The sequence below is a fragment of the Enterobacter sp. 50793107 genome, from assembly GCF_001463365.1.
GTDB classification, from domain to species: domain Bacteria; phylum Pseudomonadota; class Gammaproteobacteria; order Enterobacterales; family Enterobacteriaceae; genus Enterobacter; species Enterobacter cloacae.
In genome coordinates this window covers 1-57,671 of the sequence record NZ_LNII01000089.1, presented here as the reverse complement: position 1 = coordinate 57,671, position 57,671 = coordinate 1, and the positions used below count along the sequence as shown (strand labels likewise).

Annotated in this window: 47 protein-coding genes, 7 tRNA genes and 1 pseudogene; 28 read left to right on the top strand and 27 right to left on the bottom strand. The window is 54.6% G+C overall.

Going from position 1 to position 57,671, the window contains the following annotated elements:
• Positions 1-31 precede the first annotated feature (31 nt).
• From ybgE to mngA, 6 genes are all read right to left on the bottom strand, one after another.
• Positions 32-322 carry a cyd operon protein YbgE gene (ybgE, locus tag APU11_RS13620; protein ID WP_038418916.1) on the bottom strand — a complete coding sequence of 97 codons (291 nt, stop codon included), beginning with the start codon at positions 320-322 and terminating at the stop codon, positions 32-34.
• A complete protein-coding gene (gene cydX / locus APU11_RS13615; RefSeq protein WP_003858598.1) occupies positions 322-435 on the bottom strand; it encodes a cytochrome bd-I oxidase subunit CydX in 114 nt (37 codons plus the stop codon). The genes ybgE and cydX overlap by 1 nt, the downstream gene beginning before the upstream one ends.
• Positions 436-449: 14 nt before the next feature.
• Positions 450-1,589: a cytochrome d ubiquinol oxidase subunit II gene (gene cydB, locus APU11_RS13610; protein WP_013097535.1), complete on the bottom strand. Its 1,140-nt coding sequence runs from the start codon at positions 1,587-1,589 to the stop codon at positions 450-452.
• 15 nt (positions 1,590-1,604) lie between these two features.
• Entirely contained in the window at positions 1,605-3,173 is a 1,569-nt protein-coding gene (cydA, locus tag APU11_RS13605; RefSeq protein WP_013097536.1) for a cytochrome ubiquinol oxidase subunit I, read from the bottom strand.
• Between the two features lie 670 nt (positions 3,174-3,843).
• Complete coding sequence (gene mngB, locus APU11_RS13600; protein WP_038986090.1) at positions 3,844-6,474, bottom strand: mannosylglycerate hydrolase; 2,631 nt, start codon at positions 6,472-6,474, stop codon at positions 3,844-3,846.
• Between the two features lie 23 nt (positions 6,475-6,497).
• Positions 6,498-8,414: a PTS 2-O-a-mannosyl-D-glycerate transporter subunit IIABC gene (gene mngA / locus APU11_RS13595; protein WP_060578529.1), complete on the bottom strand. Its 1,917-nt coding sequence runs from the start codon at positions 8,412-8,414 to the stop codon at positions 6,498-6,500.
• A gap of 171 nt (positions 8,415-8,585) precedes the next feature.
• Between mngA and APU11_RS13590 the strand changes: the two genes are divergently transcribed.
• Positions 8,586-9,302: a GntR family transcriptional regulator gene (locus APU11_RS13590; RefSeq protein ID WP_013097539.1), complete on the top strand. Its 717-nt coding sequence runs from the start codon at positions 8,586-8,588 to the stop codon at positions 9,300-9,302.
• A gap of 82 nt (positions 9,303-9,384) precedes the next feature.
• Here APU11_RS13590 and sucD read toward each other — a convergent pair whose 3' ends face one another.
• The 8 genes from sucD to sdhC form a co-directional block, all read right to left on the bottom strand.
• Positions 9,385-10,254, bottom strand: a complete 870-nt coding sequence (gene sucD, locus APU11_RS13585) for a succinate--CoA ligase subunit alpha (RefSeq protein WP_058650388.1) — start codon at positions 10,252-10,254, stop codon at positions 9,385-9,387.
• Positions 10,254-11,420, bottom strand: coding sequence for an ADP-forming succinate--CoA ligase subunit beta (sucC, locus tag APU11_RS13580; RefSeq protein ID WP_006809579.1), 1,167 nt, complete (start codon positions 11,418-11,420; stop codon positions 10,254-10,256). Before sucC ends, sucD begins: the two co-directional genes overlap by 1 nt.
• Before the next feature lie 95 nt (positions 11,421-11,515).
• Positions 11,516-12,736, bottom strand: a complete 1,221-nt coding sequence (odhB, locus tag APU11_RS13575; RefSeq protein ID WP_013097540.1) for a 2-oxoglutarate dehydrogenase complex dihydrolipoyllysine-residue succinyltransferase — start codon at positions 12,734-12,736, stop codon at positions 11,516-11,518.
• 14 nt (positions 12,737-12,750) lie between these two features.
• Positions 12,751-15,558, bottom strand: a complete 2,808-nt coding sequence (gene sucA, locus APU11_RS13570; RefSeq protein WP_023622290.1) for a 2-oxoglutarate dehydrogenase E1 component — start codon at positions 15,556-15,558, stop codon at positions 12,751-12,753.
• A 227-nt stretch (positions 15,559-15,785) separates the two neighbouring features.
• On the bottom strand, positions 15,786-16,502 hold the full coding sequence (gene sdhB, locus APU11_RS13565; RefSeq protein ID WP_008501090.1) for a succinate dehydrogenase iron-sulfur subunit SdhB: 717 nt from the start codon (positions 16,500-16,502) through the stop codon (positions 15,786-15,788).
• A gap of 15 nt (positions 16,503-16,517) precedes the next feature.
• Positions 16,518-18,284 (bottom strand): succinate dehydrogenase flavoprotein subunit, encoded by a 1,767-nt coding sequence (sdhA, locus tag APU11_RS13560; RefSeq protein ID WP_058650387.1) that lies wholly within the window; start codon positions 18,282-18,284, stop codon positions 16,518-16,520.
• Positions 18,284-18,631 carry a succinate dehydrogenase membrane anchor subunit gene (gene sdhD / locus APU11_RS13555; RefSeq protein WP_008501088.1) on the bottom strand — a complete coding sequence of 116 codons (348 nt, stop codon included), beginning with the start codon at positions 18,629-18,631 and terminating at the stop codon, positions 18,284-18,286. Before sdhD ends, sdhA begins: the two co-directional genes overlap by 1 nt.
• Complete coding sequence (gene sdhC, locus APU11_RS13550; RefSeq protein WP_044159455.1) at positions 18,625-19,029, bottom strand: succinate dehydrogenase cytochrome b556 subunit; 405 nt, start codon at positions 19,027-19,029, stop codon at positions 18,625-18,627. The genes sdhD and sdhC overlap by 7 nt, the downstream gene beginning before the upstream one ends.
• 639 nt (positions 19,030-19,668) lie before the next feature.
• Between sdhC and APU11_RS13545 the strand changes: the two genes are divergently transcribed.
• Entirely contained in the window at positions 19,669-20,952 is a 1,284-nt protein-coding gene (locus APU11_RS13545; protein ID WP_013097545.1) for a citrate synthase, read from the top strand.
• A 99-nt stretch (positions 20,953-21,051) separates the two neighbouring features.
• On the opposite strand, the gene nei is transcribed toward APU11_RS13545, so the two are convergent.
• The 7 genes from nei to APU11_RS13510 form a co-directional block, all read right to left on the bottom strand.
• Positions 21,052-21,843: an endonuclease VIII gene (gene nei, locus APU11_RS13540; RefSeq protein WP_013097546.1), complete on the bottom strand. Its 792-nt coding sequence runs from the start codon at positions 21,841-21,843 to the stop codon at positions 21,052-21,054.
• A gap of 19 nt (positions 21,844-21,862) precedes the next feature.
• Positions 21,863-22,600: a 5-oxoprolinase subunit PxpA gene (pxpA, locus tag APU11_RS13535; RefSeq protein ID WP_013097547.1), complete on the bottom strand. Its 738-nt coding sequence runs from the start codon at positions 22,598-22,600 to the stop codon at positions 21,863-21,865.
• Positions 22,587-23,519: a 5-oxoprolinase subunit PxpC gene (gene pxpC / locus APU11_RS13530; protein WP_013097548.1), complete on the bottom strand. Its 933-nt coding sequence runs from the start codon at positions 23,517-23,519 to the stop codon at positions 22,587-22,589. Before pxpC ends, pxpA begins: the two co-directional genes overlap by 14 nt.
• A complete protein-coding gene (gene pxpB, locus APU11_RS13525; RefSeq protein WP_023621133.1) occupies positions 23,513-24,169 on the bottom strand; it encodes a 5-oxoprolinase subunit PxpB in 657 nt (218 codons plus the stop codon). The genes pxpC and pxpB overlap by 7 nt, the downstream gene beginning before the upstream one ends.
• 14 nt (positions 24,170-24,183) lie before the next feature.
• Entirely contained in the window at positions 24,184-24,927 is a 744-nt protein-coding gene (locus APU11_RS13520) for a type 2 GTP cyclohydrolase I (protein ID WP_023621132.1), read from the bottom strand.
• 10 nt (positions 24,928-24,937) lie between these two features.
• Entirely contained in the window at positions 24,938-26,350 is a 1,413-nt protein-coding gene (gene phrB / locus APU11_RS13515) for a deoxyribodipyrimidine photo-lyase (RefSeq protein WP_058650386.1), read from the bottom strand.
• A gap of 235 nt (positions 26,351-26,585) precedes the next feature.
• Positions 26,586-26,792, bottom strand: a complete 207-nt coding sequence (locus APU11_RS13510) for a YbfA family protein (protein ID WP_013097552.1) — start codon at positions 26,790-26,792, stop codon at positions 26,586-26,588.
• A gap of 309 nt (positions 26,793-27,101) precedes the next feature.
• On the opposite strand from APU11_RS13510, the gene kdpF reads away from it, so the two are divergent.
• From kdpF to potE, 9 genes are all read left to right on the top strand, one after another.
• Complete coding sequence (kdpF, locus tag APU11_RS27710; RefSeq protein WP_014069365.1) at positions 27,102-27,191, top strand: K(+)-transporting ATPase subunit F; 90 nt, start codon at positions 27,102-27,104, stop codon at positions 27,189-27,191.
• On the top strand, positions 27,191-28,870 hold the full coding sequence (gene kdpA / locus APU11_RS13500; protein ID WP_058650385.1) for a potassium-transporting ATPase subunit KdpA: 1,680 nt from the start codon (positions 27,191-27,193) through the stop codon (positions 28,868-28,870). The genes kdpF and kdpA overlap by 1 nt, the downstream gene beginning before the upstream one ends.
• Before the next feature lie 17 nt (positions 28,871-28,887).
• Positions 28,888-30,936, top strand: a complete 2,049-nt coding sequence (gene kdpB / locus APU11_RS13495; RefSeq protein WP_058650384.1) for a potassium-transporting ATPase subunit KdpB — start codon at positions 28,888-28,890, stop codon at positions 30,934-30,936.
• Positions 30,937-30,948: 12 nt separating this feature from the next.
• Positions 30,949-31,524, top strand: a complete 576-nt coding sequence (gene kdpC / locus APU11_RS13490) for a potassium-transporting ATPase subunit KdpC (protein WP_058650383.1) — start codon at positions 30,949-30,951, stop codon at positions 31,522-31,524.
• Complete coding sequence (kdpD, locus tag APU11_RS13485) at positions 31,525-34,212, top strand: two-component system sensor histidine kinase KdpD (protein ID WP_013097556.1); 2,688 nt, start codon at positions 31,525-31,527, stop codon at positions 34,210-34,212.
• On the top strand, positions 34,209-34,886 hold the full coding sequence (gene kdpE / locus APU11_RS13480; protein ID WP_013097557.1) for a two-component system response regulator KdpE: 678 nt from the start codon (positions 34,209-34,211) through the stop codon (positions 34,884-34,886). Before kdpD ends, kdpE begins: the two co-directional genes overlap by 4 nt.
• Before the next feature lie 279 nt (positions 34,887-35,165).
• Positions 35,166-35,270 (top strand): leader peptide SpeFL, encoded by a 105-nt coding sequence (gene speFL, locus APU11_RS27705; RefSeq protein WP_003858645.1) that lies wholly within the window; start codon positions 35,166-35,168, stop codon positions 35,268-35,270.
• 257 nt (positions 35,271-35,527) lie between these two features.
• A complete protein-coding gene (speF, locus tag APU11_RS13475; RefSeq protein ID WP_058650382.1) occupies positions 35,528-37,726 on the top strand; it encodes an ornithine decarboxylase SpeF in 2,199 nt (732 codons plus the stop codon).
• On the top strand, positions 37,723-39,036 hold the full coding sequence (gene potE, locus APU11_RS13470; RefSeq protein ID WP_058650381.1) for a putrescine-ornithine antiporter: 1,314 nt from the start codon (positions 37,723-37,725) through the stop codon (positions 39,034-39,036). The genes speF and potE overlap by 4 nt, the downstream gene beginning before the upstream one ends.
• A 103-nt stretch (positions 39,037-39,139) precedes the next feature.
• Here potE and pgm read toward each other — a convergent pair whose 3' ends face one another.
• Together pgm and seqA are read right to left on the bottom strand one after the other, a co-directional pair.
• Complete coding sequence (gene pgm, locus APU11_RS13465) at positions 39,140-40,780, bottom strand: phosphoglucomutase (alpha-D-glucose-1,6-bisphosphate-dependent) (protein WP_020684950.1); 1,641 nt, start codon at positions 40,778-40,780, stop codon at positions 39,140-39,142.
• A gap of 24 nt (positions 40,781-40,804) precedes the next feature.
• Positions 40,805-41,353 carry a replication initiation negative regulator SeqA gene (gene seqA, locus APU11_RS13460; protein ID WP_023621116.1) on the bottom strand — a complete coding sequence of 183 codons (549 nt, stop codon included), beginning with the start codon at positions 41,351-41,353 and terminating at the stop codon, positions 40,805-40,807.
• A gap of 183 nt (positions 41,354-41,536) precedes the next feature.
• On the opposite strand from seqA, the gene ybfF reads away from it, so the two are divergent.
• From ybfF to fur, 4 genes are all read left to right on the top strand, one after another.
• A complete protein-coding gene (gene ybfF / locus APU11_RS13455; protein WP_013097562.1) occupies positions 41,537-42,310 on the top strand; it encodes an esterase in 774 nt (257 codons plus the stop codon).
• 128 nt (positions 42,311-42,438) lie between these two features.
• Complete coding sequence (gene ybfE / locus APU11_RS13450) at positions 42,439-42,726, top strand: LexA regulated protein (protein ID WP_013097563.1); 288 nt, start codon at positions 42,439-42,441, stop codon at positions 42,724-42,726.
• 155 nt (positions 42,727-42,881) lie between these two features.
• A complete protein-coding gene (gene fldA / locus APU11_RS13445; protein ID WP_008501067.1) occupies positions 42,882-43,412 on the top strand; it encodes a flavodoxin FldA in 531 nt (176 codons plus the stop codon).
• A gap of 290 nt (positions 43,413-43,702) precedes the next feature.
• Positions 43,703-44,149 (top strand): ferric iron uptake transcriptional regulator, encoded by a 447-nt coding sequence (gene fur / locus APU11_RS13440; RefSeq protein WP_010428651.1) that lies wholly within the window; start codon positions 43,703-43,705, stop codon positions 44,147-44,149.
• Between the two features lie 105 nt (positions 44,150-44,254).
• On the opposite strand, the gene chiQ is transcribed toward fur, so the two are convergent.
• Together chiQ and chiP are read right to left on the bottom strand one after the other, a co-directional pair.
• Complete coding sequence (chiQ, locus tag APU11_RS13435) at positions 44,255-44,584, bottom strand: ChiQ/YbfN family lipoprotein (protein ID WP_020684948.1); 330 nt, start codon at positions 44,582-44,584, stop codon at positions 44,255-44,257.
• A gap of 44 nt (positions 44,585-44,628) precedes the next feature.
• The gene (gene chiP, locus APU11_RS13430) at positions 44,629-46,026 is read right to left on the bottom strand and encodes a chitoporin (protein ID WP_038418907.1); all 1,398 of its coding nucleotides are present in this window, start codon (positions 46,024-46,026) and stop codon (positions 44,629-44,631) included.
• A 59-nt stretch (positions 46,027-46,085) separates the two neighbouring features.
• Here chiP and APU11_RS29175 point away from each other — a divergent pair.
• Positions 46,086-46,202: pseudogene (locus APU11_RS29175) on the top strand (hypothetical protein); the annotation flags it as partial.
• 270 nt (positions 46,203-46,472) lie between these two features.
• Here APU11_RS29175 and glnS read toward each other — a convergent pair.
• Both glnS and nagE read right to left on the bottom strand, forming a co-directional pair.
• Positions 46,473-48,140 (bottom strand): glutamine--tRNA ligase, encoded by a 1,668-nt coding sequence (gene glnS / locus APU11_RS13425; protein ID WP_013097566.1) that lies wholly within the window; start codon positions 48,138-48,140, stop codon positions 46,473-46,475.
• 169 nt (positions 48,141-48,309) lie between these two features.
• Entirely contained in the window at positions 48,310-50,259 is a 1,950-nt protein-coding gene (nagE, locus tag APU11_RS13420) for a PTS N-acetyl glucosamine transporter subunit IIABC (protein ID WP_058650379.1), read from the bottom strand.
• A gap of 329 nt (positions 50,260-50,588) precedes the next feature.
• Between nagE and nagB the strand changes: the two genes are divergently transcribed.
• The 12 genes from nagB to APU11_RS13360 all read left to right on the top strand — a co-directional run bounded on the left by nagB (position 50,589) and on the right by APU11_RS13360 (position 57,453).
• A complete protein-coding gene (nagB, locus tag APU11_RS13415) occupies positions 50,589-51,389 on the top strand; it encodes a glucosamine-6-phosphate deaminase (protein WP_058650378.1) in 801 nt (266 codons plus the stop codon).
• A 55-nt stretch (positions 51,390-51,444) separates the two neighbouring features.
• Complete coding sequence (nagA, locus tag APU11_RS13410; RefSeq protein WP_020684945.1) at positions 51,445-52,593, top strand: N-acetylglucosamine-6-phosphate deacetylase; 1,149 nt, start codon at positions 51,445-51,447, stop codon at positions 52,591-52,593.
• 8 nt (positions 52,594-52,601) lie between these two features.
• Complete coding sequence (locus APU11_RS13405; protein ID WP_013097570.1) at positions 52,602-53,822, top strand: N-acetylglucosamine repressor; 1,221 nt, start codon at positions 52,602-52,604, stop codon at positions 53,820-53,822.
• Between the two features lie 44 nt (positions 53,823-53,866).
• Positions 53,867-54,619, top strand: a complete 753-nt coding sequence (nagD, locus tag APU11_RS13400) for a ribonucleotide monophosphatase NagD (RefSeq protein WP_013097571.1) — start codon at positions 53,867-53,869, stop codon at positions 54,617-54,619.
• A gap of 249 nt (positions 54,620-54,868) precedes the next feature.
• A complete protein-coding gene (gene asnB / locus APU11_RS13395) occupies positions 54,869-56,533 on the top strand; it encodes an asparagine synthase B (RefSeq protein WP_013097572.1) in 1,665 nt (554 codons plus the stop codon).
• A 227-nt stretch (positions 56,534-56,760) separates the two neighbouring features.
• Positions 56,761-56,837 (top strand) — tRNA-Met (locus APU11_RS13390).
• A gap of 8 nt (positions 56,838-56,845) precedes the next feature.
• A tRNA-Leu gene (locus tag APU11_RS13385) sits at positions 56,846-56,930 on the top strand.
• A 23-nt stretch (positions 56,931-56,953) separates the two neighbouring features.
• Positions 56,954-57,028: transfer RNA gene (locus APU11_RS13380), tRNA-Gln, on the top strand.
• A 32-nt stretch (positions 57,029-57,060) separates the two neighbouring features.
• Positions 57,061-57,135, top strand: a tRNA-Gln gene (locus APU11_RS13375).
• A gap of 17 nt (positions 57,136-57,152) precedes the next feature.
• Positions 57,153-57,229: transfer RNA gene (locus tag APU11_RS13370), tRNA-Met, on the top strand.
• Positions 57,230-57,268: 39 nt separating this feature from the next.
• Positions 57,269-57,343 (top strand) — tRNA-Gln (locus APU11_RS13365).
• A gap of 35 nt (positions 57,344-57,378) precedes the next feature.
• Positions 57,379-57,453, top strand: a tRNA-Gln gene (locus tag APU11_RS13360).
• Positions 57,454-57,671: the final 218 nt, after the last annotated feature.

Below are 57,671 nucleotides of genomic sequence, written 5' to 3'. Positions count from 1 at the left end.
TAAGCCCATATGGTTAACGGACATTTCTTATTCAGAAGAAGAAGAAAATCAATCCAGCAAGCAGCACGATATCGGCGATAAGCGGGCAGAAAATGCCCTGCCAGTGAATCGCTTTCGGACGAAAGCCTACGCCGTGGATCACACCTGCGCACACCGCCCACATAATGAGAAAGCCGTGCCAGATCTCAAGCTCGCTGGTCTTCGCTGCAAAACGCGAAGGGTCCCAGAAGATACACCCTGCCAGCAGTAATGCCATCACTAAAGAAAGCGCCCGTAACGGGCGCTTATCCATTACCGCATATAACGTTGCGATAATATTCATTAGTGTTTTTCTTCACCCGCTTTGGTCGCTTCAACGTGCTCAAGCGCCAGGGCAGTGATGACACCAAAAGCACAGGCAAGAAGCGTCCCTAAAATCCATGCGAAATACCACATATTCAGCTCCTTACTTAGTACATAGAGTGGGTGTTGCTTTCGATATGTTCTTTAGTGATACGACCGAACATTTTCCAGTAACACCAGATGGTGTAGGCCAGAACAATCGGAACGAACACGCAAGCAACATAAGTCATTAAGTTCAGCGTCATATGGCTGGAGGTTGCATCCCACATGGTCAGGCTAGCATTCAGCATGGTGCTGGATGGCATCACGAATGGGAACATAGCGATACCTGCAGTCAGGATGATGCACGCCAGCGTCAGTGATGAGAACACGAACGCCAGAGCGCCTTTTTCCAGACGAGACGTCAGAACCGTCAGCAGCGGCAGCAACACACCCAACGCCGGAATAGCCCACAGCACAGGCATCGCGTTGAAGTTCACCAGCCATGCACCGGCCTCACGCGCCACTTCTTTGGTCAGCGGGTTAGACGGCGCGACGTGGTTAATCGCAGACGTCACCACGTAACCATCAATACCGTAGACCACCCAAACACCTGCCAGCGCGAAGCAGACCAGTGTGATCAGGGCAGCAACCTGAGCCGTTGCACGAGAACGCAGATGCAGCTCACCAACAGTACGCATCTGCAGATAGGTTGCGCCCTGGGTGATGATCATCGCCACACTGACTACGCCTGCCAGCAGACCAAACGGATTCAGCAGCTGGAAGAAGTTACCGGTGTAGTAAAGACGCATGTACTCGTCCATGTGGAACGGTACACCCTGCAGCAGGTTACCGAATGCCACACCAATCACCAGCGGTGGAACGAAGCTACCAATGAAGATGCCCCAGTCCCACATGTTACGCCAGCGGGTGTCTTCAATTTTGGAACGGTAGTCAAAACCTACCGGACGGAAGAATAAAGACGCCAGAACCAGAATCATCGCCACGTAGAAACCGGAGAACGCAGCCGCGTAAACCATCGGCCAGGCAGCGAACAGCGCGCCGCCTGCGGTGATCAGCCACACCTGGTTACCGTCCCAGTGCGGGGCGATGGAGTTGATCATGATTCGACGCTCGGTGTCATTACGACCGAGGAAACGGGTGAGCATCCCCACCCCCATGTCGAAACCATCCGTGACAGCAAAACCGATCAGCAGAACACCGATCAACAGCCACCAGATAAAACGCAATACTTCATAATCGATCATTTGATGACTCCTGTCTTAGCGTGCCGGCTGAGTAGTCACACCGGACTGCTCGTAGTGATAGCGACCGGTTTTCAGGCTGCTTGGGCCAAGGCGCGCGAACTTGAACATCAGGAACAGTTCAGCCACCAGGAACAGGGTGTAGAGACCACAGATCAGCAGCATTGAGAAGATCAGATCGCCTGCTGTCAGCGAGGAGTTGGCCACCGCCGTTGGCAGCACCTCACCAATCGCCCATGGCTGACGTCCATACTCCGCAACAAACCAGCCGGACTCAATTGCGATCCACGGCAGCGGGATAGCATACAGCGCCGTACGCAGCAGCCATTTTTTCTCGCCGATGCGGTTACGAATCACAGACCAGAAGGACGCCGCAATGATCAGCAGCATGATGATGCCGCAGCCTACCATGATACGGAATGCAAAGTAGAGTGGCGCTACGCGTGGAATAGAGTCTTTGGTTGCCATCTGGATCTGCGCTTCCGTCGCGTCGGAGACGTTCGGGGTATAGCGTTTCAGCAGCAGACCGTAGCCCAGATCTTTCTTCACGTCGTTGAACTGGTCACGAACGGCCTGGTCGGTAGAACCGGCACGCAGCTGTTCCAGCAGAGCGTAGGCTTTCATACCGTTACGGATACGGCCTTCGTGCTGCTCCATCAGCTCTTTCAGACCCGTCACCTGTTTGTCAACAGAACGGGTGGCGATGATACCCAGCGCATAAGGAATTTGAATGGCGAAGCGGTTTTCCTGGGCGTCCTGGTCCGGAATACCGAACAGGGTAAAGGCAGCCGGGGCCGGTTGGGTTTCCCATTCAGCTTCGATTGCGGCGAGCTTGGTTTTCTGTACGTCACCCATTTCATAACCGGATTCATCACCCAGCACGATAACGGAGAGGATGGCAGCCATACCGAAGCTTGCAGCGATAGCAAAGGAACGTTTAGCGAAGGCGAAGTCACGACCACGCAGCATATAGTAGGAGCTGATGCCCAGAATGAACATCGCGCCGCACACATAGCCAGAGGCCACGGTGTGGACGAATTTAACCTGAGCAACCGGGTTCAGGACCAGTTCGGCAAAGCTGACCATCTCCATACGCATGGTTTCGAAGTTGAAATCAGACGCAATCGGGTTCTGCATCCAGCCGTTTGCCACCAGGATCCACAGCGCGGACAGGTTAGACCCTAATGCCACCAGCCAGGTCACCGCCATATGCTGGACTTTGCCCAGACGGTCCCAGCCGAAGAAGAACAGACCTACAAAGGTGGATTCGAGGAAGAAGGCCATCAGACCTTCAATGGCCAGCGGCGCACCGAAGATATCCCCTACATAGTGGGAATAATATGACCAGTTAGTCCCGAACTGGAACTCCATGGTCAAACCGGTAGCCACGCCCAGTGCAAAGTTGATACCAAACAACTTGCCCCAGAACTTGGTCATATCTTTATAAATCTGTTTGCCGGACAGAACGTATACCGTTTCCATGATGGCCAGCAGGAACGCCATACCGAGCGTCAGCGGCACAAACAGGAAGTGGTACATCGCGGTCAAGGCAAACTGTAAGCGCGACAGTTCGACTACGTCTAACATTATGACTCCTTGCTCATCGCATGAAGACTCCGAGAGTGAACCCCAGGAAAAGGATCCACACGCATGCCCCAATACAAAGTTATCTGCTCCCCTTCTTCGTTGCCTATTCTCTACAGAATGAAAAAGCAGTGATGAAAGGTTACAAATACGTTAATAAAAAACTCAAATTGGTCCCGCAAATATAATACGCTGCAAAACCCTTACAATAAACAGGTTTTTATTGAATCATATTTACGTTTTTCGACGGCGATCAATTTATAGCAAAATTACCACTTTTCGACCATTTTGATCGGGGACAATTTAGCGCTTTTAAGCACCTTTTTCCAAGGATTAAACTTTGATTTAAATCAAAAACAACGACCGATGTTAACCATGTTTAAACGCGGTAAGAATGGTGAAAACCATGTTAACGATATGTGCATACAAAGCTGTGATTGGTTATCGAAGAAGGGAAAAAATATAAACAGAAGTGATTTTAATTAACGCAAAAGAAAAACACCTTTTCGACGCGGGGCAATCCTTAAAGCGTAGTCGGGCCAGGTTATTTTTCCAGAGTTTGACTGCAACCCTTCGAAATTACATTTAATTTACTTTTCGCGCTCTATAAGTTAACACCGTAGCGTGACTATTTAATGAAAAAAGGCTGCACTTGGCAGCCTTTTTTCGTTTTTCAGGCAAGAAGAATGCTAAAGGTTCGTGACTGCCCCGGTCTGAACGTGCCGGTAATCCCCTGCTCTTCACGATCATCCAGTAACCGTTCATTCAGGTCCGTTTCGCCGCACCGTTTCAACGCCGGGTTAACGGATAACGTCGTCTCGCAGACGCTGGACTCCGAAGGGTTGAACAGGCGAAGAATAAGTTCATCCCGATCTTCCGCTTTTTTGAGCGCGCTGAGCACGCATCCCGTCGGGGAAAGCGCCAGCAGACTGTAACTTTCCGGCGTGGTGAACGACGCACGGTTTAATTTCATCGCATCCCAGGGGATCTTGTTATAGCACTGCACCGGCGTTAACCACGCCTTAGCCTGCTGCGTGACGCCCGAGCTTTCAGGGGTGCCACTGAAACTGAACAGGCTAAAACGGCAGGTTAACGGACCACGCATCTGGGAATCCGGGACGGGCATCTTAATCCCCGAAGGTCTGCCAGGGCGCAACAGCAAATCTTCTTTTCCGAGTAACCCCACGCCGCGCAGCAGAGTCAGCGCAAAGGCTTTTTTGGTATCGCCCACCACTTCAAATTCACGTAGTCCTTCTGTAAACAGCGCAAGCCCGTTTCGCTTTTCCTGCAGCACGGCATAGTTGAGCAAATTCCAGACAGGAACGGGCGCTTCTTTCCAGCCCTCTTCCTGCCAGCGTTGCATCGCAGCGTCCTGCACGGGGCGAGTAATGGTGCCAAACTGCGTATCCGCGAGCACGTGCTGAGTCGTAAACGGTGTGGGGATCAGCACCCGAACGCGGTGGTCATCCGCCTGGTTATCCAGACGCACCGCCACATCAATACGTCTGCTGTTGTGGCTGAGCGTAATGTCAAATGCCACCTCAAGAGAACCCTTTCGCTGACGTGCTGCGCGTTCAGAGAGGTTTGCCGGTACAGCAATACGGTGGCGGATCACCGCCCTGCTCTGCCAGGCTTCGTGTATGACGTCAACCTGATGCTCGCCCTGTGCTGAAGTGAGTCTCCACTCTTCCCGTGAAGGCGAGTAGTCGTACTCATCGCCATCATCCGAACTCTCTTCAATCTCCAGTACCCGGTCGTAAATCAGGCCGGTTTCTTTGTCGCGCAGACGCAGCGTACCGTCGTCGTTTATATCAATCTGCCAGAAAGCATTTTCGAGTAAAGCACCGGTGTTTTGCGCCGGAGAGAGCACCTTTCCGGCTACGTGCGGTTCTATAAACAGCGTACGGTAGCCCATCGACGGCAGGATCTGGCTGAGCTGGATATCAAACTCCATAAACGGTTCGTAGTTGCCGTAATGGACAATCTGCCGGTCAATGAGACCAGGGTCGAGCTCGCGCGCGCTGCGAATGAAATACGGGATCTCGTTGCCTTTCTCATCACGCAGACGAAACTGGCTGGCGCGCAGCCGAATCGTGGTGTTCATCACCTCTTCACGCGGCCAGGGCATCAGGTTGAACATCACCAGCTTATCGGCGTCGGATTGCGGCATGTTGTCGACAATCTTGCGCATATAGAAGCGCACCAGGTTGTCTGCCATGTCCTCCGCCAGCTCAAAGCGGGAAACAATCTCGCGATGCACCTTGTCGCTGCAGCAGCAGCCGATGCTGTCGTGGGCGTGATTCTTGAGGATCTCTTTCCACATTTTCTCCAGCAGACCGTGGTGATAGTCGAAGCCGAGAGTCCAGGCAAGCGTCGCCAGCGGCTCAAGCACGTTGACGATTTTATTCTCGATACGCGCATGGGCGATTTTAATGTCCATGCGCGTGGAGCCGATTGTCCGGTGCACGCGCATGTATTTCCCGTCGATAAACTCCCCTTTCAGCGTCGCCAGTTCATCGCGCCGCGCCTCAATATGGTCAAACACCTCCTCGAAGCGGCTCATCACAAACTGACGTTGCGGATAGATTTCACGAAGCTTCTCCATCACCGCAAAAAGGTTCTGCTGCAGCGGCATCTGGTCGTGTCCGTTGGGCAGCAAAATCTCTTTGGTGACAGAGGCGTTTTCCAGGACCTCGAAATAACTGTCGAGCCGTTTTCGTAGCCCGGCCTCATCCTCAGGTAAGTACTTACCAATCGCATAGCCCAGCGGCAGCACCTGTGCCGTCACTTCACTGCCGTCCTGGCTCTGCCAGAGAAATTCGGTTTTATCGGTACCGTGTCGTTCAGAACAGCCGCGCCAGAACATCGTGCGGGTAATGCCAAAGCCGTTATAAATATGCGGAAGCTGGCCTGACATCCCAAACGAATCCGGCAGATAACCGATCATCATCGGCTCGCCGAACGCCATACAGTCGCGAATACCGTACATCAGGTTGCGGACAATCGACTCGCCGCTGACGATCGTGGTATCGGTCTGGGTATACCACGGGCCGATAATCAGTTTTCCGCGCTCGACAAGCACCTTCACCCGCGAGCGGTTTTCGGGCTTGACGGCAAAGTAATCCTCCAGCACTGCCGTCTGTCCGTCGAGAACGTAATATTTATAGGCCTCGTCCTGCTCCAGACGGGTCAGGATCTCTTCCATATTATTGACCAGAAGAATACGCGACTCTTCGGTGGTGAAGTACCACTCACGGTCCCAGTGCATATGCGGCGTGATATGAACGCGAGATACAGCTTTCATCTTCGTTTCCTGTGTTGTGCGTTTTACGGTATGGCGCCTTCAGTGATGTATTTGCCCGTTTTGACCGCCTGACGTCGCCAGAGCAGCAGAATAAATGTGGAGATAGCGGTCCCCACCAGCGCCGCACCAAACCAGCCTGCCGCTGCAACCACACCGCTCAGCCCTGCATCATGAAGTAAAAAGAGCGAGAAAATGCCTGCGCCCGGCGTGGACAGGCCGATCCCCATCGCGCCAACAATCGCCCCTGTCACCATGGAGCCCAGCACAAATGAGCCAATGACGCGGAGGGGATCTTCAACCGCCATCGGTATCGCCCCTTCGGTAATGCCCGCGAGGCCAAGCAGCCACGTTGATTTGCCGGTTTCAATTTCAAACGGTTTAAACAATCTCGGCGCCAGCATCGTTGACGCCGTCACGGTAAAGGCCGAGACCATCTTGACGGAGGCGAAAATCGCATAGGGGCCATACACCCCGTTGGCCATCGCCCCGAGGCAGAACGCGTAGGAGGCTTTGTTGACCGGCCCGCCCAAATCGAACGAACACATAAAGCCAAGGATCGCGCCCAGGAGCAGCGCATTCGCGCCAGAAAGACCATTAAGCCAGGCGGTGAGCGCGTTGTTTATCCAGGCCACCGGTTCGCCGATCACAAACAGCATCAGGCTGCCTGCGCCCAGCACGCCAATAACCGGATAAAGATAAAAGGTTAAGAAGCCGTTGAAGCGGCTACTGAGGCGAATGTGATTTTTCACCCAGCGCATCAGGTAGCCCGCAATCAGCCCGCCTGCGATGGCCCCCAGAAAACCGGAACCAATCATATTGGCAGCCAGACCGGCAGCGAAACCCGGCGTCAGCGCCGGTTTATCCGCCAGTGAATAAGCGGTATACGCCGCCAGAACGGGAACCATCAGCATGCCAAGCATGCCGCCGCCAAGCTTGCGGTACATCCACAGCCACGAGTTTTCCTGATCGAATAAGTGCTGCAGCCCCAGAATTTGCGCCAGCAATACCGACACGGCCAGCACCGTACCACCGGCGACAATCAACGGCACCGCAAAGGAGATGCCGCTCAGGAGCGCCTGCTTGAGCTCGGTTTTGACACTCTTTTTTGTTTCGGTATCGACGGGCGCATGACGCGCAGCGTCGGCAGGCTTTAACGCCAGCGCGCGTTCTATTAACGCTTCAGCATGGCGTAGTGGTTCCGCAACGGGTACGGAAACGGTGGGGATCCCCGCAAAGCGTTCACTCTCTTTGATCGCCACTTCTGCGGCAAAGATACATGCTCTGGCCTCCTGCAGTTGCTGCGACGTGAGGCGCCCCTCAATGCCGTTCGCCCCCTGCTTTTCCACCACCACGTTGACGCCCATCCTGCGTCCCGCTTTTTCCAGATATTCCGCCGCCATATAGGTGTGGGCAATCCCGGCCGGGCAGGCGGTAACGCAGACAATAGTCGGGGCACTCTCCTGGATGGCGTCGGCCTGCTCCCCGGGCGCGGCGTCCAGCGCGGTCAGCACACCTTCGGCCATGGTCGCAGCCATTACGCGGGCCCTGAGATCGTCATCCGCCAGGCGAGACGTGAGCGCCGTTAACACCTCAATATGCGTTGATCCGGCTTCCGCCGGAGGGATCGCGAGCAGGAAAATGAGCGTGACCTCTTCCGGCCCGTCCACCCCTTCCCATTCCAGCGGCTCGCACAGCGTTGCGACGGCAAATGCCGCCTCTTTTACCGTGGCCGATTTGCCATGGGGGACAGCCAGCCCCTCACCCAGCGCGGTTGGGCCAAGCGATTCCCGTTGAAAAACGTCCACCAGAAAAGCCTCGGCGTCAGTGATTTTGCCCAGCGCCTCCAGCCGCATCGCGAGCTGACGTATTGCCTCATCACGGCGGGTAAACTGCGCCTGAACGCAGACAGCACGCGGATCGGTCAGGGTCGTCAGGTTCATAGAGATCCTCACAGTTGCATCGTTATAGTCTGCGAAGGATTGTGGCAGAGCGGATAATACATTTATGTGATCATTTTCACTAACATCAAAATTTGTATTTAAGTTGTATTATTTACAAATCATTAGTTGAATGCATAATTCTCAGAAAAGGTATTAATCAGGCGCGATAAAATGGGCAACAAACCGCGATACCGGCAGATAGCGGATGTCTTCCGCGAAAAAATTAACGCCGGAGAATTAAAACCGGGTGACGCGCTACCAACGGAATCCAGCCTTCAGGAGGCGTTTAGCGTCAGCCGCGTCACCGTCCGGCAGGCCCTGAAACTCCTTGCCGACGAACAGATCATCGAAAGCATCCAGGGCAGTGGTTCCTATGTAAAAGAGGAGCGGGTGAATTACGACATTTACCAGCTCACCGGCTTTTACGAAAAACTGGCGGATCGCAACGTTGATACGCACAGCGACGTCAAAATTTTTGAAGTGGTAAAAGCCGATACAAGACTCGCGGCTACGCTGGCAATTGGCGAAGATGATAAGGTCTGGCACGTCAAGCGCGTACGCTTCATCAAGCAGAAGCCGGTAAACCTGGAAGAAACCTGGATGCCGCTGGCGATGTTCCCCGACCTCACCTGGGAAGTGATGGAAAAGTCGAAATACCACTACGTTGAACAGATCAAAAAGCTGGTCATCGATCGCAGTGAACAGGAGCTGGTGCCGGTCATGCCCTCAGAAGAGGCGATTGCTGCGCTGGCGCTCGATCCGGCAAAACCGATCCTGGAAAAAGTCTCCCGCGGTTTCCTGAAAGATGGCCGGGTTTTCGAATACAGCCGCAACGTGTTCAATACCGACGATTACAAATTCACCCTCGTGGCGAAACGCAGGCAATAAAAAAGGCCGCTTTACAGCGGCCAACCATGTCGAAACGGACATTTTTTATTTCAACGCGCCCCTTTCAGGGCGCAGAGAGGACTTACTTAATGATGGATTTCAGTGCTTCGCCGATATCCGCCAGGCTGCGAACGGTCTTCACGCCTGCGGCTTCCAGCGCTGCGAATTTCTCATCAGCCGTACCTTTACCACCGGCGATAATCGCGCCTGCGTGACCCATACGCTTACCTTTCGGCGCCGTCACACCCGCGATGTAACCGACTACTGGCTTGGTTACGTGTTCTTTGATGTAAGCAGCCGCTTCTTCTTCCGCGCTACCACCGATCTCACCGATCATGACGATCGCTTCGGTCTGTGGATCTTCCTGGAATAGCTTCAGGATGTCGATGAAGTTAGAGCCTGGGATTGGGTCACCGCCGATGCCCACACAGGTGGACTGGCCGAAGCCGTAGTCGGTGGTCTGCTTAACCGCTTCATAGGTCAGCGTACCGGAACGGGAAACGATACCCACTTTGCCCGGCTTGTGAATGTGACCTGGCATGATGCCGATTTTGCATTCGCCTGGGGTGATCACGCCTGGGCAGTTCGGGCCGATCATGCGCACGCCCGCTTCGTCCAGCTTCACTTTCACGATCAGCATATCCAGCGTCGGGATACCTTCAGTGATGGTGATGATCAGTTTGATGCCAGCGTCGATCGCTTCCAGAATGGAGTCTTTGCAGAACGGTGCCGGAACGTAGATAACGGTCGCGGTTGCGCCCGTCGCTTCTACGGCTTCACGCACGGTGTTGAACACCGGCAGGCCCAGGTGCGTGGTGCCACCTTTACCTGGTGTTACACCGCCAACCATCTGCGTACCGTAGGCAATCGCCTGCTCGGAGTGGAAAGTCCCCTGGCTACCGGTGAAGCCCTGGCAGATAACCTTGGTATCTTTATTGATTAAAACTGACATTATTTCCCCTCCACTGCGGCAACAACCTGCTGAGCTGCATCCGTCAGACTTTTCGCTGCAATAATATTCAGGCCGCTGTCAGCCAGTTTTTTCGCGCCGAGTTCAGCGTTGTTACCTTCCAGACGCACAACAACCGGAACGTTAACGCCCACTTCTTCTACCGCGCCGATGATGCCGTCTGCGATCAGGTCGCAACGTACGATACCGCCGAAGATGTTCACCAGAACGGCTTTCACGTTGTCGTCAGAGAGAATGATTTTGAACGCTTCGGTTACGCGCTCTTTGGTTGCGCCCCCCCCTACGTCGAGGAAGTTCGCTGGCTCGCCGCCGTGCAGCTTAACGATGTCCATGGTGCCCATCGCCAGGCCCGCACCGTTAACCATGCAGCCGATGTTGCCATCCAGCGCCACGTAGTTCAGCTCCCACTGAGCAGCCTGTGCTTCACGCGGGTCTTCCTGAGACTGGTCACGCATTTCGCGCAGATCTGGCTGGCGGAACAGGGCATTGCCGTCAGCACCCAGTTTGCCATCGAGGCAGATCAGATCGCCCTGAGTGGTGATCACCAGCGGGTTGATCTCGATCAGCGCCAGATCGCGCTCCAGGAAGATGGTCGCCAGCCCCATGAAGATCTTGGTGAACTGCTGAACCAGCTTGCCTTCCAGACCCAGTTTGAACGCCAGCTCACGGCCCTGGTAAGGCATTGGACCTGCCAGTGGATCGATAGCCACTTTATGGATCAGGTGTGGCGTCTCTTCTGCCACTTTTTCGATTTCCACGCCGCCTTCGGTAGACGCCATGAACACCACGCGACGCGAGCTACGGTCTACCACCGCGCCCAGATACAGCTCTTTCGCGATGTCGGTTGCCGCTTCAACCAGGATCTGGTTGACTGGCTGGCCGTTCGCATCTGTCTGGTAAGTGACCAGACGCTTGCCGAGCCAATGTTCAGCAAATGCACGAATTTCTTCTTTGCTCTTAACAACCTTCACACCGCCCGCTTTACCACGGCCACCAGCGTGAACCTGACATTTAACTACCCACGGGCCGGAACCGATTTTAGATGCGGCTTCTTCTGCTTCACGCGGGGTAGTACAGGCATAACCCACCGGAGCCGGTAAGCCATACCGGGCAAACAGCTGTTTGGCCTGATATTCATGTAAGTTCATGTGTTCTATCCATCCTTCAGGGTAATCGTTATCTTCAAACCTGCAGGCCGGTGCAAGGCGTATCCGGCCTACAGGGCAGGTGATGCTAAAAGGGACTAGACGTCCAGCAGCAGACGCGTTGGATCTTCCAGCAGCTCTTTAATCGCTACCAGGAAGCCCACGGACTCGCGGCCGTCGATCAGACGGTGATCGTAAGAGAGCGCCAGATACATCATTGGCAGGATCTCCACTTTACCGTCTACCGCCATCGGACGATCTTTAATGGCGTGCATACCCAGGATCGCGCTCTGCGGCGGGTTGATGATCGGGGTAGACATCAGCGAGCCAAACACGCCGCCGTTGGTAATGGTGAAGTTACCGCCGGTCAGGTCGTCTACGGTCAGCTTGCCGTCGCGGCCTTTCACGGCCAGCTCTTTAATATTTTTCTCGATGTCGGCCATACCCAGGGTATCCACATCACGCAGAACCGGAGTCACCAGACCACGTGGCGTAGACACCGCCATGCTGACGTCGAAATAGTTGTGGTAAACCACGTCATCACCATCGATGGACGCGTTCACTTCCGGGTAGCGTTTCAGCGCTTCAACAACCGCTTTCACGTAGAAGGACATAAAGCCCAGACGGATACCGTGACGTTTTTCAAACGCGTCACCGTACTGCTTACGCAGGTCCATGATTGGCTTCATGTTCACTTCGTTGAAGGTGGTCAGCATCGCGGTGGAGTTTTTCGCTTCCAGCAGACGCTCTGCCACACGCTTACGCAGGCGAGTCATTGGCACGCGTTTTTCACTGCGCGCACCCAGAGCAGGCTGTGCTGCTGGGGCTGCCACAGGGGCTTTCGCTTCTGCCTGAGCAGGCGCTTTCGCCAGGTGTTTGTCGATGTCTTCACGGGTCAGACGACCGCCTACACCGGTACCTTTGATGGCTGCCGGGTCAAGGCTGTGTTCAGCCAGCAGGCGACGGATCGCCGGGCTGAGCGCGTCGTTGGTCTGTTCTTCCAGAGAAGCCTGCTGGCGCTGAGCCGGCGTAGAGGCTTTCTCTTCAGACTTCGCGCTGGACTCTTTGCCCGCGCTGTTGCCTTCACGCAGGCGACCCAGGATCTGGCGAGAGGTTACGGTGGTGCCTTCGTCTTCCAGCACCGCGTCCAGAACGCCATCCGCCGAAGCCGGTACTTCCAGTACCACTTTGTCAGTTTCGATTTCTACCAGCACTTCATCGCGCTTAACGGCATCGCCTGGTTTTTTATGCCAGGTAGCGACGGTCGCATCTGCTACAGATTCAGGCAGGTCGGGAACAAGAATATCTACGCTACTCATTATGTATCCTTTAATTAATCGACGTTCAGCGCGTCATTGACCAGATCTTGTTGCTGCTTCTGGTGAACGGACATATACCCTACCGCCGGAGAGGCGGAGGCCGGGCGACCTGCATAACGCAGGGCAGACCCAAATGGAATCACTTCACGGAAATGATGCTGGCTGCAGTACCATGCGCCCTGGTTGAGCGGCTCTTCCTGGCACCAGACAAAATCATGCACGTGAGCGTACGGTTTCAGCGCTTCCTGCACCGCCTGGTGCGGGAATGGATAAAGCTGTTCGATACGCACGATGGCGACATCTTTCTGATCGTTCTTACGGCGCTGTTCCAGCAGGTCGTAATAAACCTTACCAGAACACATCACCACACGCTTCACAGCCTGCGGATCCAGTTCATCAATCTCACCGATGGCAGGCAGGAAGGTGCCATTCGCCAGCTCATCCAGGCTGGACACCGCCAGTGGGTGACGCAGCAGGGATTTTGGTGACATGACCACCAGCGGACGGCGCATACCGCGCAGCGCCTGACGACGCAGCATGTGGTAAACCTGAGCCGGGGTGGACGGTACGCAAACCTGCATGTTCTGCTCAGCGCAGAGCTGCAGATAACGTTCCAGGCGCGCGGAGGAGTGCTCAGGACCCTGGCCTTCATAACCATGTGGCAGGAGCATCACCAGGCCACACATACGGCCCCATTTCTGTTCGCCAGAAGAGATGAACTGGTCGATAACCACCTGAGCACCGTTGGCGAAGTCACCGAACTGCGCTTCCCAGATGGTCAGCGTACGCGGCTCTGCGGTAGCGTAACCGTATTCGAAGGCCAGCACCGCTTCTTCAGAGAGCACGGAGTCCCAGACCTTGAACTGGCCCTGACCGTTATGCACGTGCTGCAGCGGGGTGTAGGTTGAACCGTTAGACTGGTTGTGAACTACCGCGTGACGGTGGAAGAAGGTGCCACGGCCCGCATCTTCACCGGACAGACGAACAGGAATACCTTCGTCAACCAGCGTCGCGTAAGCCAGCGTTTCTGCACCGCCCCAGTCGAACAGCTTCTCACCTGCCGCCATAGACTGACGGTCAGCATAAATTTTTGCCACGCGAGACTGCATCTCGATGGCGTCTGGCACGGTGCTGATGCGTTTAGCCAGCTCCTGCAGGCGCTTCATCTCGACCTTGTTCGGGTAGCTCTCATCCCACTCGTGGTTGAGGTACGGCGACCAGGTAAAGGAGTGCATGTTCATCGGACGCAGCTCTTTCACCACGCACTCACCCGCATCCAGCGCGTCGCGGTAGAGGTTGACCATTTCGGTCGCATCTTCCAGCGTCGCCACTTTTTCGCTTTCCAGCTTGTCAGCGTAGATTTTGCGCGGCGTCGGGTGTTTTTTGATTTTCTGGTACATCAACGGCTGGGTTGCACTTGGCTCGTCGGCTTCGTTGTGGCCGTGACGGCGGTAGCAGAACAGATCGATGAACACATCGCGTTTGAAGGTGTTACGGAAGTCCAGCGCCAGACGGGTCACGAAGGCGACCGCTTCCGGGTCATCCGCGTTCACGTGGAAGATTGGCGCCTGTACCATCTTGCCGATGTCGGTGCAGTAAGGGGTTGAACGCGCATCCAGTGGGTTAGACGTTGTGAAGCCCACCTGGTTGTTGATGACGATACGAACGGTACCGCCCACTTCATAACCACGCGCTTTGGACATGTTCAGGGTTTCCTGAACCACGCCCTGCCCTGTGACCGCCGCATCACCGTGAATGGTGATTGGCAGCACTTTGTTGCTGCTTGGCTCGTCCAGACGATCCAGACGCGCGCGCACGGAACCGATAACTACCGGGCTGACGATCTCCAGGTGCGACGGGTTAAACGCCAGCGCCAGGTGAACCAGACCGCCTTCGGTTTCGATATCAGACGAGAAGCCCATGTGGTACTTCACGTCACCGGTGCCGAGATGTTCTTTATGTTTGCCCGCGAATTCGTCGAACAGGTCCTGCGGTTTTTTACCCAGCACGTTGACCAGCACGTTCAGACGACCACGGTGCGCCATGCCCAGTACCACTTCACGGGTACCGCTCTTGCCTGCATGACGAATCAGCTCTTTCAGCATTGGCACTAACGCATCGCCGCCTTCCAGCGAGAAGCGTTTTGCGCCCGGGAACTTCGCGCCCAGATAGCGCTCAAGCCCTTCCGCTGCGGTCAGTTCGTTCAGGAAGCGTTTTTTCTCGTCAGCCGAGAAGGTCGCGTGGCCCGCTACGGATTCGATACGCTGCTGGATCCAGCGTTTCTCTTCGGTAGAAGTGATATGCATGTATTCCGCGCCGATGGAGCCGCAGTAGGTTTGCTTGAGGGCGTCGATCAGATCGCCCAGCTTCATCGTGTCTTTACCGATGGCAAAAGAACCTACGTTAAAGCTTTCCTGGAAATCGGCCTCGGTCAGATCGTGATACGCCGGATCGAGATCCGCCACACGGTCTTGTTTCCACAGTCCCAGCGGATCGAGATTCGCATGCTGGTGACCGCGGAAGCGATAAGCGTTAATAAGCTGCAGGACTTTAACCTGCTTCGCGTTGGTGTCAGGGTCGGAAATCGCAGAAGAGTAACGTGAGGCATCCTTCGCCAGACGACGGAAATAATCACGTGTTTTGGAATGGAATTGATCCGGTTTGACTCCCGTGCCAGGCAACTGCTGGAACATGGAACGCCAGTTTGCGTCCACTGAGTCAGGATCGGTTAAGAAGTCTTCATAGAGCTGTTCTATCCAGCTCTGGTTGGCACCAGAGAGGTAAGAAGAGTCCAGCCAGGCTTTCATTGCGCCGTTCTGCATCGTGATCCCTTAAGCATTTTTATGCTTACTTTCGCCGTAGAAACTACCACGCACACCGCGTGTACGTGCCGGGGTTCACCTGCGAGCTCTTTTCATTTGGCCCGCGAAGGAACCTTTAGAAACTGTCTAGACTTCAGGGCAGTTTTTAAAGGTTTCTGCAATCTATCCCCTCTCCCTTTGGGAGAGGGTTAGGGTGAGGGGGAACAGCGCCCCCTCTCACTACTTACTTACGCACTGCGCTGCAGCAGCATCGACTTAATATGGCCGATGGCGCGCGTCGGGTTCAGCCCCTTCGGACACACACTGACGCAGTTCATGATGCTATGGCAGCGGAATACGCTGAAAGCGTCACTTAAACCTTCCAGACGACTATCGGTTTCGGTGTCGCGGCTATCGATCAGGAAGCGATAGGCAGCCAGCAGACCGGCCGGGCCGATGAACTTGTCCGGGTTCCACCAGAACGACGGGCACGACGTTGAACAACATGCACAGAGAATACACTCATACAAGCCGTCGAGTTTTTCACGCTGCTCGGGAGACTGTAAATGCTCACGAGCGGGTGGATTTTGCCCATTATTCAATAAGTAAGGTTTAATCTTCTCATATTGTGCATAGAATTGCCCCATGTCTACCACCAAATCACGCACGACCGGCAGGCCTGGCAGAGGACGGATAACAATTTTCTGGCCCGGGCGCTGCAACGCGGAAATTGGCGTGATGCAGGCCAGACCATTTTTGCCGTTCATGTTGACGCCGTCAGAGCCACACACCCCTTCACGGCAGGAGCGACGGAACGACAGTGTCGGATCTTTTTCTTTCAGCTGGATTAACGCATCCAGCAGCATCATGTCACGACCTTCTTCCGCTTCCAGCGTGTAATCCTGCATGCGCGGAGCGTCATCTACATCCGGGTTATAACGATAAACTGAGAATTCGAGTTTCATTGTCCTGTCTCCGCATTAGTAAGTACGAATCTTCGGCGGGAACGCCGGACGCAGTTTCGGTTCCATGTTCACCTGACGGCGCGTCATGGTTTCCGACTCTGGCAGATACAGGGAATGGCACAGCCAGTTTTCATCGTCACGATCCGGGAAGTCGAAGCGGCTATGCGCGCCACGGCTTTCGGTACGGAAGTTGGCCGACATCGCGGTTGCGAACGCGGTTTCCATCAGGTTATCCAGCTCAAGACACTCAACGCGCTGGGTGTTGAACTCGCTGGAAGTATCATCCAGACGGGCGTTTTTCAGGCGCTCGCGGATCGCTTTCAGTTGCTCAAGACCTTTCGCCATCGCGTCACCTTCACGGAATACCGAGAAGTTGTGCTGCATACATTCCTGCAGCGCTTTGCGGATTTGCACCGGATCTTCACCGTTACGGTTACCGTTCCAGCGGTTCAGACGCTCAAGCGATGCATCAATTTCGTCGTCAGTGGCGTCACGCAGCGCGCCCTGTTCGGCAATGGATTCCTGCAGGTGCAGACCCACCGCACGACCAAACACCACCAGGTCCAGCAGGGAGTTCCCCCCCAGACGGTTGGCACCGTGTACGGATACGCAGGCAATTTCGCCTACCGCGAACAGGCCTGGGATGACCACATCTTCGCCCTGCTCGTTCACGGTCAATGCCTGACCGGTCACTTTGGTCGGAATACCGCCCATCATGTAGTGGCAGGTAGGAATAACCGGAATTGGCTCTTTCACCGGGTCGACGTGGGCGAAGGTACGGGACAGCTCCAGAATACCCGGCAGACGGGATTCCAGTACCTCTTTACCCAGGTGGTCGAGTTTCAGCTTGGCGTGTGGACCCCATGGGCCATCACAGCCGCGACCTTCACGGATTTCGATCATGATGGAACGCGCCACCACATCACGACCCGCCAGGTCTTTCGCATTCGGGGCATAACGTTCCATGAAACGTTCGCCGTGTTTGTTCAGCAGGTAACCGCCTTCACCACGGCAGCCTTCTGTCACCAGAACGCCCGCGCCGGCGATACCGGTTGGGTGGAACTGCCACATCTCCATATCCTGCACCGGCACGCCAGCGCGGATAGCCATCCCAACGCCGTCACCGGTATTGATGTGGGCGTTAGTGGTGGACTGGTAAATACGCCCTGCACCGCCGGTCGCCAGCACGGTTGCGCGCGCTTTGAAGTAGACCACTTCACCGGTTTCAATGCACAGCGCGGTACAACCAACAATCGCGCCATCGGCGTTTTTCACCAGATCCAGCGCATACCACTCGGAGAAGATAGTAGTGTGGTTTTTCAGGTTCTGCTGATACAGAGTATGCAGCAGCGCGTGACCGGTACGGTCAGCCGCTGCCGCGGTACGTGCCGCCTGCTCGCCGCCGAAGTTTTTCGACTGGCCGCCAAACGGACGTTGATAGATGGTGCCATTTTCCAGACGGGAGAACGGCAGACCCATATGATCCAGCTCCAGAATCGCTTCCGGGCCAGTCTTACACATATATTCGATGGCATCCTGGTCGCCGATATAATCGGACCCTTTTACCGTATCGTACATGTGCCATTCCCAGTTATCTTCATGGGAGTTACCCAGCGCAACGGTAATACCGCCCTGCGCAGATACCGTGTGGGAACGGGTCGGGAATACTTTAGAGAGCAGCGCACAGGTCTGGCCGCTCTGGGAAATTTGCAGCGCGGCGCGCATACCTGCGCCACCCGCACCAATCACAACAGCATCAAATTCTCTGACTGGCAGTTTCATTACACACCCCACACCACAACGAATCCATAAATAACGTAAACCACCAGTGCAACGACAATGGCCAGCTGCAGAGGAAGGCGAATTGCCAGCGGTTTAACGTAATCGGTCAACACCTGCCACATGCCAATCCAGGCATGAATAAGAATGGAGAACAGCGCCAGCAGGGTGAACACTTTGGTGAAGGCAGATCCGAAGAACCCACTCCAGATTTCCCACGTCAGCGTGCCGCTGGTCGCGAAGAAACCGATCATATAGATGATGTAGAGGGTGAGAACGATGGCGGTAGCACGGACCAGAATGAAGTCATGTACGCCGTTGCGTCCTAATGCGGAGGCGTTGCTTACCATACGAGAACTCCTGCGAGAAGTGAAAGCACGACTGTAATCACAAATGAAATGTTAGCGGAACGTTTCCCGGCTTCGAAAGTCTCTTCCAGGTAACCAAAGTCCATCAGCATATGGCGAATACCCACCACAACGTGGTACGCCAGCGCAGTCAGAATGCCCCACATGATGAATTTCACGAAGAAGCTGTTCATGATGGCAGAGGCCTGGAGGAATCCTTCAGGAGAAGAGAGGCTGGTGCCCAGTAACCACAGCAGAATGCCTACCGCCACAAACGTAATCACACCCGATACACGGTGCAGAATGGACGCTATTGCTGTTACGGGGAACCGGATCGTTTTGAGATCCAGATTGACAGGTCTTTGTTTTTTCACATTTCTTATCATGAATAACGCCCACATGCTGTTCTTATTGTTTCCTTCCTCCGGACTGCGATGCGGGTCAGACAGCGTTCCTTTTCTATAACTGCGCGTCATGCAAAACATTGCTTCCAAATGCTAAAACGACACGTTACAACGCTGGGTGGCTCGGGATTGCAGGGTGTTCCGGAGACCTGGCGGCAGTATAGGCCGTTCACAAAATCATTACAATTAACCTACATACAGTTTGTCGGGTTTTCTCTGGAACAGTGATCAGGGTCACGATAACAACATCTTTTTAATTTTTAATCATCTGATTTGACAAATGTTAAACAATATTGTTACAAACGTCATCAGAAAAGGCATATAATGCGCAAAAGTTATGAGGTCTCTCTTTCACCTGACAAATAGTTATGTAACAGTGTGATGGTATTGACCGAAGTTATCAGGACAGTTATTAGTGATATACAGGTTTGAAAAATTCGGACTGCAAAAACGCTGATTTGCTGTTGTTTCACTGATATTTCATTCGTTTACCTGCAAGGCGCCATAGCTCTGTACCCTGGTTTGTCCTCGTGAGCTGAGCGGTAAGCCAAATAACAATCTGGTAACGGTGATTAACAGCTGAAAGCAAATCCGGTAAAGCGCAGTCTTAAGCATAAGGCGCTAAGGAGACCGTAAATGGCTGATACAAAGGCAAAACTCACCCTCAACGGTGGTGATGCTATTGAACTGGATGTGCTAAAAGGCACGCTCGGTCAGGATGTTATTGATATCCGTACGCTGGGTTCCAAAGGAGTGTTCACCTTTGACCCTGGATTTACCTCTACCGCATCTTGCGAATCCAAAATCACCTACATTGACGGTGACGAAGGTATCCTGCTCCATCGCGGCTTCCCCATCGATCAGTTAGCCACCGAATCCAACTATCTGGAAGTGTGCTACATCCTGCTGAACGGCGAAAAGCCGACGCAGGCTCAGTATGATGAATTCAAAACCACCGTCACCCGTCACACCATGATCCATGAGCAGATTACCCGTCTGTTCCATGCGTTCCGTCGTGACTCTCACCCGATGGCGGTGATGTGCGGGATTACCGGTGCGCTGGCGGCGTTCTACCACGACTCCCTTGACGTGAATAACCCACGCCACCGCGATATCGCCGCGTTCCGCCTGCTGTCCAAAATGCCAACCATGGCAGCGATGTGCTACAAATACTCCATCGGTCAGCCGTTCGTGTATCCACGTAACGACCTCTCCTATGCCGGTAACTTCCTGCGCATGATGTTCTCCACGCCGTGCGAAGAGTACGAAGTGAACCCGGTGCTGGAACGCGCGATGGACCGTATTCTGATCCTGCACGCTGACCATGAACAGAACGCCTCTACCTCCACCGTCCGTACCGCAGGCTCTTCAGGTGCGAACCCGTTCGCCTGTATCGCTGCGGGCATCGCCTCCCTGTGGGGACCGGCGCACGGCGGCGCGAACGAAGCTGCACTGAAGATGCTGGAAGAGATCAGCACCGTTGAGCACATTCCTGAATTCGTGCGCCGCGCGAAAGACAAGAATGACTCCTTCCGTCTGATGGGCTTCGGTCACCGTGTGTACAAAAACTACGACCCACGTGCAACCGTGATGCGTGAAACCTGCCACGAAGTGCTGAAAGAGCTGGGCACCAAAGACGATCTGCTGGAAGTGGCGATGGAGCTGGAACACATCGCGCTGAACGACCCGTACTTCATCGAGAAGAAACTCTACCCGAACGTAGACTTCTACTCTGGCATTATTCTGAAAGCGATGGGCATTCCGTCATCCATGTTCACCGTGATCTTCGCCATGGCACGTACCGTGGGCTGGATTGCGCACTGGAACGAAATGCACAGCGAAGGCATGAAAATCGCCCGTCCTCGTCAGCTGTATACCGGCTACGAGCAGCGTGATTTTAAGTCTGATCTTAAGCGCTAAAAGACGTGGGTGCGGCCTGATGCCCTCACCCCGCCCCTCTCCCACCGGGAGAGGGTGAAAACATTAAAAACGGTAACCTGAGGGTTACCGTTTTACTTTTTACCTCTGGCACCCGGGACACCAGTAAAACGGTCGTGAAGAGAGCGTTGTCTTCTCAATCACCCCACCGCACCGCTCGCACCTCTTCCCCGCCCGATGAAACACCTTAAAGCGGAATAGCGCCCCGTGATGCTTGTTGTCATCTACCACGCCGCGGGTGTTGTACGATAGCCGCGGAATATCCAGCAGCGCGTGAGAGAGCACTTCCAGCTGGTCATCGCTCAACTGCGACGCTTTATGCTGCGCCGCCAGCCCGACCTCCCAGAGAATTTCGACGCGAAGGTAATTGCCTAATCCGGCCAGGAACGCCTGATCGAGCAGTAGCCCGGAAAATTGCCGGTTGCGGAATTTAGGGGATAACAGGCGGGCTTTGACATCGTTCGCCGTCAGACGCATATCCAGCACGTCCGGCCCGACCCGCTGTAAGAACGGGTGCGTAAGCAGTTGCTCCGGCGTTAACATTTCGATATCAGACGCGCTATACAGCAAAATCGCTTTATCCGCGGTTTGCAGCCTGACGCGCAGCACACGGGTGGTTTGCGGCTGCTCGTTGGTGTTAACCACCCGCCAGACGCCATAAAGCTGGTTGTGGCTGTATAACGTCAGGTTATGAGAAAAATGCGTGAGTAACGCCTTTCCCCGCGTTTCGATGTGGGTCACCGTTTGTCCCACCAGCGGTGCTTCAAACGGCTTCAGTTGAGGAAAAGCAAACCAGACGTCCGTCAGGGGTTTGCCTTTTATCGCCGCCTCGAGGCTATCCGCAGCGCGGCGGATCTCCGGGCCTTCTGGCATCTCTTTATCCTTATGATTTTCAGGCGCTGACGAGGATCCCCTGCTCTGCAAACGCCGCCCGTAAGCGGCGGGCAAACTGCAGCGCGTGCTCGCCATCACCGTGTAAGCATACTGTGTCAGCCTGAACGCTGGCCGTTGTACCTTCAACCGTTGTTACTGTTCCCTCGCGCACCATCTGAAGGGTCTGCGCCAGCGCCAGAGACTCATCGGTGATCAGCGCGTTGGGCCGGGAACGGGGAACCAGGGTTCCGTCGGGCTGATAGCCTCGGTCGGCAAACACTTCCTGGCGGGTGGTTAACCCCAGACGCTGACCGGCGCGAATCAGCTCGCTCCCCGCCAGGCCAACCAGGATCAGTTGTGGGTTGCAATCGAACACTGCCCGGGCGATAGCCTCTGCCAGCGCGGGGTCGTTCGCCGCCTGATTATAGAGCATGCCGTGCGGCTTCACGTGGCGCAGCGCGCCCTGCTGCGAACGCACAATCGCCTCGAGCGCGCCAATCTGGTAAAGCGTCTGGGCGTAGACCGTTTTGGGCGGGAGATCCATCGCCGTGCGGCCAAAATTCTCCCGGTCAGGGAAGCTCGGATGCGCCCCTATCGCAACACCATTTTTGATGGCACTGCGCACGCTCGCCAGCATCGTTTGGGCATCACCCGCGTGAAAACCGCAGGCGATATTCACCGAGGTGACCAGGGTCATCAGTTCAGCGTCGGCGCTGCCGCCCTCGCCCAGATCGGCGTTTAAATCAATCTTTACCATCAAGCCTCCACGCCAGTTGTTCCAGATAACGCTGCTGGTCCTGCCGCGCCTTCAGCGCCTCCTCCAGGGAGCATTGCACGAAGTGAATCGGCTGTCCGAGAGGGATTTGCGCCAGATGGTAGCGATCGGCCTCAATGATGCAGGCGATGCGCGGGTAACCGCCCGTGGTCTGTGCATCGTTCATCAACACAATCGGTTGACCGTTACCCGGTACCTGAATGACACCGGGCAACAGACCGTGTGAAAGCAGTTCGCGGTCCGTCGTACGGGTCAGCGGCTGCCCCTGAAGACGATACCCCATGCGGTTACTCTGCGGGCTAATCTTCCACGGCGAGCGCCAGAAAGACTCCTGAGACACCTCATCAAATTCCTGATACTCCGGCCCCGGCAGGGCGCGGATCTGGTTTCCCCACAGGAGCTGTTTTACACCCTGCGCGGTTGAAAAGTGCCGCGTTGACGGTTTTATCGCCAGACGATCGCCATCGCGCAACAAACGTCCTTCGTGGCCGCCAATTCCGGCTTTCTGATCGGTACTGGATGAGCCCAGCACCTCCGGCACGTCAATCCCACCGGCAACGGCAAGATAACTGCGAACCCCATGCTGAGGACGCTTAAGCGTTAAACGCTGTCCGGCTTTTGCCCGCAGCCGCCAGCCGGTCCAGACCGCTTTGCCATCAAGCGTGGCATCGCACCCGGCGCCGGTTAACGCAAACCAGGTCTCCTGACTAAATTCAATGACACACTGCCCCAGCGTAATTTCGAGCGCAGCCGTATTGCCGGGATTGCCCACCAGCACGTTGGCAATCTCCAGTGCTGGCCTGTCCAGCGCACCACAGTAGCTCACGCCAGACTGGCGCATGCCAAAGCGACCCGCATCCTGAACAGAGGTATAAAGCCCGGCGCGAATAAGCGTTAACATACCCCCTCCTTCTGCGGAATAAAGCGAAGGGTGTCGCCAGGACGCAGGAGGACCGGCGAGTCCTGGCCCGGTTCAAATAGTGGCATAGACGTGTGTCCGATGAGCTGCCAGCCCCCCGGCGACGCCAGCGGATAAATGCCCGTCTGTTCGCCGCCAATCGCGACGGTACCCGCCGGCACGCTCAGACGCGGCTCAGCGCGACGTGGCGTATGCAGTGCCGAAGGGAGTCCGCCCAGATACGGGAAGCCCGGCTGGAATCCCAAAAACCAGACCACATAATCAACGGAGGCGTGCAGCTCAACGACCTGTTTTTCGGTTAGCCCACTGTGTTCAGCCACCACGCCAAGATCGGGTCCCCCTGTGCCCCCATACACCACCGGGATCTCAATCGTGCGGGATTCCGGCTCCAGCGCTTCGCTCTCCTCCCACCAGCGCTGTAAACGTTCAATGGCATCCAGTGCCAGCGTATGCGGATTACGCAGCACCACGGTGATGTTATTCATCCCCGGGATCGCTTCAACCACCTCCGGCACATCCACCAGACGCTGCGTTAACCGCCAGATACGCTTTTGGGTAGCAAGGGTGACGGGCGGCTCCAACTCCAGCACCACCGCCGTTTCCCCCAGAAGATAACAACGCGCTCGCTGCACTCAGGTACCTCTCATCAGGCCGGGTTAGGGATATCAATAAAGGTGACATCCAGATCGGTATTTTCGGTCAGCCATTCGCTCAGGGCGCGAATGCCGCCGCGCTCGGTGGCGTGGTGACCTGCCGCGTAAAAATGCAGCCCCTGTTCACGGGCTGAATGGATGGTCTGCTCTGAGACTTCCCCGGTAATAAAGGCATCAACACCAAAACGCGCGGCGCTGTCGATAAAGCCCTGACCGCCACCGGTGCACCAGGCGACACGCTTCACCGTATCCGGGCCGGTATCGCCGCTCCACAGCGGACGGCGGCCCAGACGAGCTTCAATCCAGGAGGCCAGCTCAAGACCCGGTACCGGCATCGACAGCTCGCCCCACGGTACCAGCGGCTCAATTTCACCCATCACGGTGATCCCTAACAGCTGCGCGAGCTGGACGTTGTTGCCAAGCTCGGGATGAGCGTCCAGCGGCAGGTGATAGCCATAGAGGTTGATATCATTTGCCAGCAACGTTTTCAGACGGTTGCGCTTCATGCCGCGAACGATCGGTGATTCGTTCTTCCAGAAATAGCCGTGATGGACGATGACCGCATCGGCCTCCTGACGCACGGCTTCATCCAGCAACGCCTGACTGGCGGTCACACCGGTGATAATTTTTTGCACCGTGTCGCGCCCTTCAACCTGTAACCCGTTCGGGCCGTAGTCGCTGAAGGCACTGCTGTTCAGTTTTTCGTTGATCAGACTTTCCAGTTCGGTATTTTTCATCATGACTCTCTTACGCTTTGCGGGCCGCTTCGTACGCCGCCAGCGTGGCGACGCGCGCCTGTTTATGTTCAACAATCGGACGAGGATAATCGAGCGTTACGCCCTGTTTGTCCGCCCATGCCCACGGGTCGTGGATCGCCTTAGCGGGAACCGCTTTCAGCGCAGGCAACCAGTGGCGGATAAACGTCCCGTCCGCATCAAATTTTTGTCCCTGCGTGGTGGGATTAAAAATCCGGAAGTAAGGTGCCGCATCGGTTCCGGTCGAGGCCGCCCATTGCCAGCCGCCGTTATTCGCCGCGAGATCGCCATCGATCAGCTGAGAAATAAAATACCGCTCCCCGACACGCCAGTCGATAAGCAGATCTTTCACCAGGAAGCTGGCGGTAATCATCCGCAGGCGGTTGTGCATCCATCCGGTTTCATTCAGCTGGCGCATCGCGGCGTCCACAATCGGGTAGCCGGTTTCACCCTTTTGCCAGGCCTGCAGCAGCATCTCGTTTTGCTGCCACTGCACATTTTCGGTCCAGCGAATGAAAGGACGATGTTTACATAATTCAGGGTGATACGTCATCAGATGACGGTAGAATTCGCGCCAGATAAGCTCGTTAAGCCATACCGAGCCAGCGCCCCCCTCCAGCGCCTGGGGCTGCTCTGCCAGAAGACGGTGTAAACACTGGCGCGGAGAAAGCACGCCCAGCGCTAAACAGGCCGACAACCGGCTGGTACCTTCAATGGCGGGGAAATCCCGGCGTGCCTCGTAAGCGGCCGCCCCCGTTTTGCAGAACTGGCGCAGCTGCGCGATTGCCGCTTTTTCATCAGCCGGGAATAAAGAGTGGTCATACGCCTGTTGCGGATAGTCAAACGTCAGTTCAGGCAGGTCGTTTACACACTCCCCTCGTGCGGACGGCGCGGCAACACACTCCGGCAACGCCTCTTTCAGCCGTTTGATAAATGCATTTTTAAACGGCGTAAAGACCTTATACATCTCGCGATTGCCGGTCATCACGCTGCCCGGCGCCAGCATGACGCTGTCATCAAATCCCTGACACTCTACATCCCCGAGGATGCGCTCAAGCTCGCGATCGCGCTGCTGTTCATTGAATTCGTACTGGTAGTTGTAAAAAAGATACGTAACGTCGTTCTGCTGACACACCTCCTGTACCGCGCTGAGCTGAGCGGTAAAATCGCTGACCTCTTTGTAAATCAACGGAATGCCTTTTTCCGCCAGCGAACGTTGCAGGGCATTCAGATGCGAACAGAGATAAGCGGCTTGTCGGGGGGCCATATCATGCTGCTGCCACTGTCCGGGAGTAGCGATAAACAGCGCCAGCACGCGGGCGTGTTCAGAGCGACAGGCTGCCGCCAGGGCGATGTTGTCATGCAGGCGCAGATCCGCGCGAAACCAAACCAGATGGGTGGGCATAAAACTCCAGGCAATTGTCCATTATGTCCGTAAGGGCATGCCGTAAAACGAAAAAGGCACGCATTGAACTACTTTGCCATGAAGTGTAGACAGGATGAAATAAGGTAGTGGCAGTTGATGACTCAGAATAAGAAGATATGCCTGAAAACCACCCAACGGACCGCAAATCAGGAGAGACAAAAAAACCGCCACATTGCTGTAGGCGGTTTGTTTATTGCTGTGTGTAGTCTTTTTATTAGTAGAAATCACAGGTCGCTTTTTCGGCCTGATCCATCCATACCGGCTTCTCGCTGGTTTTTGCCCAGACACGGTGCAGATAGCTGTAAAAACGTGCGCGATCTTTCCAGAACAACATCACCGGCAGGGCCAGCACGCCAGCCACTACGGCGAAAGCGCGACGCATGAACACGATATGAGCCGGATACTCTTTATAAAGATCCATATTTTTCTCCCCTGTAGTTGGCCGGAAACTGACTCCGGAAAATTCAAAAACTGTGACCTGGCTAAAATAATATCGCTTTGTTTGTAATTTTACTACTCATCCGACCACTTATTTTTAGCCGTTTAGCCAAAATTTACATTCACACCGTAATTAAGTTACAAAAAAGTTAACGATTTACTTATCAATAGTTAAATTGTGGGCTTTGCCATTTTTATACTTTTTTTACACCCCTCGTCCTGATTTTTGCGAAATCTTTGCGCCATAAATCCTACCGTTAGCACAAATACAAATGTCACCCGGAGGTGGATTGTGAGTGCAGGCCTTATTGCCGGCATCGTGCTGGTATTCCTGTTATTGGGTTATCTGGTTTATGCCCTGATTAATGCGGAGGCATTCTGATGGCTGCTCAGGCGTTTTTGCTTATTGCCAGTTTTTTAGGGGTGTTGTTCCTGCTGGCAAGACCGCTGGGAACAGTACTGGCAAGGATGATTAACAACATGGCGCTGCCGGTGGCAGGTCGCGTTGAAAAAGGGATCTGGCGCGTTCTGGGCATTCGGGAGGGGGAAATGAACTGGCGCCAGTATCTGATGGCGCTCCTGCTGCTGAATATTGTCGGCCTCATCGTCCTCTTCAGCATGCTGATGCTGCAGGGGAGCTTACCGCTCAATCCACAGCAGTTACCGGGTCTGTCCTGGCATCTGGCGCTGAACACGGCAGTCAGCTTTGTCACTAACACCAACTGGCAGTCCTATGCCGGGGAAACCACGCTGAGCTACTTTAGCCAGATGGCCGGGTTAACCGTGCAAAACTTCCTCTCTGCTGCTACCGGTATTGCGGTGATCTTCGCGCTCACGCGTGCCTTTGCGCGTCAAAATATCAGCACGCTGGGCAACGCATGGGTCGATCTGACACGCATCACGCTGTGGATACTGCTCCCTGTTGCCCTCATTATCGCGCTTTTCTTTATTCAGCAAGGTACCCTGCAAAACCTGCTGCCTTACGCGCCGTATACCTCTCTGGAAGGGGCAAAACAGCTTTTGCCTATGGGGCCGGTGGCCTCGCAGGAAGCCATTAAGATGCTCGGGACTAACGGCGGTGGCTTCTTCAACGCCAACTCGTCGCATCCGTTTGAAAACCCAACAGCGCTGACCAACTTTGTCGAAATGCTGGCGATCTTCCTGATCCCCGCCGCGCTCTGTTTTGCCTTTGGCGATGTGGTCAACGACCGCCGTCAGGGACGCACCCTTCTGTGGACCATGTCTTTGATCTTCGTGGTCTGCGTCGCGCTGGTGATGTGGGCGGAATGGAAAGGTAATCCGCATTTCCTGACGCTGGGCGCTGACAGCGCGATCAACATGGAAGGGAAAGAGAGTCGCTTTGGCATCCTGTCCAGCAGTTTGTTTGCCGTGGTTACCACCGCAGCCTCGTGCGGGGCGGTTAACGCCATGCATGACTCCTTTACGGCACTGGGTGGCATGATCCCAATGTGGCTGATGCAGATTGGCGAAGTGGTGTTTGGCGGCGTGGGCTCTGGTCTTTACGGCATGCTGCTGTTTGTGCTGCTGGCGGTGTTTATTGCCGGTCTGATGATTGGCCGTACCCCGGAATACCTGGGCAAAAAAATCGACGTCCGGGAAATGAAATTAACCGCGCTGGCCATTCTGGTCACACCTGCCCTCGTGCTGCTCGGCACCGCGCTGGCACTGATGACCGAAGCCGGCCGCAGCGGCATCTTTAACCCGGGTATCCATGGCTTTAGTGAAGTGCTCTACGCCGTCTCGTCTGCGGCGAACAACAACGGCAGCGCCTTTGCAGGCTTAAGTGCCAACTCGCCTTTCTGGAACTGTCTGCTGGCATTCTGCATGTTTGTCGGCCGCTTCGGCGTGATTGTGCCGGTGATGGCCATCGCCGGATCGCTGGTGAATAAAAAAATCCAACCGACCACCACCGGTACATTACCGACACACGGTGCGCTGTTTATTGGCCTGCTGACCGGCACCGTGTTGCTGGTAGGCGCCCTGACCTTTATCCCCGCCCTCGCGTTAGGCCCGGTCGCGGAAACCCTCTCTTTACGCTGATTTTGCGGAGAATTGTCATGAGTCGTAAACAACTGGCCCTGTTCGAACCGTCGTTAGTTCGTCAGGCCCTCATGGATGCGGTGAAAAAGCTGAGCCCGCGCGTACAGTGGCACAACCCGGTGATGTTTATCGTCTGGGCAGGCAGCGTGCTGACTACCGCCCTGGCGATTGCCATGGGAACGGGTCACCTCCCGGGCAATGCGATGTTCACCGCAGCCATCAGCCTGTGGCTGTGGTTTACCGTGCTGTTTGCCAACTTTGCCGAGGCGCTGGCGGAAGGCCGCAGTAAAGCGCAGGCCAACAGCCTGAAAGGGGTAAAAAAGACCGCCTTCGCACGTAAATTACGTGAGCCAAAATACGGCGCGCAGATGGACCACGTGCCGGCAGATGAGCTGCGTAAAGGCGATGTGGTGCTGGTGGAAGCCGGTGACATCATCCCCTGTGATGGCGAAGTCATTGAAGGGGGCGCCTCGGTAGACGAGAGCGCCATTACCGGGGAATCCGCGCCGGTCATTCGTGAATCTGGCGGTGACTTCGCCTCGGTCACGGGCGGGACGCGTATTCTCTCCGACTGGCTGGTGATCCAGTGCAGCGTCAACCCGGGTGAAACCTTCCTCGACCGGATGATCGCCATGGTTGAGGGCGCGCAGCGTCGTAAAACACCCAACGAAATTGCCCTCACCATTCTGCTGGTGGCGCTGACCATCGTCTTCCTGTTGGCTACCGCCACGCTGTGGCCCTTCTCCAGCTACGCGGGCACCGCGGTCAGCATCACCGTGCTGGTGGCGCTGCTGGTCTGCCTGATCCCAACCACCATCGGCGGCCTGCTCTCCGCTATTGGCGTGGCGGGTATGAGCCGCATGCTGGGCGCGAACGTTATCGCCACCAGCGGACGCGCCGTAGAGGCCGCCGGTGACGTGGATGTGCTGCTGCTGGATAAAACCGGGACCATCACCCTCGGCAACCGCCAGGCCTCCGAGTTTTTACCTGCCCCGGGCGTGGATGAAAAAACGCTGGCCGATGCCGCCCAGCTCTCGTCTCTTGCCGATGAAACGCCGGAAGGCCGCAGCATCGTCATTCTGGCGAAACAGCGCTTTAATCTGCGCCAGCGTGATGTGCAGAGCCTGCACGCCACTTTTGTCCCCTTTACGGCACAAACCCGAATGAGCGGTATCAACATTCAGGAGCGCATGATCCGTAAAGGTTCCGTTGATGCCATTCGTCGCCACATTGAAGCCAACAACGGCCATTTTCCACCGGAAGTGGACAATCTGGTTGAGAGCGTTGCTCGCCAGGGGGCCACACCGCTGGTCGTAGCCGAAGGGGCGAATGTGCTGGGGGTGATTGCGCTGAAGGACATCGTCAAAGGCGGCATTAAAGAGCGTTTCGCCCAGTTGCGTAAAATGGGGATTAAAACGGTGATGATCACCGGGGATAACCGGCTGACTGCCGCCGCGATTGCCGCAGAAGCGGGCGTGGATGATTTCCTCTCGGAAGCCACACCGGAAGCCAAGCTGGCGTTGATCCGTCAGTACCAGGCGGAAGGTCGTCTGGTCGCGATGACCGGTGACGGTACCAACGACGCCCCTGCCCTCGCACAGGCCGACGTGGCGGTGGCGATGAACTCCGGTACCCAGGCGGCAAAAGAGGCGGGCAACATGGTCGATCTTGACTCTAACCCGACCAAGCTGATTGAAGTGGTGCATATCGGTAAACAGATGCTGATGACGCGCGGGTCATTAACCACGTTCAGTATCGCCAATGACGTGGCGAAGTATTTCGCCATTATTCCCGCGGCGTTCGCGGCCACCTATCCGCAGCTAAACGCGCTGAACGTGATGCATCTGCACTCCCCGTCTTCGGCCATTCTCAGTGCGGTGATTTTCAACGCCCTGATTATTGTCTTCCTGATCCCGCTGGCGCTGAAAGGGGTGAGCTATAAACCGCTGACGGCTGCTGCCATGCTGCGCCGTAACCTGTGGATTTACGGGCTGGGCGGGCTGCTGGTGCCCTTTATCGGGATTAAAGCTATCGACCTGCTGTTAACGCTGTTCGGGCTGGTTTAAAAGGTGAATCAAATGACGATGTTACGTCCCGCTATACTTCTGTTTATTCTGCTGTCTCTCATTACCGGTGGGCTTTACCCGCTGCTGACCACCACGCTGGGCCAGTGGTGGTTCAAGGATCAGGCCAATGGCTCGCTGATCATACAGCAGGGTGAAAACCGCGGCTCCCGCCTGATTGGTCAAAACTTTACGGATGCCCGGTACTTTCAGGGACGCCCTTCCGCTACCGCCGATAGCCCGTATAATCCGATGGCATCCGGCGGGAGCAACCTGGCGGGCAGTAATCCTGAACTGGACAAAGCCATCGCTGAGCGTGTGGCGGTCCTGCGCAGTGCCAACCCGCAGGCCAGCCGGGAGATTCCAGTGGAACTGGTGACTGCCTCCGCCAGTGGGCTGGACTACAGCCTGACGCCTGAAGCGGTGGCCTGGCAGATACCGCGCGTCTCCGCTGCCCGTCATCTGAGCGTCGAGCAGGTCAGTCAGCTGGTGGCAACGCACACGCAAAAGCCGCTGGTCAGTTTCATTGGCATGCCGGTAGTGAATATTGTTGAGCTGAATCTGGCGCTGGACGCGCTAAGGAATAACTAAATGACCGACGAGCCCTTGCGCCCGGATCCTGACAGGCTGCTGGAACAGACAGCTGAAGCCCATCGCGGCAAGCTGAAAATTTTCTTCGGTGCCTGCGCGGGCGTCGGGAAAACCTTCGCCATGCTGACAGAAGCTCAGCGGCTTCGGGCTCAGGGGCTCGATATTCTGATCGGCGTGGTGGAAACCCACGGCCGTAAAGAAACCGCGGCGTTGTTAAAGGGGCTGGCCACGCAGCCTCCTCGCCGTATCAGCCATCGTGGCAGGCTGGTGACGGAGTTTGATCTCGACGCCGCCCTCGCCCGCCGCCCCGCCCTTATTCTGATGGACGAACTGGCGCACAGCAATGCGCCAGGCTCGCGCCACCCCAAACGCTGGCAGGACGTAGAAGAGTTACTTGAAGCCGGGATTGACGTCTTCACTACGGTGAATGTTCAGCATCTCGAAAGCCTGAACGACGTGGTCAGCGGCGTGACCGGCATTCAGGTGCGCGAAACGGTGCCGGATCCGTTCTTTGACTCCGCTGATGAAGTAGTGCTGGTGGACCTGCCGCCAGACGATCTGCGCCAGCGCCTGCATGAAGGGAAAGTCTATATTGCAGGCCAGGCCGAACGCGCCATCGAACACTTCTTTCGTAAAGGCAACCTGATCGCCCTGCGCGAACTGGCACTGCGCCGCACCGCCGATCGCGTGGATGACCAGATGCGTGCCTGGCGCGATCTGCAAGGACAGGAACGCGTCTGGCATACGCGGGATGCCATCCTGCTGTGCATTGGTCACGGTAGCGGCAATGAAAAGCTTGTCCGTACCGCCGCCCGGCTGGCTGCGAAATTCGGCAGCGTCTGGCACGCGGTGTATGTCGAAACGCCGCAGCTTCACGCCCTGCCAGAAAACCAGCGTCGCGCGATCCTGAGTTCGCTGCGCCTGGCGCAGGAGCTGGGGGCGGAAACCGCGACCCTCTCCGATCCGCAGGAAGATAAAGCCATTCTGCGCTACGCGCGTGAGCACAACCTGGGCAAAATTGTCATTGGCCGTCGCCAGCACCGGCGCTGGTTTAGCCGCGAATCGTTTGCCGACAAGCTGGCCCGGCGTGCACCCGACCTGGATCTGGTGGTCGTGGCGCTGGACGACAAACCCACGCCGTTACCCAACCGTGCGCCAGACAGCCGCACGTTCACCGATAAATGGCGCATCCAGCTTCGCGGTTGCCTTATCGCCGTCGTGCTTTGCGCCCTGATTACTTTTATTGCCAGCCAGTGGCTGATTGCGTTTGATGCCGCCAACCTGGTGATGATCTACCTGCTCGGCGTGGTGGTGGTGGCGCTCTTTTACGGGCGCTGGCCGTCAGTCCTGGCAACGGTGATTAACGTCATCAGCTTCGATCTCTTCTTTATCGACCCGCGCGGAACGCTTGCCGTCTCGGATGTACAGTACGTCCTCACGTTTGCCGTCATGCTCACCGTCGGGCTGGTGATCGGGAATCTGACAGCAGGCGTTCGCTATCAGGCGCGTATCGCCCGCTATCGCGAACAGCGCACCCGACATTTATACGAGATGTCTAAATCGCTGGCGGTAGGCCGCACGCCGCTGGATATCGTCCAGACCAGCGAGCAGTTTATCCGCTCGACATTTAACGCCAGCAACCTGATTTTACTCCCGGATGAGCACGGTAAGCTGCGCCCGCTGACGTCGGCCACGGGCATGACGCCGTGGGATGAGGCCATTGCACGCTGGAGCTTCGATAAAGGGTTACCGGCAGGCGCAGGGACAGACACCCTCCCCGGCGTGCCGTATCAGATCCTGCCGCTGCGCAGTGCGGATAAAAATCAGGGGCTGGTCATCGTCGAGCCTTCTAATCTGCGCCAGCTGATGATCCCCGAGCAGCAGAGGCTGCTCGAGACCTTTACGTTGCTGGTTGCCAGCGCCCTGGAGCGGCTGGCGCTGACGGCCAGCGAAGAACAGGCCCGGCTGGCAAGCGAGCGCGAAAGCATTCGCAACTCGCTGCTGGCAGCGCTCTCACACGATCTTCGCACGCCTCTCACCGTGCTGTTTGGCCAGTCGGAAATTCTGACCCTGGATCTGGCGGCGGAAGGTTCAAAACACGCCCTGCAGGCCAGCGAGATCCGCCAGCACGTGCTGAACACCACGCGGCTGGTGAATAACCTGCTCGATATGGCGCGGATACAGTCTGGCGGGTTCAACCTCAAAAAAGAGTGGCTCACGCTTGAGGAAGTGGTAGGAAGCGCGCTGAAAATGCTGGAGCCCGGTCTCGGCGGACGGCATATCGCCCTGAACATGCCCGATCCCCTGACATTAATTCACGTTGATGGCCCGCTGTTTGAGCGGGTGTTAATTAATCTGCTGGAAAATGCGGGTAAATATGCCGGAGCACACGCGCAAATTGGGGTGAATGCTTCGGTGGAAGATCACACCCTGCGGCTCGACGTCTGGGACACCGGGCCCGGTATTCCTGCCGGGCAGGAAAAAGCGATATTCGAAAAATTCTCACGGGGCAATAAAGAGTCTGCCATTCCGGGGGTTGGGCTGGGTCTGGCGATCTGCCAGGCCATTATTGACGTCCATGGCGGCACCATTTCGGCGGAGAACCGCCCGGAAGGAGGCGCACGTTTTTGTGTTACACTTCCTCTGGACACCCCGCCAGAACTTGATGAATTACCAGAGGATTTGTGATCAACGTCCTGATTGTAGAAGATGAACTCGCCATTAGCCGGTTTCTGCGCGCTGCGCTGGAAGGTGACGGTCTGCGCGTTCATGATGCCGGTACGCTCCAGCGTGGGTTGATTGAAGCCGCTACCCGCAAGCCGGACCTGGTGATCCTCGATCTCGGTTTGCCGGATGGCGACGGTATCGATTTTATTCGCGAGGTGCGCCAGTGGAGCCAAATGCCCATTCTGGTGCTCTCCGCACGCACCGAAGAGTCGGATAAAATCGCCGCGCTGGATGCCGGGGCGGACGACTATCTTATTAAACCTTTTGGGATTGGTGAGTTACAGGCTCGCCTTCGTGTGGCGCTGCGTCGCCACGGTGCCGCCACGCCTGCCGACCCGACGTACACTTTCGGTGATGTGCACGTTGATCTCGCTTCGCGACGTATTGTGCGCGGTGAAGAGGAGATCCATCTCACGCCGATAGAGTTCCGCCTGCTTGCGGTTTTGCTCAACAACCACGGTAAGGTGCTGACCCAACGTCAGCTGCTGGCTCAGGTGTGGGGACCCAACGCCGTGGAACATAGTCACTATTTACGCATATATATGGGCCACCTGCGCCAGAAACTTGAAACCGACCCCGCACGTCCTCGCCATTTATTAACTGAAACCGGTATCGGTTATCGGTTTATGCTTTGAATAACTATTCAATTTTATTTCCAATAAAAACAAACCCACCCACATAATTCCGTTTAAATAAGCCATAAGCGATAATTTTGGCTTATTTTCGCTCATTCAAAACAGAAACAACACAATCCGTTAACGCATCATCAACAAACCAGTGTTTTGATCTGCGATATTCATCGAAAACGAATAATTATTTCTGATTTGATCGGTTAAGGGTGATCTGATTCACAGTTAATCGCTTTTTCCTGGATAAAATGACCATGCTTTCAATTACTGAAAGGAAAATGAAACATGGAAAACAATAATCGCTTGATGCCCCATATAAGGCGGACAACACATATCATGATGTTTGCCCACCGAAACTGCTTTGACTTCCATCTCTTTAATGCCCGGTAGTCCTTCGACTTCTGGCGCACCCGCTTGCAGGTTAACCTGAAAAAACTCTATTTTACAGGCCGTTGCCTGTGAAGGCGTGCGTTCATTCAATTTAATTCAGACTTATCCGCAGCCGGGCGGACTGAATCTCATTCATTAAAAAGCAACTTACTGATTTTTTATCAGCGGCCACACTTTGCTTTTTTTTTCCGGACATTATCGATTTCTTTCTTGTGAGAAATCGAGGGACGAATATTGCCTGAAATAAAGAGAGAAAGATGAAAAGTTTAAAAATTGCAGCCAGCCGTGCATGCCCTGATTGCTTTACCACTCACCGTGAACTGGTAGATGTCAGCACCTCTGATTATATTGACGTCGCCGCCATTGTTCTGGCCGTGAGCGATATTTCCAGTGGCACTCTGGAAGAAATAGAAGCTACCGGGTTTGGTATTCCCGTATTTATTGCGACACATAAAGAAGAGTTCATTCCGGCTGAATATTTATCGCGCATCCACGGTGTGTTTGAGTGTTCAGAGACCAGTAACGACTTTTACGGACGTCAACTGGAAGCGGCTGCGCAGAAGTACGAAACCCAGCTACGCCCCCCGTTTTTCCGCGCACTGGTCGACTACGTGAATCAGGGCAACAGCGCATTCGATTGTCCGGGGCATCAGGGTGGGCAATTTTTCCGTCGTCATCCTGCCGGTAATCAATTTGTCGATTTCTTCGGCGAAACGCTTTTCCGCTCCGATCTGTGCAACGCCGACGTGGCCATGGGGGATCTGCTGATTCATGAAGGCGCGCCGTGCATTGCCCAGCAACACGCGGCGAAAGTGTTTAATGCGGATAAAACTTACTTTGTGCTGAACGGTACCTCATCATCCAACAAAGTGGTGCTAAACGCCCTGCTCACCCCCGGCGACCTGGTGCTGTTCGATCGTAATAACCATAAATCCAACCACCACGGAGCCCTGCTTCAGGCGGGTGCCACGCCGGTCTATCTGGAAACTGCGCGCAACCCGTACGGCTTTATTGGCGGCATTGATGCCCACTGCTTTGAGGAGAGCTACCTGCGCGAGCTGGTATCGGAAGTGGCGCCGGGTCGTGCGCGTGACGAACGTCCGTTCCGTCTGGCGGTGATCCAGCTGGGCACCTACGATGGCACCATTTATAACGCCCGGCAGGTCGTCGATAAAATTGGTCACCTGTGCGACTACATCCTGTTCGATTCTGCCTGGGTGGGCTACGAGCAATTTATTCCGATGATGGCCGACTGCTCTCCGCTGCTGCTGGAGCTGAACGAAAACGATCCGGGGATTCTGGTTACGCAGTCGGTACATAAACAGCAGGCGGGTTTTTCGCAGACCTCGCAAATTCACAAGAAAGACCGCCATATTAAAGGCCAACCGCGCTATGTCCCGCACAAGCGCCTGAATAACGCCTTTATGATGCACGCCTCCACCAGCCCGTTCTACCCCCTGTTTGCCGCACTGGATATCAACGCCCGCATGCACGAGGGACAGAGTGGCCGCAATATGTGGATGGACTGCGTGGTTACCGGCATTGAAGCACGCAAGCTGATCCTGGAGAACTGCCAGTTTATTCGCCCGTTCGTGCCGGAGCTGGTAGATGGCCGTCCGTGGGAAAGCTGGGACACGGCTGAAATTGCCACCAACCTGCGCTTCTTCCACTTTGTGCCGGGTGAAAACTGGCACGCTTTTGAAGGGTATGCCGAGCATCAATACTTTATCGACCCGTGCAAACTGCTGTTGACCACGCCGGGCATCAACGCCCGTACCGGCGAGTATGAGGATTTCGGCGTGCCCGCCACCATCCTGGCTAACTTCCTGCGTGAAAACAGCATCGTGCCGGAGAAATGCGATCTCAACTCGATCCTGTTCCTGCTGACCCCTGCAGAAGATATGGGCAAGCTGCAGCAGCTGGTGGCACAGCTGGTGCGTTTCGAAAAACTGCTTCAGACCGATGCGCCATTAAAAGAGGTGCTTCCGTCTATCTGTAAGCAATACCCGGAACGCTACGCCGGTTATACCCTGCGCCAGATATGCCAGGAGATGCATGAACTGTACGCCCGCCATAACGTGAAACAGCTGCAAAAAGAGATGTTCCGCAAGTCTCACTTCCCTCGCGTGATGATGAACCCGCAGGACGCAAACTATGCGTATCTGCGTGGTGAGGTTGAACTGGTCTCCCTGCGTGATGCGGAAGGCCGCATTGCCGCCGAAGGCGCCTTGCCTTACCCACCAGGCGTGCTGTGCGTGGTTCCGGGTGAAGTCTGGGGAGGCTCCGTCCTGCGCTACTTTGCCGCGCTGGAAGAGGGTATCAACCTTTTACCGGGCTTCGCACCGGAACTGCAGGGTGTGTACGTTGAGGAGTGTGACGGACGCAAACAGGTTCGCTGTAACGTCATCAAACAACCCGCCGCTCAGCCCGCGCTGCTGAAAGGAGAAAAATTATGAGTAAGTCCAACAAGATGGGCGTGGTGCAGTTGACCATCCTCACCATGGTCAACATGATGGGGTCAGGGATTATTATGCTGCCCACCAAACTTGCCGAGGTGGGTACTATTTCGATTATCTCCTGGCTGGTAACCGCGGTCGGCTCCATGGCGCTGGCATGGGCATTTGCCAAATGCGGAATGTTCAGCCGTAAGTCAGGCGGGATGGGCGGCTACGCCGAATACGCCTTCGGCAAATCTGGCAACTTTATGGCTAACTACACCTACGGCGTGTCGCTGCTGATCGCCAACGTGGCGATTGCCATCTCCGCCGTGGGTTACGGTACGGAGCTGTTTGGTGCCACGCTCAGCCCGGTGCAAATTGGTTTGGCCACCATCGGCGTGCTGTGGATCTGCACCGTGGCCAACTTTGGCGGCGCGCGCATCACGGGTCAGTTAAGTAGCATCACCGTCTGGGGCGTGATTATCCCGGTTGTCGGGCTGTGCATCATCGGCTGGTTCTGGTTCAGTCCGACCCTGTACGCGAACTCCTGGAACCCGCACCATGTGCCGTTCTTTTCCGCTGTGGGGTCCTCTATCGCCATGACGTTATGGGCCTTCCTCGGTCTGGAATCTGCCTGTGCTAATGCGGAAGTGGTAGAGAACCCGGAAAAGAACGTCCCGATTGCCGTTCTTGGCGGAACGCTGGGCGCGGCGGTGATCTATATCGTCTCCACTAACGTTATTGCCGGTATCGTACCGAACATGGATTTGGCTAACTCCACGGCGCCGTTTGGGCTGGCCTTCGCGCAGATGTTCGCCCCGGAAGTCGGGAAAGTGATCATGGGGCTGATGGTCATGTCCTGTTGCGGTTCACTCCTCGGCTGGCAGTTCACCATCGCGCAGGTGTTTAAATCTTCGGCTGACGAAGGTTACTTCCCGAAAATCTTCTCCCGCGTGACCAAAGCCGATGCGCCGGTGCAGGGCATGCTGGCCATTGTCATCTTCCAGAGCGGATTGTCGCTGATGACCATTAGCCCATCCCTGAACAGCCAGTTCAACGTGCTGGTCAACCTGGCGGTGGTGACAAATATCATTCCATATATTCTGTCGATGGCGGCACTGGTGATCATTCAGAAGGTGGCGAAAGTTGATCCCCGCAAAGCTCGGGTGGCCAATATTGTGGCGCTGATTGGGGCGATTTACAGCTTCTATGCGCTCTACTCATCCGGCCAGGAGGCGATGCTTTATGGTGCGATGGTGACCTTTATGGGCTGGACGCTGTACGGGCTGGTCTCACCGCGGTTTGAATTGAAGAATAAACATAGTTAGGTAAAAGCAAAACGGCAACCCAGGGGTTGCCGTTTTTCGTGTTTTCACCCTCTCCCTGTGGGAGAGGGCCGGGGTGAGGGCATCAGCCCGCACCGAACACCACTTACGCGTTTTTCAGCACTTCGCTGACAATCTCTACCGCTTCTTTCTCAATCTGCTGGCGATGCTCAGCGCCGAGGAAGCTTTCACAATAGATTTTGTACGCATCTTCCGTACCGGATGGACGCGCGGCGAACCAGCCATTTTCGGTCATCACTTTCAGACCACCAATAGAGGCACCGTTACCCGGCGCAGCCGTCAGACGTGCCGTGATGGGATCTCCGGCCAGCGTGCTGGCACTGACCATCTCCGGAGAGAGTTTAGACAGGGCAGCTTTCTGTGCGGAGGTCGCGCTTGCCTGGATACGGTTGTAGCTCGGAGCACCAAAGCGCGCCGCCAGCTCGTCGTAGTGTTCCTGCGGGTTCTTGCCGGTGACCGCGGTGATCTCCGCCGCCAGCAGACACATGATTATACCGTCTTTGTCGGTTGACCATGGTGTGCCATCGAAACGCAGGAAGGATGCCCCCGCGCTCTCTTCACCACCAAAGCCGAAGCTGCCGTCATGCAGACCGTCAACAAACCATTTAAAGCCCACCGGCACTTCCACCAGCTTGCGACCCAGCGCGTCAACCACGCGGTCGATCATGGCTGAAGAAACCAGCGTTTTACCTACAGCCACCTCTTTGCCCCACTGTGGACGATGCTGGAACAGGTAGTTGATTGCCACAGCCAGGTAGTGGTTTGGGTTCATCAGCCCGGCCGGGGTAACGATACCGTGGCGGTCATAATCCGGGTCGTTGGCGAAGGCCAGATCGAATTTGTCACGCAGTGCCAGCAGGCCCGCCATCGCGCACTCGGAGGAGCAGTCCATACGGATCGCGCCGTCTTTATCAAGGTGCATAAAGCGGAAGGTCTGATCGACGTGATCGTTAACGATGGTCAGATCCAGCTTGTAATGCTCTGCAATGCGTTTCCAGTATTCAATACCGGAGCCGCCCAGCGGATCCACACCCAGCTTCAGGCCGGCTTTCTGGATAGCCGCCATATCGACGATATCCGCCAGCCCTTCCACGAACGGCTGCACCAGATCCTGCTCTTTCACGTGGCCGGACGCCATGGCCGCATCCAGAGAAATACGCTTAACGCCTTTCAGACCATCGGCCATTAAGGCGTTGGCGCGGTCTTCCACCACTTTGGTGACGTTGGTATCTGCCGGGCCACCGTTAGGTGGGTTGTATTTGATACCACCGTCTTCCGGCGGGTTGTGAGAAGGCGTGATAACGATACCGTCAGCCTGTGGGCCACCTTTTTTGTTGTGCACAAGGATAGCGTTAGAGACGGCAGGCGTTGGGGTGAAACCGTTATTTTCCTGCACAATTACATCAACGCCATTCGCCGCCAGAACTTCCAGCACGGAAATGAATGCCGGTTCAGACAGGGCGTGAGTATCTTTCCCCACGTAGCACGGACCGGTAACACCGTTTTTGGCGCGCTCTTCCGCGATGGCCTGAGCAATGGCCAGAATGTGCGGTTCGTTAAAGCTATGGCGTGCCGCGCTACCGCGATGGCCTGATGTCCCAAACTTCACTGCGTGTTCTGCGTTGCCCACGACCGGTTTCAGCACATAATACTGCGCGGTCAGCTGAGCGACGTTAATCAAATCGCTTTGTTGTGCAGGTTGGCCTGCACGGCTGTGATTTGCCATTACCGGGTCCTTCTGATGCAAGGGTTAAATTGTACCGCAAACCTTTTCAATCAATTCCGCCGGGAACTGCATGGACTGCATGATGTGTTCAACCATGCTGCACTTGCGGCCCGTATTGGTATTGGTGATGACCCAGTACGGTGTGCCAGGGACATGTTTAGGTTTGGTCTGGTTGCCATTTTGCAGCAGCGTCTGCTCGTCGCCCGCGAAATAGACGCGCGTGCGACCGTGCAGCGACTCAGTCGCTTCAGCAAACGCCTTGTTATCCAGTGAATAAAGTGTAGACAGCACCAGCATGAAGCGGTTGACCGCTTTTTTCTGCTCTGCATATTCATCAGACAGCAGCAGCTCGCGCATCGCACGTACTTTGTCTTTCACCTGCACGGCGGCAGGTTTTGCTTGTGCAACAACACTCGGCTGAGACACGACATCTTTAGTGGCTGGGGTAGCAGACGGTGAGGCGGCGGAAATTTTAAGCATGCGCCGTAAAATGTCGGACGCGCTCTCCCCGATATGCCGCGTTTGGCTGGCAATAAACTGATAGAGTTCGTCATCAACTTCGATTGTTTTCATCTTAATCCAGTGCGATATCTTATCTGAATACAAGTCGTTGAGATTATAAAGTCAAATCCCAACAGCGGATAGCGTCAAACCAGGTTGGCGGCAAAAGTCAGATTAAACTGGAACCTTGCAGCCGGGCGGCAGAATGGTCAACATAATACCCTAACCTGTCACACCTAAAAAAAGAACTTTGCCATGAAATTGAATACCCGAGCGCAATCTGCACAATCGCCGAACACGAATCCTCCCATCGTACTGGTTCACGGGCTGTTTGGCAGCCTGGATAACCTGGGCGTGCTGGCGCGCGATCTGGTTACCGATCACGATATTTTGCAGGTGGATATGCGAAATCATGGCCTTTCCGGGCGTTCAGAAGAGATGACCTATGCGGCCATGGCGCAGGATCTGCTGGATACGCTGGATGCCAACAATCTCGAGAAAGTGACGTTGATCGGGCATTCAATGGGCGGCAAAGCGGTCATGGCACTGACGGCTCTGGCACCAGAAAGAATAAGTGGCCTGGTGGTCATAGATGTTGCCCCGGTGGATTACAACGTCCGTCGCCATGATGAGATTTTCGCCGCCATCAACGCGGTGACCAACGCTGGCGTCTCGACGCGCCAACAGGCAGCCGTCGTTATGCGTGAGCATCTGGATGAAGAAGGGGTTATCCAGTTTCTGCTGAAATCGTTCGTTGACGGCCAGTGGCGGTTCAACGTGCCGGTGCTGTGGGAGCAGTACGATAACATCGTCGGTTGGGAAACCGTTCCGGCATGGCCGCACCCTACCCTCTTCATTCGTGGCGGCAATTCGCCCTACGTTACCGACGCCTGTCGCGATACCCTGCTGGCGCAATTCCCGCAGGCACGCGCTCATGTCATAGCTGGCGCCGGACATTGGGTTCATGCGGAAAAACCAGACGCCGTCTTACGCGCCATTCGCCGCTATCTGACTGATACGGCAAATTGATTAAAAAGAGAGCGACTGGAAGGCTGCGGGCTTCCAGTCGTTGGCGTGCCGTTTTTGGTGATGTATGATGGCGCGCTTATCGCCCAGGCATTAGCAGGGCGGCGTGTTTCCCCCGAAGTCTCAGAATCATGGCCAAAGAACAAACGGACCGTACGACACTAGATCTGTTCGCGAATGAGCGTCGACCGGGACGACCAAAAACGAATCCGCTTTCGCGCGACGAACAGCTGCGTATTAATAAACGCAACCAGCTTAAACGCGATAAAAATCGTGGGCTTAAGCGTGTCGAACTGAAGCTCAACGCCGACGCTGTCGATGCGCTAAACGAACTGGCTGACGCGCGTAATATCAGCCGCAGCGAGCTGATCGAAGAAATGTTACTCACCCAACTCGAGACCATGCGCAGTAAGGCATAAGTCCGAAAAATCCCTTTATTACCCTTTTCATGTAGCACAGAGTGCAGTCCTGCGCGATAGCTGTTTCCGCAGGGTTGCCTGTTCTGCTATTATTGCCTTTATCCGTGGACAAATTGCGCCACCATACCATTAAGTATCAAGAGGTTATTTTACTCATGGCAATTATCGGCATTTTCTTCGGCAGTGATACCGGCAATACCGAAAATATCGCAAAAAACATTCAGAAACAGCTCGGTAAAGACGTTGCCGATGTGCACGACATCGCCAAGAGCAGCAAAGAAGATCTCGAAGGCTATGACATCCTGCTGCTGGGTATTCCGACCTGGTATTACGGTGAAGCCCAGTGTGACTGGGATGATTTCTTCCCAACGCTGGAAGAGGTGGATTTCAACGGCAAGCTGGTTGCCCTGTTTGGCTGCGGCGACCAGGAAGATTATGCAGAGTACTTCTGTGATGCGCTGGGCACCATCCGCGACATTATTGAGCCAAACGGTGCCGTTATTGTAGGTCACTGGCCTACCGCTGGTTATCACTTCGAAGCGTCTAAAGGTCTGGCAGACGACGATCACTTCGTGGGTCTGGCGATTGACGAAGATCGTCAGCCAGAACTGACCGCCGAGCGCGTTGAAAAATGGGTTAAGCAGATCCGTGAAGAGCTGCACCTGGACGATATTCTTAACGCCTGATGATTCTTGCGGCGCAACGGTGGTTGCGCCCATAAACTAGGTCAAACCGATTAAATTAATTGCTACAATCTTTTAACTTTTTCGCCCAGACCTGTACAATGACCCCCTGATAAAACGTGGCTTTCACAATGCAAGTTTGTTGGTGATACCACGTTTTTATAAGCATACTTTACCTGAGACTTGCAGTTTTCATTTAGCCATGGCAGTTCTATAATGAGACGCATTATCCCGGGTGCAATTTCTGTCACTTCCTACAGAAGTGAATCGTTTAGCAACAGGACAGATTCCGCATGACTGACAACAATACCGCATTAAAGAAGGCTGGCCTGAAAGTTACGCTTCCTCGGTTAAAAATCCTTGAAGTGCTTCAGGGTCCAGACAATCACCATGTCAGTGCGGAAGACCTTTATAAGCGTCTTATCGACATGGGCGAAGAGATTGGGCTGGCAACCGTCTATCGTGTGCTGAACCAGTTTGATGACGCGGGCATTGTCACCCGTCATAATTTCGAAGGCGGTAAATCTGTATTCGAACTGACTCAACAGCATCACCACGATCACCTGATCTGCCTGGATTGCGGCAAGGTCATTGAATTCAGCGATGATTCCATTGAATCCCGCCAGCGTGAAATCGCCGCACGTCACGGTATCCGCCTGACGAACCACAGCCTGTACCTGTATGGTCACTGCGCTGAAGGCGATTGCCGCGAAGACGATCACGCGCACGACGCGAAATAAACACGTTTCATACTCTGAGCCAGCCGCAAGGTTGGCTTTTTTTTGCCTGCTGTCTGGCAAAAAAAAGCCCGGCAGCGCAGCGCTACCGGGCATGATAACAGCGGGTTAAAGGCTGTTGTTGCTGCGAATCTCTTTCCAGATCTGATCGCAACGCTTCGCGACTTCCTGATCGTTACCGGTTTTACGCGCCTGGATACAGGCCTGGTAATCCATTACGCGAATATTCTCCTGGGTTGCGAACTGTTCATGCGCTTTCTCTTTTTTCAGCACATTCAGCACGCTCTGACAGGCTTCTATCTTCTCCGGCGAACCTTCCGCCGTATTGATACACGCGCTGTAGGCTTCTTTCAGACGGGAGTCCTCTTTCGGGGCCTGATTCTGCGCACAAGCCACCAGTCCCGATGCCAGCAACGCGACGATTACAATCTTTTTCATATGTAGTCTCCGGTCCGGCGGGAATTACCCCGCCGGACGAGTCATCAGAAGATGGTGAACGGTGCGATAACCATGAATTTCACGTCGCGTTCATCCTGGAAGATGTTGCCGTAACCGCCCGCGTAGCTCGGGATATCGGAGTGGTTGTCGTATTGTGTAAAGTGCAGTTTGAACATAGTACCTTTGGCGCGACCATCCTGCAGGGTGTAGATCGCATCCAGGCTGTAAGCGGATTCTTTGAGACGATAGTTTGGATCGTAGTATGCGTCTGGCGTTGCCATATCAGCAGGCTTCGCATCCCATGCGTAGGCGTAAGATGCCCCCACCGCCCAGCCTGGCAGGTTCCAGTTTTTCAGATCATACATTGCGCCGAAGAAGACTGCTTTTTCGCCATCGGCGTTAAAGTCGGAACGGTTATCCCACCAGATATCCAGACGACCGTTTGAAGATGCATAGGTTGGGGTCATACGCTGCAGGAAGTAGCCCTGCTGCCCTTCCGCTTTTACCCACGTTCCTTCAAGACGCAAATCTACCTGACCGACTTTGTAGCCGAAGGTCAGCGCCTGCAACCACGCCGTGCCGTCATAAATATCATTCACGCCACCATCACTGACTTTATCTCGCGTACCGTAGAACTGGTAGCTGGTACTCAGCGGGCTACCCGCGATGTCAAATTTATAACTGGCCTTAGCAAAATACTGATCGATATAACCTTCCGCCTGACCAAATGCCGCTTCAAGCACTAAATCATTTTTAAAGTCGTACTTCGCGCCCAGCGAGTGAAGATAATCTACTTTGGTTTTTTTATCGTTCTGGTAGAACTTGTCCATTTCGATATGCCACGGCGCTTTATACTCGTTAGTCCACATATACGAGAAGCTCAGCGCACCTGCGTCACCGTAATCAAAATTGGCGCCCGCTTCTGCCCCCTGATAGGTACCTGGCATAAAGCTCCAGTGCGGTGCTAACAGGGTTTGACCGGTTGGCTGAATATAACCACCGCGCGCCCATACCGGGCCGTATTTAAATTTCGCGGCAGCTTTATACAGGCTGATACCGCTTTTATCTCCAGACCAGTCTTCTTTATACGCTTTATTACTGGAGGAGAAGGCAATTTCGTTCGGGTGGCCGCTGTCACCATTTTCCGCCATTTCAATTGCCGTGAAGGCGGCAATATCCAGGCCGAACATATCGGCAGCGTAACCAGACTGGAAATCCAGATTGGCGTTCCAGGTAGAGTGAGAAAGGTTCGTTTTATATTTATCTTCCGTGACATCTTTACGATCACGTTCACGCTGCCAGTAATAAATACCGCCCGTGAGGGTTGAATCATCGATGAAGCCTGCTGCTTTAGCGTCTGGCGTCACCACCAGGCCTGACATTGCTGTCACACCGGCAATAGCCAGCGCCAGCGCACTACGTTTGCCACTGAACGTACGCATAGATTATTCCTCTTTGACGAATTAAAACGCCTAAAACGGCGAAAAATATAAAAGACCTGATGGTCAGGGGTAGTCGGAAATACCCTCGAATAACTACCGTCTTTAGGTTATTTTTCGCGACGCGAATTATCAATGCTTTTCGGTGGCTAAAACTCAGGATTATGACGAAGAGCACATAATTGGTAGTGCTTTGTAACATTTAACGGGATGCCAGTACTGGCGGGGGAAAAGGCCGATTTTCAATAAGTAACGCGTTAAATGATATTCTTTTTACGGTGCATCAGAATTTTGAAAGGGGATAAACTTTTTTTAAAAAAAATAAGTAGCACCACATTGACCTGTTATTTTAATAAACGCTATTTGGCTACTGCTTTAAAGGCATGATCACTCTATAAAAAAACGCCGCATTACGCGGCGTTTGTTTCTCATTGACCAGCGCGGCGTTATTATTCGCCGATTTTCGTCCAGGTATCACGCAGACCGACCGTACGGTTAAATACCGGTTTTTCAGCGGTGCTGTGACGGCTGTCCAGGCAGAAGTAACCTTCACGTTCAAACTGGAACGCTTTACCCGCCTCAGCCGCTTTCAGGGATGGCTCAGCGTAACCCTGTTTGATGACCAGCGATTCCGGGTTGATGGTCGCCAGGAAGTCTTCTGCTGCGCCTGGGTTAGGCACGCTGAACAGACGATCGTACAGACGAATCTCTACCGGCAGCGCGTGTGATGCACTGACCCAGTGGATCACGCCTTTCACCTTACGGCCGTCCGCTGGATCTTTGCTCAGAGTCTCGGCATCGTAAGTGCAGAAGATCGTGGTGATGTTGCCTTCCGCATCTTTCTCTACGCGCTCAGCCTTGATCACATAGGCGTTACGCAGACGCACCTCTTTACCGAGCACCAGTCGCTTGTACTGCTTGTTCGCTTCTTCGCGGAAGTCAGCACGATCGATCCAGATTTCACCACTGAACGGTACGTCACGGCTGCCCATCTCCGGTTTGTTCGGATGGTTAGGCATCGAGACCATTTCGCTCGCACCCTGCGGATAGTTTTCGATAACCAGTTTTACCGGGTCGATAACGGCCATCGCGCGCGGCGCGTTTTCGTTCAGATCTTCACGAATGCAGGATTCCAGAGACGCCATCTCAATGGTGTTATCCTGCTTGGTCACGCCAATGCGTTTGCAGAACTCACGGATTGACGCCGCGGTGTAGCCACGACGGCGCAGACCAGAGATGGTCGGCATACGTGGGTCGTCCCAGCCTTCAACGTGCTTATCGGTCACCAGCAGGTTCAGCTTACGCTTGGACATCACGGTGTATTCCAGATTCAGACGAGAGAACTCGTACTGACGCGGATGCACCGGAATTGTGATGTTATCCAGCACCCAGTCGTACAGACGACGGTTGTCCTGGAATTCCAGCGTACACAGCGAGTGGGTGATGCCTTCCAGCGCATCGCTGATGCAGTGGGTGAAGTCGTACATCGGGTAGATGCACCACTTGTTACCGGTCTGGTGATGTTCAGCGAATTTAATGCGGTACAGCACCGGGTCGCGCATCACGATAAACGGTGATGCCATATCGATTTTGGCACGCAGGCACGCTTTACCTTCCTCGAAGCCACCAGCACGCATTTTTTCAAACAGCGCCAGGTTCTCTTCCACGCTGCGATCGCGGAACGGGCTGTTTTTACCCGGTGCCGTCAGCGTGCCGCGGTATTCACGGATTTCATCTGCAGAGAGCTCGTCAACATAGGCCAGACCTTTATTGATCAGCTCAACGGCATAGGCATACAGCTGATCGAAATAGTCAGAGGAGTAGCAGATATCGCCAGACCAGTTGAAGCCCAGCCATTGCACGTCGTTCTTAATGGACTCAACGTATTCGATGTCTTCTTTTACTGGGTTGGTGTCATCGAAACGCAGGTTGCACTGCCCCTGGTAATCCTGTGCGATACCAAAGTTCAGGCAGATCGATTTGGCGTGACCAATGTGCAGGTAGCCATTAGGCTCCGGCGGGAAACGCGTATGCACCGTGGTGTGCTTACCACTGGCCAGATCTTCATCGATGATCTGACGAATAAAGTTACTCGGGCGGGCTTCTGCCTCACTCATCGTGGATTCCTCAAAGCGTAAACAACGTATAACGGCATATGATCTTATAAGCCGGACGTAGTGACAACCCTTAAAACGTCCCGGAAGAAAATAATGGGGGCATTTGCTGCAAAAAAAAGCGGCGGAGGATCTCCCCCGCCGCTTAAGGCATGACTCTACTCAGGAGCGATTACTTGCCTTTAATCTCATACAGTGGCGTTTGCCCCGCAACCACCTGACCTTTCGCCTGAAGCACCAGGCCGCTGAAGTCGTCGATGTTGCTGCATACCACCGGGCTTACCATCGAACGGGCATTGGCGTTCAGGAAGTCCAGATCCATTTCCAGAATCGGCTGGCCTGCAACCACTTCTGCGCCCTCTTCTACAAGGCGAGTAAAGCCCTGGCCGTTCAGCGCAACGGTATCAATACCCATATGAACCACGATCTCCGCGCCTTTTTCGGTTTCGAGGCAGAACGCGTGGTTGGTGTTAAAGATTTTCACGATGGTGCCCGCCGCAGGAGACACAACGGTTTTCTCCGTTGGTTTCACCGCAACACCGTCACCGACCGCTTTGCTGGCAAACGCTTCGTCAGGTACCTGCTCAAGCGCGACCACCTCACCCGTAACCGGTGAAACCAGCGCGGCGATAGTAGCGGCGTTTGGTACAGCCTGCGGTTTAGCAACCGGAGCGTCAGCTACAGGCGCGCTATCCGTTGAGGCAGCAGCGACCGGTCCACGGGCAACCACTTTTTTCATTTCATCGCCGATAGATTCGGCTTTCGCACCCACAATAACCTGGATGGTTTGTTTGTTCAGTTTCACCACACCAGACGCGCCCAGGCGTTTGCACATGGCATCGCTTACGCGCGCAGAGTCGCCAACGGTCAGACGCAGACGGGTGATACAGGCATCAATGGCTTTCAGGTTGTCGGTACCGCCTACCGCGGCGATATAGCTGGTTGCCAGCTGGGTCAACCCTTCTTCGGTATTGCTGTTTGCTTCACTGGTTACGACGTCATCTTTAGTATCTTCGCGACCCGGCGTTTTGAGGTTAAACATACGAATAACCGCGCTGAACAGGAGGAAGTAGACAACGAAGAACACCAGGCCCATCACAACCAGCATCCAGACGTTTTTGCTGGCTGCCGGCAGGTTGTACATCAACACGTAGTCGATCGCACCGGCAGAGAAGGAGAAGCCCGCGTGAATGCCCAGCAGAGTGGCCACAAACAGGCTGATACCGGTAAGCACCGCGTGCATGAGGTACAGCAGCGGAGCCAGGAACATGAACAGGAATTCCAGTGGCTCAGTAACACCGGTCAGGAACGCCGTTACCGCAACAGAGAGCAGCATGCCGCCAACCATTGGGCGACGCGCTTTTGGCGCGGCCAGATACATTGCCAGCGCAGCGCCCGGCAGACCAAACATCATGATTGGGAAGAAACCGGACATGAACATGCCCGCGGTGCCGTCACCCGCGTAGAAGCGGTTGATATCACCGTGGAATACGGTACCTGCCGCGTTGGTGAACTCACCAATCTGGAACCATGCGATGGTGTTCAGAACCTGATGCAGGCCGGTTGGGATCAGCAGACGGTTGATGAAACCGAAGATACCTGCACCCATTGCGCCCGCAGACACGATCCACTCACCGCCTGCATGTATGGCATGCTGTACCGGCGGCCAGACATAACCAAAGATAGCGGCCAGAATCAGACAGAAAAAGCCGGTCGCAATCGGGACAAAGCGTTTTCCGCCAAAGAAGCTCAGGAAATCTGGCAGTTTGATACCCGCCCAACGGTTGTACACTGCACCGCCGACCAGACCGGTAATAATACCCGCCAGAACACCCATGTTGATTTCAGGGTTGATGGTTACCATCGCTTTGGTCAGGATGAAATAACCGACTGCCCCTGCCAGCGCCGCGGCACCCGCGCTGTCTTTAGACCAGCTGGACGCCACGCCGATGGCGAAAATCAGCGCCAGGTTGTCAAATATCGCACCACCCGCTTGCGCAATAAACGGCACGTTAAGAAGATCGGGTTGCCCGAATCGCAACAGCAGTGCTGCAACCGGTAGCACGGCGATAGGGAGCTGCAAAGCCCTACCGAGGCGCTGGAAAAAACCTAAAATATTCATCCTATTCCCCCTACGAGACCCTTGTTAAGGCTCGTGCATTAACTATGTTTTTTATTGTGTCACGAACTAGAAATACAGTTGATGATTCACTGGCATTGTGAGTGTGTGAAAAATTAATTCGTATCGCAAATTAAAAGCGTACTTTTTGTGATTTTTGTCACCAAATATCGTTTATCACCCTCCCTTTCACTGGCTAACATCGAAAACTTATTTTATCATTCGAAAAATCAAGACGGATTGATCCGGCCTGAAAGGTTCCAGGTTACGCTTAAGTATCAGGTCCCGATACCCATCCGCCCACTCTTCTACTTAAACTCTTGAGGTGAACAATGAGACTGATTCCCCTGGCAACTGCTGAACAAGTCGGTAAATGGGCCGCTCGCCATATCGTTAACCGTATCAACGCCTTCAAACCAACCGCCGATCGTCCTTTCGTACTTGGCCTCCCTACCGGCGGCACACCGCTGACCGCATATAAAGCACTGGTAGAGATGCACAAAGCAGGCCAGGTTAGCTTCAAACACGTTGTCACCTTCAACATGGATGAATATGTCGGCTTACCGAAGGATCACCCGGAAAGCTACCATAGCTTCATGCACCGTAATTTCTTTGATCACGTTGATATTCCAGCTGAAAACATTAACCTGCTGAATGGAAACGCGCCTGATATTGACGCAGAATGCCGTCAGTATGAAGAAAAAATCCGTTCTTACGGTAAAATCCACCTGTTTATGGGCGGTGTGGGTAACGATGGTCATATCGCGTTTAACGAACCCGCGTCGTCACTGGCGTCCCGTACCCGTATTAAAACGCTGACCCATGACACGCGCGTGGCAAACTCCCGCTTCTTTGATGGCGATGTGAACCAGGTTCCTAAATATGCCCTGACCGTCGGTGTCGGCACGCTGCTGGATGCCGAAGAAGTGATGATTCTGGTTCTGGGCAGCGTGAAGGCGCTGGCGCTCCAGGCTGCCGTTGAAGGCAACGTAAACCACATGTGGACCATCAGCTGCCTGCAGCTGCATCCAAAATCCGTCATCGTCTGTGACGAACCGTCCACGATGGAACTGAAGGTGAAGACGCTGAAATACTTCAACGAGTTAGAAGCTGAGAACATCAAAGGTCTGTAATTGAATAACCGCCTCTTCATGAAGAGGCGGCCGCTTTTTTTAACCGGGGGTCGTTATGTACGCTTTAACCCACGGTCGGATTTATACCGGCCATGAAATTCTGGATGACCATGCGATTGTTATCGCCAATGGCCTGATTGAACGTGTTTGTCCGCTGGCAGAGCTGCCGCCGGAGATTGAACAGCGCTCACTCAATGGAGCAGTAATCTCCCCCGGTTTTATCGACGTACAGCTGAACGGCTGCGGCGGTGTGCAGTTTAACGACACCGCAGACGCCGTCACCGTCGAAACGCTGGAAATCATGCAGAAAGCGAACGAGAAATCGGGCTGCACCAGCTATCTGCCAACCCTCATCACCAGCAGCGATGAGCTGATGAAACAAGGTATCCGCGTTATGCGTGAATACCTGGCGAAACACCCAAATCAGGCTCTGGGTCTGCACCTTGAAGGGCCATGGCTGAATATGGTCAAGAAAGGGACGCATAATCCGGATTACGTGCGTAAGCCTGATGCCGAACTGGTTGACTATATGTGTGCCAATGCGGATGTGATCACCAAAGTGACGCTGGCACCTGAAATGACCGGTACTGATGTGATCAGCAAACTGGCCGCCGCCGGGATTGTCGTGTCAGCGGGCCATTCAAACGCCACGCTGAAAGAGGCAAAAGCCGGTTTCCGTGCGGGTATTACCTTTGCGACACACCTGTATAACGCCATGCCGTATATCACGGGTCGTGAACCGGGGCTGGTCGGGGCGATTCTTGATGAGCCAGACGTTTACTGCGGCATCATCGCGGACGGTTTACACGTCGATTACACCAACATTCGCAACGCCAAGCGGCTAAAAGGTGACAAGCTTTGCCTGGTGACGGATGCCACCGCACCGGCAGGTGCAAATATTGAGCAGTTCATTTTTGCCGGTAAAACAATATACTACCGCAACGGACTGTGTGTGGATGAAAACGGTACGTTGAGCGGCTCCTCCCTGACCATGATTGAAGGCGTGCGTAACCTGGTCGAGCATTGCGGCATTGCGCTTGAAGAAGTGCTGCGCATGGCAACCCTTTATCCTGCGCGTGCCATCGGCGTGGATAAACAGCTCGGCAGAATTGCACCAGGCATGGTTGCAAACCTGACGGCATTCACACACGATTATAAAATTATTAAGACCATCGTTAATGGTAACGAGGTCGTCACTGAGTAAGTAAAAGTATGACACCAGGCGGACAAGCTCAAATCGGTAATGTCGATCTCGTTAAACAGCTTAACAGCGCGGCGGTTTATCGCCTGATTGACCAACACGGGCCAATCTCACGTATTCAGATAGCCGAACAAAGCCAGCTTGCTCCCGCCAGCGTGACAAAAATTACACGTCAGCTTATTGAGCGCGGCCTGATCAAAGAAGTCGATCAGCAGGCCTCCACCGGGGGCCGCCGCGCAATTTCCATCATCACCGAAACCCGCAATTTTCAGGCCATTGGCGTTCGTCTTGGTCGCCATGACACCACCCTGACGCTTTACGATCTGAGCAGTAAAGCCATTGCCGAAGAGCACTACCCTCTTCCGGAGCGCACCCAGGAGACACTGGAGCACGCGCTGCTCAATACCATCGCGCACTTTATCGAAAGCTGTCAGCGCAAGATCCGCGAGCTCATCGCCATTTCGGTGATCCTGCCCGGGCTGGTTGATCCGGAAAGCGGTGTCATTCGTTATATGCCACATATCCCGGTCGAGAACTGGGCGCTGGTGGAGGCGCTGGAAAAGCGCTTTAAGGTGACCTGCTTTGTGGGTCACGACATCCGCTCGCTGGCGCTGGCCGAGCACTACTTTGGTGCGAGTCAGGACTGTGAAGACTCTATTCTGGTGCGTGTGCACCGCGGTACCGGGGCGGGCATTATCTCCAACGGACGTATCTTTATTGGCCGTAACGGCAATGTGGGCGAGATTGGTCATATCCAGGTGGAACCGCTTGGCGAGCGCTGCCACTGCGGTAATTTTGGCTGTCTTGAAACGGTTGCCGCCAACGCGGCCATTGAGCATCGCGTCCGTCATCTGCTGGAACAAGGCTACCAGAGCCGCGTGACGCTGGATGATTGTAAAATCGGCGCCATCTGCAAAGCCGCCAATAAAGGCGATGCACTGGCCTGCGAAGTGATCGAACAGGTCGGGCGCCACCTCGGCAAAACCATTGCCATTGCCATCAACCTTTTTAATCCACAAAAAGTGGTGATTGCAGGTGAAATCGTCGAGGCGGAAAAAGTGTTACTGCCCGCGATTGAAGGCTGCATTAACACCCAGGCGTTGAAAGCGTTTCGTCAGAATTTACCGGTCGTGCGTTCGACGCTGGATCACCGCTCTGCGATTGGCGCGTTTGCGCTGGTCAAACGCGCCATGCTCAACGGGATCCTGTTGCAGCATTTGCTGGAAAGCTAATCGGGACTTATAGTAACGCCTTTTTTTTTGATGTCGGATTGTTCATGACCATTAAGAATGTAATTTGTGATATTGACGGCGTGCTGATGCACGACAACGTCGCCGTGCCAGGTGCTGCGGAGTTTCTACACCGCATCATCGACAAAGGAATGCCGCTGGTTCTTCTCACGAACTACCCTTCCCAAACCGGTCAGGATCTGGCGAACCGTTTTGCCACTGCGGGCATCAACGTACCGGACAGCGTGTTTTATACCTCCGCAATGGCGACGGCAGATTTTTTGAAGCGTCAGGAAGGGAAAAAAGCCTACGTGGTCGGTGAAGGTGCGCTGATCCACGAGCTATATAAAGCAGGCTTTACCATTACCGATGTGAACCCGGACTTTGTGATCGTCGGCGAAACGCGCTCGTTTAACTGGGAGATGATGCATAAGGCCGCCTACTTTGTCGCCAGCGGCGCGCGCTTTATCGCCACCAACCCGGATACGCACGGCCGTGGTTTCTATCCGGCCTGCGGCGCACTGTGCGCCGGTATCGAAAAAATCTCCGGTCGTAAGCCGTTTGTGGTCGGTAAACCGAGCCCGTGGATCATTCGTGCCGCGCTGAACACGATGCAGGCCCACTCTGAAGAGACGGTGATTGTCGGTGATAACCTGCGCACCGATATTCTGGCCGGTTTCCAGGCGGGTCTGGAGACCATTCTGGTGCTCTCCGGTGTCTCTCAACTTGATGACATTGATTCGATGCCGTTCCGGCCGAGCTGGATCTACCCCTCCGTCGACGAGATTGACATTATCTGATTCCCAACCACGCCTCAGGGCGTGGTTTTTCATTTATAGCCCCGTCCAATAAAATCACATCTAACAAAAACGCCAATTCATTGAATAATCATCAATAAAACTGTTCATGACATACTCTTTTTTCAACATTCCGCAATCACCATTGCACTATTTTCGTTTAACCCGGTAAAACCCTTGCGCGCTCTTCTCCTTTGCGGCATTTTCATAAGCAAGCAACATTACAAAGCAACAGGGTTAACGGAGAAGGTTATGTGTTCAATTTTTGGCGTACTGGATATTAAAACTGACGCGGGCGAACTGCGTAAAAAAGCACTCGAGCTGTCCCGCCTGATGCGCCATCGCGGCCCGGACTGGTCCGGTATTTACGCCAGTGACAAAGCAATTCTGGCTCACGAACGTCTGTCGATTGTAGACGTCAACGCCGGTGCACAGCCGCTGTATAACGAGAAAAAAACACACGCGCTGGCTGTAAACGGTGAAATTTATAACCATCAGGCGCTGCGTGCCGAATATGGCGATCGTTACGCCTTCCAGACCGGCTCTGACTGTGAAGTCATTCTGGCGCTGTATCAGGAGAAAGGCCCTGAGTTCCTGGACGACCTGCAGGGTATGTTTGCATTCGCCCTGTACGACAGCGAAAAAGACGCTTATCTGATCGGCCGCGACCACATTGGTATCATTCCGCTGTATATGGGCCATGATGAACACGGCAACTTCTATGTTGCGTCTGAAATGAAAGCGCTGGTGCCGGTATGCCGCACCATTAAAGAGTTCCCGGCAGGTAGTTACCTGTGGAGCAAAGATGGCGAAATCCGTCAGTACTACCAGCGCGACTGGTTTGACTATGACGCGGTAAAAGACAACGTGACTGACAAAGCCGAGCTGCGTCAGGCGCTGGAAGATTCCGTTAAAAGCCACCTGATGTCAGACGTGCCTTACGGTGTGCTGCTCTCCGGCGGACTGGACTCCTCCGTTATTTCAGCCATTACTAAAAAATTTGCGGCGCGTCGTGTGGAAGATCAGGAGCGTTCAGAAGCCTGGTGGCCGCAGCTGCACTCCTTTGCCGTCGGGCTGGAAGGTGCACCGGATCTGAAAGCCGCGCAGGACGTGGCGAACCACCTCGGCACCGTGCACCATGAAATTCATTTCACCGTGCAGGAAGGTCTGGATGCGATCCGCGACGTGATCTATCACATTGAAACCTATGATGTGACGACTATTCGCGCTTCCACCCCTATGTACCTGATGTCCCGTAAGATTAAAGCAATGGGCATCAAGATGGTGTTGTCAGGCGAAGGCTCTGATGAAGTGTTTGGCGGTTACCTGTACTTCCATAAAGCGCCGAACGCGAAAGAGCTGCATGAAGAGACCGTACGTAAACTGCAGGCGCTGCACATGTTTGACTGCGCACGTGCTAACAAAGCGATGTCCGCATGGGGTGTTGAAGCGCGCGTTCCGTTCCTGGATAAAAAATTCCTCGACGTGGCCATGCGCATTAACCCGCAGGACAAAATGTGCGGCAACGGTAAAATGGAAAAACATATCCTGCGTGAATGTTTTGAATCCTACCTGCCGGCGAGCGTGGCGTGGCGTCAGAAAGAGCAGTTCTCGGATGGCGTTGGCTACAGCTGGATCGACACCCTGAAAGAGGTGGCCGCGAAACAGGTTTCAGACCAACAACTGGAAACAGCAAGCTTCCGCTTCCCGTACAACACGCCAGGCTCTAAAGAAGCGTATCTGTACCGTGAGATCTTCGAAGAGCTGTTCCCGGTACCGAGTGCTGCTGAGTGTGTGCCAGGCGGTCCATCAGTGGCCTGCTCTTCAGCGAAAGCCATTGAATGGGATGAATCTTTCAAAGCTATGAACGATCCATCAGGACGTGCGGTAGGCGTTCACCAGTCTGCCTATAAATAAACACGTATTTGAACATCAGGCCCTGCGGGGCCTGTTTTTATTTGCCTTACATTTCACCGTCTAAAATCGATTAATAACCAATAATTGCCGAATATTCGGTCACGCTGTTCGCAACCTAACCAAACAGTCACATTCCGGCCATTTTCGTTGAAAAAGGTGTTGACGCTGCAAGGGTCTATACGCATAATGCGCCCCGCAACGCCGATAAGGTAACGCGAAAAAAAGATGGCTACGTAGCTCAGTTGGTTAGAGCACATCACTCATAATGATGGGGTCACAGGTTCGAATCCCGTCGTAGCCACCATCTTTTTTGCGGGAGTGGCGAAATTGGTAGACGCACCAGATTTAGGTTCTGGCGCCGCAAGGTGTGCGAGTTCAAGTCTCGCCTCCCGCACCATTCCCAGGTAAGCGTTGCACGGATGGGGTATCGCCAAGCGGTAAGGCACCGGTTTTTGATACCGGCATTCCCTGGTTCGAATCCAGGTACCCCAGCCATATTTCTTCGATCATGCGGTTCTCCGCGGTATTGGGGTATCGCCAAGCGGTAAGGCACCGGTTTTTGATACCGGCATTCCCTGGTTCGAATCCAGGTACCCCAGCCATCGAAGAACGCAGTACTGGCTACGTAGCTCAGTTGGTTAGAGCACATCACTCATAATGATGGGGTCACAGGTTCGAATCCCGTCGTAGCCACCATATTAAGATTATCGATCTGTTTCGGTAATAAAAAATTGTTGGGGTATCGCCAAGCGGTAAGGCACCGGATTCTGATTCCGGCATTCCGAGGTTCGAATCCTCGTACCCCAGCCAATTTAAAAGTCGTTAAGCAGTACGTTTAACGCAATTGGGGTGTCGCCAAGCGGTAAGGCTCTGGTTTCTGATACCAGCATTCCGGGGTTCGAATCCCTGCACCCCAGCCACTTAAAACAAACAAGCCCGCTCTGCGGGCTTTTTTGTTTTTGTACAGAATTGTGCGGCCTGATGCCCTCACCCTGGCCCTCTCCCACGGGGCTGAGGGTTCCCCAGAAAAATGAAAAGCACGATGAAGTGTGATCTACTGGTTGCGCTAACAAATCAGAAGAGACCTCATCGTGCCTTTACAGACAGTCTGCCAGAAATTTTTCTCCGCGTCTTTACC

Bases quoted from the DNA above. Each gene is read 5' to 3' on its own strand.
- nagB (WP_058650378.1), top strand. From the start codon at position 50,589: ATGAGACTGATTCCCCTGGCAACTGCTGAACAAGTCGGTAAATGGGCC.
- APU11_RS13520 (WP_023621132.1), bottom strand. From the start codon at position 24,927: ATGAAAAATACCGAACTGGAAAGTCTGATCAACGAAAAACTGAACAGC.
- kdpC (WP_058650383.1), top strand. From the start codon at position 30,949: ATGACGATGTTACGTCCCGCTATACTTCTGTTTATTCTGCTGTCTCTC.
- nagD (WP_013097571.1), top strand. From the start codon at position 53,867: ATGACCATTAAGAATGTAATTTGTGATATTGACGGCGTGCTGATGCAC.
- odhB (WP_013097540.1), bottom strand. From the start codon at position 12,736: ATGAGTAGCGTAGATATTCTTGTTCCCGACCTGCCTGAATCTGTAGCA.
- cydA (WP_013097536.1), bottom strand. From the start codon at position 3,173: ATGTTAGACGTAGTCGAACTGTCGCGCTTACAGTTTGCCTTGACCGCG.
- mngB (WP_038986090.1), bottom strand. From the start codon at position 6,474: ATGAAAGCTGTATCTCGCGTTCATATCACGCCGCATATGCACTGGGAC.
- sucD (WP_058650388.1), bottom strand. From the start codon at position 10,254: ATGTCAGTTTTAATCAATAAAGATACCAAGGTTATCTGCCAGGGCTTC.
- nei (WP_013097546.1), bottom strand. From the start codon at position 21,843: ATGCCAGAAGGCCCGGAGATCCGCCGCGCTGCGGATAGCCTCGAGGCG.
- kdpD (WP_013097556.1), top strand. From the start codon at position 31,525: ATGACCGACGAGCCCTTGCGCCCGGATCCTGACAGGCTGCTGGAACAG.
- sdhB (WP_008501090.1), bottom strand. From the start codon at position 16,502: ATGAAACTCGAATTCTCAGTTTATCGTTATAACCCGGATGTAGATGAC.
- APU11_RS13405 (WP_013097570.1), top strand. From the start codon at position 52,602: ATGACACCAGGCGGACAAGCTCAAATCGGTAATGTCGATCTCGTTAAA.
- speFL (WP_003858645.1), top strand. From the start codon at position 35,166: ATGGAAAACAATAATCGCTTGATGCCCCATATAAGGCGGACAACACAT.
- chiQ (WP_020684948.1), bottom strand. From the start codon at position 44,584: ATGAAAAAGATTGTAATCGTCGCGTTGCTGGCATCGGGACTGGTGGCT.
- kdpB (WP_058650384.1), top strand. From the start codon at position 28,888: ATGAGTCGTAAACAACTGGCCCTGTTCGAACCGTCGTTAGTTCGTCAG.
- mngA (WP_060578529.1), bottom strand. From the start codon at position 8,414: ATGAACCTGACGACCCTGACCGATCCGCGTGCTGTCTGCGTTCAGGCG.
- chiP (WP_038418907.1), bottom strand. From the start codon at position 46,026: ATGCGTACGTTCAGTGGCAAACGTAGTGCGCTGGCGCTGGCTATTGCC.
- pxpC (WP_013097548.1), bottom strand. From the start codon at position 23,519: ATGTTAACGCTTATTCGCGCCGGGCTTTATACCTCTGTTCAGGATGCG.
- pxpA (WP_013097547.1), bottom strand. From the start codon at position 22,600: ATGGTAAAGATTGATTTAAACGCCGATCTGGGCGAGGGCGGCAGCGCC.
- APU11_RS13545 (WP_013097545.1), top strand. From the start codon at position 19,669: ATGGCTGATACAAAGGCAAAACTCACCCTCAACGGTGGTGATGCTATT.
- sdhA (WP_058650387.1), bottom strand. From the start codon at position 18,284: ATGAAACTGCCAGTCAGAGAATTTGATGCTGTTGTGATTGGTGCGGGT.
- sucC (WP_006809579.1), bottom strand. From the start codon at position 11,420: ATGAACTTACATGAATATCAGGCCAAACAGCTGTTTGCCCGGTATGGC.
- fur (WP_010428651.1), top strand. From the start codon at position 43,703: ATGACTGACAACAATACCGCATTAAAGAAGGCTGGCCTGAAAGTTACG.
- sdhC (WP_044159455.1), bottom strand. From the start codon at position 19,029: ATGTGGGCGTTATTCATGATAAGAAATGTGAAAAAACAAAGACCTGTC.
- APU11_RS13510 (WP_013097552.1), bottom strand. From the start codon at position 26,792: ATGGATCTTTATAAAGAGTATCCGGCTCATATCGTGTTCATGCGTCGC.
- seqA (WP_023621116.1), bottom strand. From the start codon at position 41,353: ATGAAAACAATCGAAGTTGATGACGAACTCTATCAGTTTATTGCCAGC.
- sdhD (WP_008501088.1), bottom strand. From the start codon at position 18,631: ATGGTAAGCAACGCCTCCGCATTAGGACGCAACGGCGTACATGACTTC.
- ybgE (WP_038418916.1), bottom strand. From the start codon at position 322: ATGAATATTATCGCAACGTTATATGCGGTAATGGATAAGCGCCCGTTA.
- phrB (WP_058650386.1), bottom strand. From the start codon at position 26,350: ATGCCCACCCATCTGGTTTGGTTTCGCGCGGATCTGCGCCTGCATGAC.
- glnS (WP_013097566.1), bottom strand. From the start codon at position 48,140: ATGAGTGAGGCAGAAGCCCGCCCGAGTAACTTTATTCGTCAGATCATC.
- ybfE (WP_013097563.1), top strand. From the start codon at position 42,439: ATGGCCAAAGAACAAACGGACCGTACGACACTAGATCTGTTCGCGAAT.
- sucA (WP_023622290.1), bottom strand. From the start codon at position 15,558: ATGCAGAACGGCGCAATGAAAGCCTGGCTGGACTCTTCTTACCTCTCT.
- nagA (WP_020684945.1), top strand. From the start codon at position 51,445: ATGTACGCTTTAACCCACGGTCGGATTTATACCGGCCATGAAATTCTG.
- speF (WP_058650382.1), top strand. From the start codon at position 35,528: ATGAAAAGTTTAAAAATTGCAGCCAGCCGTGCATGCCCTGATTGCTTT.
- asnB (WP_013097572.1), top strand. From the start codon at position 54,869: ATGTGTTCAATTTTTGGCGTACTGGATATTAAAACTGACGCGGGCGAA.
- potE (WP_058650381.1), top strand. From the start codon at position 37,723: ATGAGTAAGTCCAACAAGATGGGCGTGGTGCAGTTGACCATCCTCACC.
- cydX (WP_003858598.1), bottom strand. From the start codon at position 435: ATGTGGTATTTCGCATGGATTTTAGGGACGCTTCTTGCCTGTGCTTTT.
- nagE (WP_058650379.1), bottom strand. From the start codon at position 50,259: ATGAATATTTTAGGTTTTTTCCAGCGCCTCGGTAGGGCTTTGCAGCTC.
- fldA (WP_008501067.1), top strand. From the start codon at position 42,882: ATGGCAATTATCGGCATTTTCTTCGGCAGTGATACCGGCAATACCGAA.
- kdpA (WP_058650385.1), top strand. From the start codon at position 27,191: ATGGCTGCTCAGGCGTTTTTGCTTATTGCCAGTTTTTTAGGGGTGTTG.
- ybfF (WP_013097562.1), top strand. From the start codon at position 41,537: ATGAAATTGAATACCCGAGCGCAATCTGCACAATCGCCGAACACGAAT.
- cydB (WP_013097535.1), bottom strand. From the start codon at position 1,589: ATGATCGATTATGAAGTATTGCGTTTTATCTGGTGGCTGTTGATCGGT.
- APU11_RS13590 (WP_013097539.1), top strand. From the start codon at position 8,586: ATGGGCAACAAACCGCGATACCGGCAGATAGCGGATGTCTTCCGCGAA.
- pgm (WP_020684950.1), bottom strand. From the start codon at position 40,780: ATGGCAAATCACAGCCGTGCAGGCCAACCTGCACAACAAAGCGATTTG.